The sequence below is a fragment of the uncultured Photobacterium sp. genome (assembly GCF_947039875.1).
Classification (GTDB): Bacteria; Pseudomonadota; Gammaproteobacteria; order Enterobacterales; family Vibrionaceae; genus Photobacterium.
In genome coordinates this window covers 1-57,671 of sequence record NZ_CAMRAN010000020.1, presented here as the reverse complement: position 1 = coordinate 57,671, position 57,671 = coordinate 1, and the positions used below count along the sequence as shown (strand labels likewise).

General features: G+C 41.2%; 57 protein-coding genes (1 of these 57 running past the window's edge). 24 read left to right on the top strand and 33 right to left on the bottom strand.

Features of this window, described 5'->3' with window-relative positions:
• The 4 genes from spoT to Q0V26_RS09125 all read left to right on the top strand — a co-directional run.
• Nucleotides 1-497 carry the 3' portion of a bifunctional GTP diphosphokinase/guanosine-3',5'-bis pyrophosphate 3'-pyrophosphohydrolase gene (spoT, locus tag Q0V26_RS09140; protein WP_297480969.1) on the top strand. It extends 1,606 nt beyond the left edge of the window, so only the last 497 of its 2,103 coding nucleotides appear in the window; its start codon lies beyond the left edge, outside the window; its stop codon occupies nucleotides 495-497.
• Nucleotides 498-621: 124 nt separating this feature from the next.
• Nucleotides 622-1,350 (top strand): tRNA (guanosine(18)-2'-O)-methyltransferase TrmH, encoded by a 729-nt coding sequence (gene trmH, locus Q0V26_RS09135; RefSeq protein ID WP_297480966.1) that lies wholly within the window; start codon nucleotides 622-624, stop codon nucleotides 1,348-1,350.
• A gap of 2 nt (nucleotides 1,351-1,352) precedes the next feature.
• Entirely contained in the window at nucleotides 1,353-3,434 is a 2,082-nt protein-coding gene (gene recG, locus Q0V26_RS09130; RefSeq protein WP_297480947.1) for an ATP-dependent DNA helicase RecG, read from the top strand.
• Nucleotides 3,435-3,708: 274 nt separating this feature from the next.
• On the top strand, nucleotides 3,709-5,118 hold the full coding sequence (locus Q0V26_RS09125; RefSeq protein WP_080159209.1) for a uracil-xanthine permease family protein: 1,410 nt from the start codon (nucleotides 3,709-3,711) through the stop codon (nucleotides 5,116-5,118).
• Nucleotides 5,119-5,202: 84 nt separating this feature from the next.
• On the opposite strand, the gene envZ is transcribed toward Q0V26_RS09125, so the two are convergent.
• Entirely contained in the window at nucleotides 5,203-6,534 is a 1,332-nt protein-coding gene (gene envZ / locus Q0V26_RS09120; protein WP_080159210.1) for a two-component system sensor histidine kinase EnvZ, read from the bottom strand.
• Between the two features lie 3 nt (nucleotides 6,535-6,537).
• Nucleotides 6,538-7,257: a two-component system response regulator OmpR gene (gene ompR / locus Q0V26_RS09115; RefSeq protein WP_060997756.1), complete on the bottom strand. Its 720-nt coding sequence runs from the start codon at nucleotides 7,255-7,257 to the stop codon at nucleotides 6,538-6,540.
• A 501-nt stretch (nucleotides 7,258-7,758) separates the two neighbouring features.
• On the opposite strand from ompR, the gene greB reads away from it, so the two are divergent.
• Together greB and Q0V26_RS09105 are read left to right on the top strand one after the other, a co-directional pair.
• Nucleotides 7,759-8,232, top strand: coding sequence for a transcription elongation factor GreB (gene greB, locus Q0V26_RS09110; RefSeq protein ID WP_080159211.1), 474 nt, complete (start codon nucleotides 7,759-7,761; stop codon nucleotides 8,230-8,232).
• 159 nt (nucleotides 8,233-8,391) lie between these two features.
• Complete coding sequence (locus Q0V26_RS09105) at nucleotides 8,392-10,722, top strand: Tex family protein (RefSeq protein WP_297480940.1); 2,331 nt, start codon at nucleotides 8,392-8,394, stop codon at nucleotides 10,720-10,722.
• Between the two features lie 56 nt (nucleotides 10,723-10,778).
• On the opposite strand, the gene Q0V26_RS09100 is transcribed toward Q0V26_RS09105, so the two are convergent.
• Nucleotides 10,779-11,237, bottom strand: coding sequence for an ATP-dependent Lon protease (locus Q0V26_RS09100; protein WP_080159213.1), 459 nt, complete (start codon nucleotides 11,235-11,237; stop codon nucleotides 10,779-10,781).
• Nucleotides 11,238-11,371: 134 nt separating this feature from the next.
• The gene (gene bioH / locus Q0V26_RS09095; RefSeq protein WP_297480936.1) at nucleotides 11,372-12,136 is read right to left on the bottom strand and encodes a pimeloyl-ACP methyl ester esterase BioH; all 765 of its coding nucleotides are present in this window, start codon (nucleotides 12,134-12,136) and stop codon (nucleotides 11,372-11,374) included.
• A gap of 35 nt (nucleotides 12,137-12,171) precedes the next feature.
• On the opposite strand from bioH, the gene Q0V26_RS09090 reads away from it, so the two are divergent.
• Nucleotides 12,172-12,879 (top strand): phosphoribosyltransferase family protein, encoded by a 708-nt coding sequence (locus Q0V26_RS09090; RefSeq protein WP_297480933.1) that lies wholly within the window; start codon nucleotides 12,172-12,174, stop codon nucleotides 12,877-12,879.
• A 129-nt stretch (nucleotides 12,880-13,008) separates the two neighbouring features.
• Nucleotides 13,009-13,593: a Fe-S biogenesis protein NfuA gene (gene nfuA, locus Q0V26_RS09085; protein ID WP_199190754.1), complete on the top strand. Its 585-nt coding sequence runs from the start codon at nucleotides 13,009-13,011 to the stop codon at nucleotides 13,591-13,593.
• Between the two features lie 67 nt (nucleotides 13,594-13,660).
• Here nfuA and Q0V26_RS09080 read toward each other — a convergent pair whose 3' ends face one another.
• From Q0V26_RS09080 to Q0V26_RS09055, 6 genes are all read right to left on the bottom strand, one after another.
• A complete protein-coding gene (locus tag Q0V26_RS09080; protein WP_297480931.1) occupies nucleotides 13,661-14,050 on the bottom strand; it encodes a hypothetical protein in 390 nt (129 codons plus the stop codon).
• Between the two features lie 115 nt (nucleotides 14,051-14,165).
• Nucleotides 14,166-15,503, bottom strand: a complete 1,338-nt coding sequence (gene dinF, locus Q0V26_RS09075) for an MATE family efflux transporter DinF (protein WP_297480928.1) — start codon at nucleotides 15,501-15,503, stop codon at nucleotides 14,166-14,168.
• 91 nt (nucleotides 15,504-15,594) lie between these two features.
• On the bottom strand, nucleotides 15,595-16,527 hold the full coding sequence (gene cyoE, locus Q0V26_RS09070) for a heme o synthase (protein WP_297480925.1): 933 nt from the start codon (nucleotides 16,525-16,527) through the stop codon (nucleotides 15,595-15,597).
• On the bottom strand, nucleotides 16,520-17,575 hold the full coding sequence (locus Q0V26_RS09065; protein ID WP_297480922.1) for a COX15/CtaA family protein: 1,056 nt from the start codon (nucleotides 17,573-17,575) through the stop codon (nucleotides 16,520-16,522). Before Q0V26_RS09065 ends, cyoE begins: the two co-directional genes overlap by 8 nt.
• A gap of 29 nt (nucleotides 17,576-17,604) precedes the next feature.
• Nucleotides 17,605-18,138, bottom strand: a complete 534-nt coding sequence (locus Q0V26_RS09060; protein WP_297480920.1) for a cytochrome oxidase — start codon at nucleotides 18,136-18,138, stop codon at nucleotides 17,605-17,607.
• Nucleotides 18,135-18,818, bottom strand: a complete 684-nt coding sequence (locus Q0V26_RS09055) for an SURF1 family protein (protein ID WP_297480918.1) — start codon at nucleotides 18,816-18,818, stop codon at nucleotides 18,135-18,137. Before Q0V26_RS09055 ends, Q0V26_RS09060 begins: the two co-directional genes overlap by 4 nt.
• Nucleotides 18,819-18,887: 69 nt before the next feature.
• Between Q0V26_RS09055 and Q0V26_RS09050 the strand changes: the two genes are divergently transcribed.
• Entirely contained in the window at nucleotides 18,888-19,100 is a 213-nt protein-coding gene (locus Q0V26_RS09050) for a DUF2909 family protein (protein WP_297480915.1), read from the top strand.
• A 37-nt stretch (nucleotides 19,101-19,137) separates the two neighbouring features.
• Here Q0V26_RS09050 and Q0V26_RS09045 read toward each other — a convergent pair whose 3' ends face one another.
• The 5 genes from Q0V26_RS09045 to lexA form a co-directional block, all read right to left on the bottom strand.
• A complete protein-coding gene (locus Q0V26_RS09045; RefSeq protein ID WP_297480912.1) occupies nucleotides 19,138-20,040 on the bottom strand; it encodes a cytochrome c oxidase subunit 3 in 903 nt (300 codons plus the stop codon).
• A complete protein-coding gene (locus tag Q0V26_RS09040) occupies nucleotides 20,024-20,602 on the bottom strand; it encodes a cytochrome c oxidase assembly protein (RefSeq protein WP_297480910.1) in 579 nt (192 codons plus the stop codon). Before Q0V26_RS09040 ends, Q0V26_RS09045 begins: the two co-directional genes overlap by 17 nt.
• Nucleotides 20,603-20,613: 11 nt before the next feature.
• Nucleotides 20,614-22,203, bottom strand: a complete 1,590-nt coding sequence (gene ctaD, locus Q0V26_RS09035) for a cytochrome c oxidase subunit I (protein WP_080159226.1) — start codon at nucleotides 22,201-22,203, stop codon at nucleotides 20,614-20,616.
• Nucleotides 22,204-22,221: 18 nt separating this feature from the next.
• The gene (coxB, locus tag Q0V26_RS09030) at nucleotides 22,222-23,358 is read right to left on the bottom strand and encodes a cytochrome c oxidase subunit II (RefSeq protein ID WP_297481016.1); all 1,137 of its coding nucleotides are present in this window, start codon (nucleotides 23,356-23,358) and stop codon (nucleotides 22,222-22,224) included.
• Nucleotides 23,359-23,636: 278 nt separating this feature from the next.
• Complete coding sequence (gene lexA / locus Q0V26_RS09025) at nucleotides 23,637-24,257, bottom strand: transcriptional repressor LexA (protein ID WP_080159228.1); 621 nt, start codon at nucleotides 24,255-24,257, stop codon at nucleotides 23,637-23,639.
• A gap of 350 nt (nucleotides 24,258-24,607) precedes the next feature.
• Between lexA and plsB the strand changes: the two genes are divergently transcribed.
• The gene (plsB, locus tag Q0V26_RS09020) at nucleotides 24,608-27,046 is read left to right on the top strand and encodes a glycerol-3-phosphate 1-O-acyltransferase PlsB (RefSeq protein WP_297480903.1); all 2,439 of its coding nucleotides are present in this window, start codon (nucleotides 24,608-24,610) and stop codon (nucleotides 27,044-27,046) included.
• 67 nt (nucleotides 27,047-27,113) lie between these two features.
• Here plsB and ubiA read toward each other — a convergent pair whose 3' ends face one another.
• Entirely contained in the window at nucleotides 27,114-27,977 is an 864-nt protein-coding gene (ubiA, locus tag Q0V26_RS09015) for a 4-hydroxybenzoate octaprenyltransferase (protein ID WP_297480900.1), read from the bottom strand.
• On the bottom strand, nucleotides 27,971-28,513 hold the full coding sequence (locus tag Q0V26_RS09010; RefSeq protein WP_297480898.1) for a chorismate lyase: 543 nt from the start codon (nucleotides 28,511-28,513) through the stop codon (nucleotides 27,971-27,973). The genes ubiA and Q0V26_RS09010 overlap by 7 nt, the downstream gene beginning before the upstream one ends.
• Before the next feature lie 172 nt (nucleotides 28,514-28,685).
• Between Q0V26_RS09010 and Q0V26_RS09005 the strand changes: the two genes are divergently transcribed.
• On the top strand, nucleotides 28,686-29,105 hold the full coding sequence (locus Q0V26_RS09005) for a flagellar basal body-associated protein FliL (protein ID WP_297480896.1): 420 nt from the start codon (nucleotides 28,686-28,688) through the stop codon (nucleotides 29,103-29,105).
• 59 nt (nucleotides 29,106-29,164) lie between these two features.
• Here Q0V26_RS09005 and glpD read toward each other — a convergent pair whose 3' ends face one another.
• From glpD to ftsY, 9 genes are all read right to left on the bottom strand, one after another.
• Nucleotides 29,165-30,700, bottom strand: a complete 1,536-nt coding sequence (gene glpD / locus Q0V26_RS09000; protein ID WP_297480893.1) for a glycerol-3-phosphate dehydrogenase — start codon at nucleotides 30,698-30,700, stop codon at nucleotides 29,165-29,167.
• A gap of 232 nt (nucleotides 30,701-30,932) precedes the next feature.
• Nucleotides 30,933-31,694, bottom strand: coding sequence for a DeoR/GlpR family transcriptional regulator (locus tag Q0V26_RS08995; protein WP_080159234.1), 762 nt, complete (start codon nucleotides 31,692-31,694; stop codon nucleotides 30,933-30,935).
• A gap of 120 nt (nucleotides 31,695-31,814) precedes the next feature.
• Nucleotides 31,815-33,185 (bottom strand): glycerol-3-phosphate transporter, encoded by a 1,371-nt coding sequence (gene glpT, locus Q0V26_RS08990; protein WP_297480888.1) that lies wholly within the window; start codon nucleotides 33,183-33,185, stop codon nucleotides 31,815-31,817.
• A 362-nt stretch (nucleotides 33,186-33,547) separates the two neighbouring features.
• Nucleotides 33,548-34,387: a rhomboid family intramembrane serine protease GlpG gene (gene glpG / locus Q0V26_RS08985; RefSeq protein ID WP_297480886.1), complete on the bottom strand. Its 840-nt coding sequence runs from the start codon at nucleotides 34,385-34,387 to the stop codon at nucleotides 33,548-33,550.
• A gap of 111 nt (nucleotides 34,388-34,498) precedes the next feature.
• Complete coding sequence (gene glpE / locus Q0V26_RS08980; protein ID WP_297480883.1) at nucleotides 34,499-34,819, bottom strand: thiosulfate sulfurtransferase GlpE; 321 nt, start codon at nucleotides 34,817-34,819, stop codon at nucleotides 34,499-34,501.
• Nucleotides 34,820-35,367: 548 nt separating this feature from the next.
• A complete protein-coding gene (gene rpoH, locus Q0V26_RS08975; RefSeq protein WP_297480881.1) occupies nucleotides 35,368-36,228 on the bottom strand; it encodes an RNA polymerase sigma factor RpoH in 861 nt (286 codons plus the stop codon).
• Between the two features lie 178 nt (nucleotides 36,229-36,406).
• The gene (ftsX, locus tag Q0V26_RS08970; protein ID WP_297480878.1) at nucleotides 36,407-37,339 is read right to left on the bottom strand and encodes a permease-like cell division protein FtsX; all 933 of its coding nucleotides are present in this window, start codon (nucleotides 37,337-37,339) and stop codon (nucleotides 36,407-36,409) included.
• Nucleotides 37,329-37,997 carry a cell division ATP-binding protein FtsE gene (gene ftsE / locus Q0V26_RS08965; protein ID WP_297480875.1) on the bottom strand — a complete coding sequence of 223 codons (669 nt, stop codon included), beginning with the start codon at nucleotides 37,995-37,997 and terminating at the stop codon, nucleotides 37,329-37,331. The genes ftsX and ftsE overlap by 11 nt, the downstream gene beginning before the upstream one ends.
• A gap of 4 nt (nucleotides 37,998-38,001) precedes the next feature.
• Entirely contained in the window at nucleotides 38,002-39,408 is a 1,407-nt protein-coding gene (ftsY, locus tag Q0V26_RS08960; RefSeq protein ID WP_297480873.1) for a signal recognition particle-docking protein FtsY, read from the bottom strand.
• An 84-nt stretch (nucleotides 39,409-39,492) separates the two neighbouring features.
• On the opposite strand from ftsY, the gene rsmD reads away from it, so the two are divergent.
• Together rsmD and Q0V26_RS08950 are read left to right on the top strand one after the other, a co-directional pair.
• Nucleotides 39,493-40,098: a 16S rRNA (guanine(966)-N(2))-methyltransferase RsmD gene (gene rsmD, locus Q0V26_RS08955; protein ID WP_297480870.1), complete on the top strand. Its 606-nt coding sequence runs from the start codon at nucleotides 39,493-39,495 to the stop codon at nucleotides 40,096-40,098.
• Nucleotides 40,095-40,361 carry a DUF1145 domain-containing protein gene (locus Q0V26_RS08950; RefSeq protein ID WP_297480867.1) on the top strand — a complete coding sequence of 89 codons (267 nt, stop codon included), beginning with the start codon at nucleotides 40,095-40,097 and terminating at the stop codon, nucleotides 40,359-40,361. The genes rsmD and Q0V26_RS08950 overlap by 4 nt, the downstream gene beginning before the upstream one ends.
• 66 nt (nucleotides 40,362-40,427) lie before the next feature.
• Here Q0V26_RS08950 and Q0V26_RS08945 read toward each other — a convergent pair whose 3' ends face one another.
• Together Q0V26_RS08945 and Q0V26_RS08940 are read right to left on the bottom strand one after the other, a co-directional pair.
• The gene (locus Q0V26_RS08945; protein ID WP_297480864.1) at nucleotides 40,428-40,745 is read right to left on the bottom strand and encodes a DUF2007 domain-containing protein; all 318 of its coding nucleotides are present in this window, start codon (nucleotides 40,743-40,745) and stop codon (nucleotides 40,428-40,430) included.
• Nucleotides 40,746-41,599: 854 nt separating this feature from the next.
• Nucleotides 41,600-41,956 (bottom strand): DUF4145 domain-containing protein, encoded by a 357-nt coding sequence (locus Q0V26_RS08940; RefSeq protein WP_297480862.1) that lies wholly within the window; start codon nucleotides 41,954-41,956, stop codon nucleotides 41,600-41,602.
• A 176-nt stretch (nucleotides 41,957-42,132) separates the two neighbouring features.
• Here Q0V26_RS08940 and Q0V26_RS08935 point away from each other — a divergent pair, with 176 nt between their 5' ends.
• A complete protein-coding gene (locus Q0V26_RS08935; RefSeq protein ID WP_297480859.1) occupies nucleotides 42,133-42,465 on the top strand; it encodes a DUF2500 domain-containing protein in 333 nt (110 codons plus the stop codon).
• A 51-nt stretch (nucleotides 42,466-42,516) separates the two neighbouring features.
• On the opposite strand, the gene Q0V26_RS08930 is transcribed toward Q0V26_RS08935, so the two are convergent.
• Nucleotides 42,517-43,521, bottom strand: a complete 1,005-nt coding sequence (locus Q0V26_RS08930) for an acyltransferase (protein WP_297480856.1) — start codon at nucleotides 43,519-43,521, stop codon at nucleotides 42,517-42,519.
• A 156-nt stretch (nucleotides 43,522-43,677) separates the two neighbouring features.
• Nucleotides 43,678-44,400 carry an SDR family oxidoreductase gene (locus tag Q0V26_RS08925; protein WP_297480853.1) on the bottom strand — a complete coding sequence of 241 codons (723 nt, stop codon included), beginning with the start codon at nucleotides 44,398-44,400 and terminating at the stop codon, nucleotides 43,678-43,680.
• Nucleotides 44,401-44,769: 369 nt separating this feature from the next.
• On the opposite strand from Q0V26_RS08925, the gene Q0V26_RS08920 reads away from it, so the two are divergent.
• From Q0V26_RS08920 to Q0V26_RS08905, 4 genes are all read left to right on the top strand, one after another.
• Nucleotides 44,770-46,362, top strand: coding sequence for an AbgT family transporter (locus Q0V26_RS08920; protein ID WP_297480850.1), 1,593 nt, complete (start codon nucleotides 44,770-44,772; stop codon nucleotides 46,360-46,362).
• A gap of 125 nt (nucleotides 46,363-46,487) precedes the next feature.
• Entirely contained in the window at nucleotides 46,488-47,345 is an 858-nt protein-coding gene (locus tag Q0V26_RS08915) for a LysR family transcriptional regulator (RefSeq protein ID WP_297480847.1), read from the top strand.
• A 97-nt stretch (nucleotides 47,346-47,442) separates the two neighbouring features.
• Nucleotides 47,443-48,330 (top strand): patatin family protein, encoded by an 888-nt coding sequence (locus tag Q0V26_RS08910; protein ID WP_297480844.1) that lies wholly within the window; start codon nucleotides 47,443-47,445, stop codon nucleotides 48,328-48,330.
• A 127-nt stretch (nucleotides 48,331-48,457) separates the two neighbouring features.
• Nucleotides 48,458-48,934 (top strand): Dps family protein, encoded by a 477-nt coding sequence (locus Q0V26_RS08905; protein WP_297480842.1) that lies wholly within the window; start codon nucleotides 48,458-48,460, stop codon nucleotides 48,932-48,934.
• A 150-nt stretch (nucleotides 48,935-49,084) separates the two neighbouring features.
• On the opposite strand, the gene Q0V26_RS08900 is transcribed toward Q0V26_RS08905, so the two are convergent.
• Entirely contained in the window at nucleotides 49,085-50,311 is a 1,227-nt protein-coding gene (locus Q0V26_RS08900; RefSeq protein WP_297480839.1) for an HDOD domain-containing protein, read from the bottom strand.
• A 66-nt stretch (nucleotides 50,312-50,377) separates the two neighbouring features.
• The gene (gene rhtB, locus Q0V26_RS08895; RefSeq protein WP_297480837.1) at nucleotides 50,378-50,995 is read right to left on the bottom strand and encodes a homoserine/homoserine lactone efflux protein; all 618 of its coding nucleotides are present in this window, start codon (nucleotides 50,993-50,995) and stop codon (nucleotides 50,378-50,380) included.
• Nucleotides 50,996-51,197: 202 nt separating this feature from the next.
• Here rhtB and Q0V26_RS08890 point away from each other — a divergent pair, with 202 nt between their 5' ends.
• Together Q0V26_RS08890 and Q0V26_RS08885 are read left to right on the top strand one after the other, a co-directional pair.
• Nucleotides 51,198-52,172: an alpha/beta fold hydrolase gene (locus Q0V26_RS08890; RefSeq protein ID WP_297480834.1), complete on the top strand. Its 975-nt coding sequence runs from the start codon at nucleotides 51,198-51,200 to the stop codon at nucleotides 52,170-52,172.
• A gap of 158 nt (nucleotides 52,173-52,330) precedes the next feature.
• Nucleotides 52,331-53,134, top strand: a complete 804-nt coding sequence (locus Q0V26_RS08885) for a Cof-type HAD-IIB family hydrolase (RefSeq protein WP_297480831.1) — start codon at nucleotides 52,331-52,333, stop codon at nucleotides 53,132-53,134.
• 71 nt (nucleotides 53,135-53,205) lie between these two features.
• On the opposite strand, the gene Q0V26_RS08880 is transcribed toward Q0V26_RS08885, so the two are convergent.
• On the bottom strand, nucleotides 53,206-53,664 hold the full coding sequence (locus Q0V26_RS08880; RefSeq protein ID WP_080159254.1) for an EVE domain-containing protein: 459 nt from the start codon (nucleotides 53,662-53,664) through the stop codon (nucleotides 53,206-53,208).
• A 61-nt stretch (nucleotides 53,665-53,725) separates the two neighbouring features.
• Here Q0V26_RS08880 and Q0V26_RS08875 point away from each other — a divergent pair, with 61 nt between their 5' ends.
• The 4 genes from Q0V26_RS08875 (at nucleotide 53,726) to potE (ending at nucleotide 57,422) form a co-directional block, all read left to right on the top strand.
• The gene (locus tag Q0V26_RS08875) at nucleotides 53,726-54,145 is read left to right on the top strand and encodes a hypothetical protein (RefSeq protein ID WP_297480825.1); all 420 of its coding nucleotides are present in this window, start codon (nucleotides 53,726-53,728) and stop codon (nucleotides 54,143-54,145) included.
• Between the two features lie 81 nt (nucleotides 54,146-54,226).
• Nucleotides 54,227-54,808 (top strand): DTW domain-containing protein, encoded by a 582-nt coding sequence (locus Q0V26_RS08870; RefSeq protein ID WP_297480823.1) that lies wholly within the window; start codon nucleotides 54,227-54,229, stop codon nucleotides 54,806-54,808.
• A 130-nt stretch (nucleotides 54,809-54,938) separates the two neighbouring features.
• Nucleotides 54,939-55,406, top strand: a complete 468-nt coding sequence (locus Q0V26_RS08865; protein ID WP_297480820.1) for a glycine zipper 2TM domain-containing protein — start codon at nucleotides 54,939-54,941, stop codon at nucleotides 55,404-55,406.
• A 690-nt stretch (nucleotides 55,407-56,096) separates the two neighbouring features.
• Nucleotides 56,097-57,422 carry a putrescine-ornithine antiporter gene (gene potE, locus Q0V26_RS08860; RefSeq protein WP_297480817.1) on the top strand — a complete coding sequence of 442 codons (1,326 nt, stop codon included), beginning with the start codon at nucleotides 56,097-56,099 and terminating at the stop codon, nucleotides 57,420-57,422.
• Nucleotides 57,423-57,671 lie beyond the last annotated feature (249 nt).

Here is a 57,671-nt window from a genome sequence, read left to right as displayed (position 1 = left end):
TTGCGCGCCGATTACTGGGTAATGCCGACGAACTGACGGCGAAAAACAACGATCGTCGATTACCGATTCAAGGTGCCGATGGTATTTTGCTGACCTTTGCTAACTGTTGCCATCCGATTCATGGTGATCCTATTGTGGCCCATGTCAGCCCAGGCAAAGGCCTTGTCATTCACCGTGAAGAATGTGCCAATATTCGGGGTTATCGAAAAGAACCGGATAAGTACATGGCGGTTGAATGGAGTGAAGATTTTGAACAAGAGTTTGTCACTAACCTCAAAGTCGATATGCAAAATCACCAAGGTGCATTAGCTGATTTAACCAATACTATCGCTGCAACAGGCTCTAATATTCAAGGCTTAGCGACCGAAGAAAAAGATGGCCGTTTATATACGATTACTGTTCGCCTGACGACTAAGAGCCGTGTGCACTTAGCTAATATCATGCGCCGTATTCGTATTATGCCCGACGTCGTTCGTGTTGCTCGCCAAAAGAATTAACGCCATCAGCGTGATAGCTTGTTAATGATATGAATAAAACGCCCACTTGTGGGCGTTTTGTGTATTTGGATTCCGATCCATATTATTATAACGTCATCCTTATTATCAGAAATAGTATAACCAGATGACGCCAGATCGCTTTCAACGAATTCATCAAGTCTTAGCCACTCGCCAACCTGATCTCACCGTGTGTATGGAAGAAGTCCATAAACCCAACAATGTCTCTGCCATTATTCGTACCGCCGATGCAGTTGGGGTTCATAAAGTGCATGCCGTATGGCCCAAAGAAGCGATGAAAGTATTGAGTCATACCTCAGCGGGAGCTCGTAATTGGGTTGAACTTGAAACTCACGCAACAATGGTCAATGCCATTAGCGCTTTAAAAGCTCAGGGAATGCAGGTGCTTGCTACCAATTTATCGACCACTGCCGTCGATTTTCGTGAGATTGATTACACAAAACCGACCGCGATTATTCTCGGCGGCGAAAAAAATGGGATCACCGCTGAAGCATTAGCACTGGCAGACCAAGACATCATTATTCCAATGGTAGGCATGGTACAGTCACTCAATGTTTCCGTTGCAAGTGCATTAATTTTGTATGAAGCACAACGCCAACGTCAAAATGCAGGTATGTATGATCGCACCACCACCTTACTTGATGACAATGTAGTCAATCGCATTTTATTTGAGCGTGGTCACCCAGTATTAGCCAATGTCGCTAAACAGAAAAACTTACCGTACCCACAATTAGATGATCAAGGCCAAATTGTTGCTGATGAACAATGGTGGGCTGCAATGCAAGCGAAGAAAATCAAACATCCCGTCGCAGCTAGCGAAATTAAAAAGGACTAACCATGAGCGGACAACTCCTCAACACTGTCGCCCTCACCGAACTGGCAGGTGTTGGCGCAAAAATGGCAGAAAAACTCCATAAAATTGGGCTTAATAATGTTCAAGATGTGCTGTTTCATTTGCCACTTCGTTATGAGGATCGCACCCGCATTTGGCCGATTAATCGCGTCTCTCCAGGCCAATTTTTAACGGTTCAAGGTGAAGTTAGCCATTGCAGTATTCAATTTGGCAAACGTAAGATGTTGACAGTAAAAATTGGCGACACTACAGGCTCTGTGACATTAAAGTTTTTTAATTTTAATGCCGCGATGAAAAATAGCTTTAGCCAAGGCAAACAAGTTAAAGCCTATGGTGAAATTAAAGGCAGCCAATTTGGATTAGAAATCATTCATCCTGATTACCGCCTTTTTTCAGAGCCAACCGAATTAAATGTCGAAGAAACCCTCACTCCGGTATACCCAACCACGGATGGTTTACGCCAAACAACATTACGTAATTTAACCGATCAAGCCTTAGCTCTACTTGAAAAATCAGCCGTAACAGAATTACTTCCAACCGGGTTATACGATCAACAAATGACCCTTGCTCAAGCATTACAATTGATGCATCGTCCTACAGCTGATATTTCATTAGAACAACTTGATGCAGGAAAGCATCCCGCTCAGAAACGACTGATTTTAGAAGAATTATTGGCCCAAAATTTATCGATGCTGGCGCTACGTAGTAAAAGTCAGCAACATCAAAGTTGGTCATTAACACCGCAAGATAGCCTTAAACAGCAATTGCTTGCCAGCTTACCGTTTACGCCCACTGGCGCCCAACAACGAGTGGTAGCAGATATTGAGGCTGATCTAAACCAATCACAGCCAATGATGCGCTTAGTACAAGGAGATGTAGGCTCAGGTAAAACCTTGGTTGCAGCCCTTGCCGCTTTACGCGCCATTGAACATGGCTATCAAGTTGCATTAATGGCGCCGACAGAATTATTAGCAGAACAGCATGCACTTAACTTTGCCCAGTGGCTTAACCCGATGGGGATTAAAGTTGGTTGGATGGCAGGTAAGCTCAAAGGCAAAGCCCGTGAAAAAGAGCTACTGCACATTGCCAGTGATGAGGCAAAAATGGTGGTTGGTACCCATGCCTTATTTCAAGACCAAGTAGTGTTTAATAACCTCGCGCTGATTATTATTGATGAACAACACCGCTTTGGCGTTCATCAACGGCTTGATCTTCGCGAAAAAGGCGCAACAAATGGACGTTACCCGCATCAATTAGTCATGACTGCAACCCCGATTCCGCGCACTCTTGCCATGACGGCTTATGCTGACATGGATACCTCGGTGATTGATGAATTACCGCCAGGACGAACGCCAATTCAAACAGTAGCGTTGCCTGATAGCCGTCGTCCGCAAATAATTGAACGTATTCGTGCCGCATGCCAACAAGAAGGTCGACAGACTTATTGGGTCTGTACTTTAATCGATGAGTCAGAAGTACTAGAAGCACAAGCCGCTTCAGATACTGCCGATGAATTAACGCGCTTACTGCCAGAACTTAAAGTAGGTTTAGTTCACGGTCGCATGAAGCCCAAAGAGAAACAAGCCATTATGGCAAGCTTTAAAGCTGGGGAAATTGATTTACTGGTAGCGACTACCGTTATCGAGGTTGGGGTTGATGTACCCAATGCCAGTTTAATGGTGATTGAAAACCCCGAACGACTTGGACTCGCTCAATTACACCAGCTTCGAGGTCGCGTTGGTCGAGGTCAAATTGCCAGCCATTGTGTGTTGCTTTATCATGCGCCACTGACCAAAACAGCTCAGAAACGTTTAGCGGTATTACGTGAAAGCAGTGACGGCTTTGTCATAGCGCAACGCGATCTTGAAATTCGAGGCCCTGGTGAATTACTGGGTACTAAACAAACCGGCATTGCTGATTTTAAAGTGGCTGATTTAATTCGCGACCAATATTTGATTCCTCAAGTCCAAAAATTAGCCCGCTATATTCATGACCAATATCCTGATAACGCCAGCGCTATTATCGATCGTTGGATAGGTCAACGCGAAAATTACTCTAACGCTTAACTCTTCTTTTATCACGGTTATAACAGCCAAAAGTAATTAACCGTGATTCACTTTCTCTTACAGATTTAGACCTAGCGGCCGCCATTATTAAAAACAAAGCAAACGATTGCTATTTTTCAAAAGATCACTACAATAGCGACAAAATTTTGCCACTTTACGCTCTGCCAGTGTTGATTTGGTTCTGAGTAACAGCAATCACAGATCACCGCCAACAACACAATAATCGCCCATTCAGCGCGAATAATGGATTTCAGAGTGCCAGTTAGGATCACGTATGACTCAGCATCACACTAGCGCAACGCCAAAAAATTCTGACCTTATTTACCGCTTAGATGATAGACCACCACTACCACAAACGTTGTTTGCTGCCACACAACATTTACTGGCAATGTTTGTTGCGGTCATTACGCCATCGTTGATCATCTGCCAATCACTAGGCTTACCCGCGAGTGATACTAATACTATTGTCAGTATGTCATTACTGGCATCAGGGATAGCTTCTTTTATTCAAATTAAAACCTTTGGCCCAATTGGCTCTGGTTTATTATCAATTCAAGGTACCAGCTTTAATTTCTTGGGGCCTATTATTGGTGCAGGCCTAGCCCTTAAAGCTGGCGGTGCTGATATTCAAACCATGATGGCGGCTATTTTTGGGACCATTATTTTTGCCGCTTTTACTGAAGTGTTTATCTCTCGCATTTTACAACATGCCCAACGCATAATTACGCCATTAGTGTCTGGTATTGTGGTGACATTAATCGGTTTAACCTTAATTCAGATTGGCCTAACCTCGATTGGTGGCGGTTACAGTGCAATTGCCGACGGTAGCTTTGGCAGCCTTGATAATCTGATGTTAGCAGGCACGGTATTAGGCTTTATCGTATTACTCAACCGTGTTAAAAATCCTTATTTACGGGTGTCATCTATTGTCATTTCAATGGCAGCGGGTACTTTGCTTGCATGGTCACTAGGGATGATAAATACCAACATCACCACATCTGATACCCTAATCGCAATTCCAATGCCAATGCAATATGGACTTAGTTTTGATTGGGGTTTATTGATTCCGTTAATGATAGTGTTTGCGGTTACGTCACTGGAAGCCATTGGCGATATTACGGCAACCTCAGAAACATCTGAACAGCCGGTAAAAGGGCCGTTGTACTTAAAACGAATCAAAGGCGGCGTTCTTGCTGATGGCCTTAACTCAGCCATGGCTGCTGTGTTTAATAGCTTTCCTAATTCAACCTTTAGCCAGAACAATGGCATTATTCAATTAACAGGCGTGGCGAGCCGTTATATCGGCTACTTTGTGGCAGGAATGTTGGTTCTACTAGGGTTATTTCCTGATGTAGCAAGCTTGGTTCAATTGATTCCAGAGCCAGTATTGGGCGGCGCAACCATTGTGATGTTTGGCACCATTGCCGCATCAGGGATTCGTATAATTTCACGCTGTCATCTTGATCGCCGTGCGATTTTAATCATGGCATTATCGTTTTCAATGGGATTAGGCATCGCCCAAAAACCTGAAATACTGCAATTCTTACCGGAGATAGTAAAAAGTATTCTTTCTTCTGGTATGGCTGCTGGCGGTATTACTGCGATTTTATTAAATATTATTTTACCAAACGAACATGCTGAATCGATTGAACTGATTGATGAAGCAACCGCAACTGAACACTAATTATTACCTCATAAAAAACCCGCTTTTCACAATGAAAGCGGGTTTTTATTTCACCAATAACCACGTTGACTGCGTTACAGAAGATTACTTCAATTTATGTAACGGCAAACTGATCTCAACTCTTAAGCCACCATCGCTGCGGTTACGCACCGAAATTGAACCTTCATTTTGATCAACAATTCGCTTCACAATCGCCAATCCTAAACCCGTACCTTCAGTTTCACTGCCACGGGCAGAATCACCACGAGTTAATGGTTGGAACATCTTAGTGACTTGATCCGGGGCAATACCGGGCCCGTTATCTTCAACACAAAACCATGCTGACTTACGATCAGCCGAAGCACCACTGGAAAGTTTAACCCAGCCATTACCGTAGCGTTGGGCATTTATTACCAAGTTTGCAACTGCACGTTTAAGGGCAACAGCATTGACTGAAACAGTGCCGGGAATCAGCGTTAATTGCTGCTCGATAACATTGCCATAGCTACCTTCAGTATGAGCAACATCTTCTAACAGCAAATTAAGATCAACATCTTCTTCGGCTTGTTTTTTAGTCGATTTAAGATAATCCATAAACTGACTAATAATAGCATTACACTCTTCAGTGTCAGTGATCATCGAATCAGCTAAATAACTATCTTCTGCTGACATCATCTCTGTCGCTAACCGAATCCGGGTTAATGGCGTTCGTAAATCATGGCTGACACCAGCCATCAATAGCGCTCGATCATCTTCAAGCTGTTTAATCCCTTGTGACATTTGATTAAAAGCTTTGGTTACTGAGCGAATTTCCGATGCACCTTGTTCAGGTAACTGTGGTGGGGTTTCCCCCCGTCCGACCTGCAACGCGGCTTGCTCCAATTCGACTAAAGGCCGATTTTGAATACGAATAAATAACCATCCGCCAGCAATCACTAAAAAGGCAATAATTAAGCTATAACGAAATAAAGGAGAAAAATCATCTTCTTGCAATTCAGACAACGGAATACGCATTAAGAAATTTGGCATCGCATCGGTTTTCATCCATAGCACATAACTATGGGCACCAAGCAATAACCGCACATCAGTCGGCGAATGTAATTCACGCGACATTTCTTCACTCAAATAAGTGATATGAGTGGCATCATGAAATTCTGCTGCACCGGGTGAATTAGGCGCATGTAACGTCACACCTAATTCTTCAAGTAACTCGCGTCGAATAGGACGATCAAGATAGATGGTTTGGCCATTAGCCATCTTAATATTTTCTTTCAGCATCAATTTTACTTCGTACGCTAAAATACGATTAAACTGCTGAATACTAGGAAGTAGCGCGTAATTGACGATTGTCAGATATGAAAAAATCTGGCTTGCGATTAACAAGCCAGCTAATAATATCAGTGTTCGCGCAAAAGTACTTTTGGGCGATAACCGCATGGCTTACGCCTCACGACCATCAGGGACAAACACGTATCCTAAACCCCATACCGTTTGAATATAACGCGGACGACTAGGATCTTCTTCAACCATTCGACGTAGACGTGAAATCTGCACATCAATTGAACGTTCCATTGCTGAATATTCACGACCACGCGCCATGTTCATCAATTTATCCCGTGACATTGGCTCACGTGCATTAGTTACAAGGGCTTTTAATACCGCAAACTCACCCGATGTCAGTGGCATAGGAGCATCACCGCGGAACATTTCACGGGTGCCAAGATTTAGACGGAATTCACCGAACTCAATCACTTTACTGGAAACACTTGGCGCACCCGGCGCTTCAATGGTTTGACGACGTAAAACAGCGCGAATACGGGCAAGTAATTCACGTGGATTAAACGGTTTTGGTAAATAATCATCTGCACCGACTTCAAGCCCGACAATACGATCAACTTCATCGCCTTTCGCCGTTAGCATTAGAATAGGCAGCATATTGTTAGCATTACGTAAGCGACGACAAATAGATAAACCATCTTCACCTGGTAACATTAAATCCAATACCATCAGGTGAAAAGTTTCACGTGCAAGTAAACGATCCATTTGTTCGCCATTAGCGACACTGCGTACTTGGAACCCTTGCTCAGAAAGATAACGCTCAAGTAACGCACGTAAACGCATGTCGTCATCGACCACTAAAATCTTATAATTTTCCTGCATTTTTCACCTTCATCGATCACGATAACGTATTGTTACTAAATGTACGCAGTCGTAATAACTAACGTTTAATTTAGCGGTGAACATCTTCACCTCAATCACGGTTGCCTAAGAACATTCAACCAAATCAATCGAAGTGAACATTATCACAGCCTATATTGATTATAGGGGAGTAATTATTACCGACACACACTAATTACGGCATAATAATGATTATAACATGCTAATTATTATCATGATTGTGTTATTAGTATTATCATCATCTCTAACAACATCCCTTTTGATATGCCTTTATAGCATGGTGATTCAACTCTGAACACTACTTTACTTGAGAGATTAATTTACGACGTAAACAAGATCACATTTCACTGATTCGCGCCCCGTTAACAATTAATTCCTTCAGCGAATTACCCCCCATTTAACGGTCATATTTTATCGTGCTATTGCTTTCTATTTTACCTTAGCGATGATAGAACAATGCCAAACTATTGTTTGAGAATAATGATGAGAACCAATTTAATTACCCGGGAAGGGTTTGATAAATTAGAACAAGAATTAAATTATTTATGGCGTGAAGATCGCCCTGAAGTCACCAAAAAAGTGACTTGGGCGGCGAGTTTAGGCGACCGCAGTGAAAATGCGGATTATCAATATAATAAGAAACGATTACGTGAAATTGATCGTCGAGTACGCTTTTTACGAAAACGTTTAGAAGCGGTTAAAGTTATTGATTACTCCCCTCAACAAGACGGCAAAGTCTTCTTTGGTGCTTGGGTCGAGATTGAAAATGAGGCGGGTGAACAAAAAACCTTTCGCATCGTGGGCCCTGATGAGATCTATGGCCGTAATGATTACATCTCGATCGACTCCCCTATGGCGCGCGCTTTATTAAGTAAGCAGGTTGACGATGATGCAGTAGTACCAACGCCACTAGGCAAAAAAACATGGTTTATTAATCGTATTCGTTACCATGATTAAATCACATCGAAACCAACCGCCAACCCGCTATTATTAGTAACAGACAATAAAAAATGACTCGCTTTATGCAGTCTGACACACTCTTCACCGCGGTTGACTTGCCAGATCAAGATTCAGCCGTAGAATAAACGCTTAACGATCAACAAGAGAAATCAACGGATGAGCAACGCTATCAACCACCAGATCGCCACCGAACTGAATGTACGCACGGAACAAGTCAATGCGGCCGTCACCTTACTTGATGACGGCAACACAGTGCCTTTCATTGCCCGTTACCGTAAAGAAGTTACTGGCGAATTGGATGACACTCAACTTCGTAATTTAGAATCACGTTTAGGCTACTTACGTGAACTCGATAGCCGCCGTCAGGTCATTCTAAAATCCATTACCGAGCAAGGTAAACTCACGCCTGCACTAGCGGCTGAAATTAATAGTGCTGACAGTAAAACTCGTCTTGAAGATCTCTACCTGCCTTACAAACAAAAACGCCGCACCAAAGGTCAGATTGCGATTGAAGCTGGTATCGCTCCCCTGGCTGAACTGTTATGGAATCAACCTCAACACTCACCAGAAACCACAGCAGAACAATATTTAAATCCAGAGCAAGGCTTTGCTGATAGTAAAGCGGTGCTAGATGGTGCACGTGCCATTTTGATGGAACAGTTTGCTGAAGATGCAGCACTACTTGAAAAAATCCGTCGTCAACTAAATACTTATGCTGAACTTACTTCACGTATCATTGAAGGTAAGGAACATGACGGCGCTAAATTTAAAGATTACTTTGACTATAACGAGCTGATTAAAAACATTCCGTCCCACCGTGCGTTAGCATTATTCCGTGGTCGTAATGAAGGCTTTCTACAACTATCACTGAATGCTGATCCCAATAAAGACCAAGCCGTTCGTAGTTCATATTGTGAAATCATCATTGCTGAGCATTATAACGTTACTCTGGGCACTCAAGCAGCAGATGCATGGCGCAAACAAGTGATCAGTTGGACATGGCGCATTAAGATTTTAATGCACATGGAAACTGAGCTTATGAGCGTTTTGCGTGAAAAAGCTGAAGATGGCGCAATCCAAGTTTTTGCTGATAACCTGCATGACTTATTAATGGCAGCACCTGCGGGTCCACGAGTCACACTAGCACTTGATCCCGGTTTACGAACAGGCAGTAAGATTGCCGTAGTTGATGAAACTGGTAAAGTTTTAGATACCGCCACCATCTACCCTCACCAACCACATAATAAAATTACTGAATCAACCAAAGTCGTTGTCGCGCTGATCAATAAGCATAACGTTAATTTAATTGCGATTGGTAATGGCACTGCTTCACGTGAAACAGATGCATTTGTCGCAAAGCTTATTAAAGATAATCAGCTTAAAGTACAAAGTGTAATGGTCAGTGAAGCCGGTGCATCAGTTTACTCAGCATCAGAATTAGCCGCCAAAGAATTTCCTAATATGGATGTGTCGATTCGTGGTGCGGTCTCCATTGGTCGTCGTCTACAAGACCCATTGGCAGAGCTAGTTAAAATCGATCCGAAATCCATCGGTGTTGGCCAATACCAGCATGATGTTAGCCAAAGCATGCTTGCTAAACGTTTGGATGTAGTGGTCGAAGACTGTGTAAACGCCGTTGGTGTTGATGTAAACACGGCCTCCCCAGCATTACTAACACGTGTTGCTGGTTTAAATGCCACTATTGCCCAGAACATTGTCAACTATCGAGATGAAAATGGCCGCTTTGATGCACGTACAGCCCTTAAAAAAGTCGCACGTTTAGGGCCAAAGGCATTTGAACAATGTGCGGGTTTCTTACGAATCATGAACGGTAAAAACCCTCTTGATGGCTCTGCGGTTCACCCTGAGTCTTATGCGGTCGTTAAAGCAATATCAGCAGCCAATAACAAACCTGTTGACGCTATTATTGGTAATAGTGACTTTTTACGTAACCTTAATGCTATCGATTATACTGATACTCATTTTGGTTTACCGACCGTAACAGACATTATTAGCGAACTCGATAAACCCGGTCGCGATCCACGTCCTGAGTTCACAACGGCCACCTTTGCTGATGGTATAAATGAAGTAAAAGATTTAATACCAGGAATGGTATTAGAAGGCGTGATCACCAACGTGACCAACTTTGGCGCTTTCGTCGATGTTGGTGTGCACCAAGATGGTTTGATCCATATCTCTGCTCTATCTGATAAATTTATTTCAGATCCACGAGAAGTGGTTAAAGCCGGTGATGTGGTTAAAGTTAAAGTGATGGAAGTTGATATTCAGCGTAAACGTATTGCAATGACGATGCGTTTAAGTGATGAGCCTGGACAGGAAAAGCCCACTCGTCAATCAACGCCAGCACCTCGCCAGCAACCATCTCATCAGCAGCCACGTCAAACCAACACATCTGCACCACAAAAGAACTCACCTCCAATGGGCGGTGCTTTTGCTGCGGCATTTGCTAACGCTAAGAAAAAATAATTACCACTGATATCATGGTACCTCTCAACAGCCAGCCATTAACGCTGGCTGTTGTTTTAGATAACACTAAGATATTGCGTGGGAGGATTGGGCAATGTCGCTTGCGCGTAATGATGGCTCACAACACCTTTGGTGCGTTCACTGGCACTGATGAGCGCTAATTGTTGTAATAATTCTCGGGGAAGTTCAATGTGCATCGAATAACCTAATGGCTGATCTGGTGTCACATAATTCCCCAACGAAAGAACCGCCACTAGCTGTGCTAACTGCTGCTGATAACCTTTAAAAGTCATCGCTTGTGGTTGCGCATAATCAGGATGTTCACTTGGGTCCCAACTCGGTTTATTACGTTGTTTCTCTTCTGCACTAAGAGCATTTTCAGCGGCTGCCGCCCTACTTTCAACAATCGGTACAATCTTTTCACGCACACGGTTGTCCCGCGTAACTTGATCCGTTAATGGATTAATAGTCGTCGCTAATACTGGTGTTGTTGATTGTAACGGCGCAATCACCATAGTAGATAATCCATTGTCACTATGCTCGAAATACAGTTATATCATCTTAGTCATAATATCGACCGCTCACGTTAATTATTTACCTATACCGACCGTTATAAATTTCATTGTCTGACGTAAAGCACTAAAACTGATTAATCTATGAATGTCTTTATTACTGTAATAAATTCATCCAAATGAGAAATAAACGGTGCATGAGATGCGTTAGCAAAAACATAACGTTGTGATTGAGGATATAACACGCTTAATTGCGATTCAGTTTTAATCGGCACCAGGGCATCTAATCGACCGTACACACGCAACCATGGTTGTGATAATGTCGTCAGTGATTGGCGTAAATCAACCTTCTCTAATAATTCTAGCCCTAACGTTAAGGCCGCTAATTGCGGTTGCGGCCGAGATAACACTGCCGCTTTTAATTGGCGAATATCCTCTTTTGCTGTTTGACTCCCCAAAGCCTGTAATACTAAAAAGCGTTCAATAGTGAGTGCGAAATCAGTGACGAGTTGGGTTTGAAAGTTAGCTAGAACGCGAGGTTGAATACCCGTCCAATCTGTTCGAGACATAAAACAGGGTGAGCTTGCAACGGTAATCAATTGTGTGACCCGTTGTGGTGCAGTCAAGGCCACTTGGCTGGCAATAATGCCACCTAACGACCACCCGAGCCAAACAGCGTGAGCTGGGGCTTGTGTCAATAACACATTCACGATGTCAGTTAATGATGGCGCAACAATCGCGGCATTATCACCATAACCGGGAAGATCGCACCAATGAACACAATAGTGCTGACTTAGTTGTGGGATCACATCTTGCCATACACCCGTATTCATTCCCCATCCATGAATGAGAACCAGATCAGGTCCTTGGCCTTCACTGTGCCAATTAAACAGTGATGTCATTTATATTTCCTTACATCAATTGTAAATGAGTAATAATGATGCCAAACAGAGTGCCATCATGGCGAGATAATTTATATCATTTGTTATTTCGACATTGCAGCTTGTGTCAACTTCCTTTAGCCCACACTGAACATTATTGGTGTCAGTACTGTATCTCACATTTTCCATCACCGCCCTATTGTCACCATTGTGGTTCAACCACCCTAACCACTGTCGCCCATTGTGGTCATTGCCTCGCCCAACCACCACGCTGGCATTGTCTTTACCGTTTAGGTGAATATCGACCACCACTACAACAATTGGTACACCAACTAAAATTTTGCGGGAAATTTTGGTTAGCGCAGCCACTGGCACAACAGTTGGCCCACCAAATTACTCAGCCAGCACCATTATTATTACCCGTCCCTCTTCATTGGCGGCGTTACTGTCTACGCGGTTTTAATCAAAGTCATCAACTCGCATTAGCCCTTGGGACTATTTTAAATAGCCGCGTTAATCATCATGCTTTTGAGCGTTTACGATATACCCAACCACAACAACAACTCACAAAAACTCAACGACGGCATAATTTGCAGCATGCATTTCGATTACGACCAATAACATTACCTGAGCATGTCGCTATTGTTGATGATGTTGTCACCACTGGAGCGACAGTAGATCAATTAACTCGGTTGCTGATTCGACACGGCGTCAAACGAGTGGATATTTATACGTTATGTCATACTGAACAATCAGTTAATTAATATTGCGTAAAAAAGACGCGCATTAATTAATAAAACGTGGTCAAATAAAAAATGTCGCTTTAGAGATGCGACAATCACTCACAAAGAGTAGAATGAATAAAACTTACTAAATAAGTCAGGTATTACATCGTGTCCATGATCACTATTACTGAAAACGCTCAGCAGCACTTTAGCAAGCTTCTTGCTCAGCAGCCTGAGGGTACTAATATCCGTGTTTTTGTTGTAAACCCAGGCACTCAAAGTGCTGAATGTGGCGTATCCTACTGCCCACAAGATGCGGTTGAAGCAAGTGATACAGAAATGAAGCTTGAGCTATTCTCTGCTTTTATTGATGAATTAAGCCTTCCCTTCCTTGATGACGCTGAAATCGATTTTGTTACTGACAAAATGGGTTCACAGCTAACATTAAAAGCACCTAACGCTAAAGTACGTAAAGTGGCTGATGATGCATCATTAATTGAACGCGTTGATTACGTATTACAAACTCAAATCAATCCTCAGCTTGCAGGCCATGGTGGTAATGTATCATTGTCTGAAATTACTGAAGATGGTGTTGCCATTCTACAATTTGGCGGCGGTTGTAATGGTTGTTCAATGGTTGATGTCACGCTAAAAGAAGGCATCGAGAAAGAGCTATTAGCACAATTTGAAGGCGAGTTAACGGGTGCACGTGATATTACCGATCACGCTCGTGGCGATCATTCTTATTATTAATCGTTTTGAGCCACTTATTGTAAATAGCAAAAAGCCGCATCAAATGCGGCTTTTTTATTGGTATTCATTATGAACGGAGGATCGTAATGGTTACACGTCGTCTTCCCCACCGCTTAGCCGCTCTAATATCTTTGCCCATATAAATATCTATCTTGCGATTCCAACGATGATGCATTTTATCTAGTACCACGTACTCACCAGGTAAGCCAGAAATCTTCACTTTAGAGCCGCGCTTTAAGCCCATTTTGAGTAAATCGCGAGAAACAGCGATGGCTTTCATACCTGGCTTTAAACGATCTCCCCAAGCTGCAATATTTGGATTAGAATCAGTTTGTGCTGGTACTGAATTATATGCTGTTGCTGTAACATTCACTTTTTTAAAGCTACTGGCATAACTATGAACACTGAAAGTTAAACTCAGTACTAGTAATAAGTAACCTATAATCTTAGTTGTCATTCGCACCACCTGAATAAGAAGTGAACGCATTTAAACAAATCACAGTCAGGATTGAAAGACTTTTTTGTACAAAAAATCATCAAAAATATGCTTTTTAAAGATAACGTCTTGTTTATTAAGTATGTGGTAAAAATATTTCTTTTCGCCACAAAGAGATAAACATTACCGCTAATATCCCCCCACGCAACGCCATAAAACCAATCATTGCCGCCCATAAAGCATGATTACCATAGCTACTCATTGCCCACCAAATAGCAAAAAAACCACACGTAGCTAAGAACATACTGTTACGCATGTCTCTACCTCGTGTCGCTCCAATAAAGACCCCATCCAATAAAAAACACCACATTGCAACCAAAGGCACTGCCGTTAACCAAGGTAAATATTGATCCGCTTGTTGTTGTACCGCTGGAATATCAGAAATTACACCAATAATTTGGGTTCCAAAGAGTACAAAAATAGCGGTTAGCACTAGTGAGATTAATAAACTCCAAAATGTGGTTCCCACCAAATAACGCTCTAGCTGACCTTTATTTCTAGCCCCTACTGCTTTCCCTACTAAAGCTTCCATCGCATAAGCAAAGCCATCCATTGCATAGGAAACTAACATTAGGAAACTCATTAATACCGCATTGGCAGCTACCACATTATCGCCTAGGTGTGCCCCTTGAAAAGTCATAAAAGTAAAAGTGGCTTGTAAACATAAACTACGTAAAAAGATATCACGATTAAGTTTAAGTAATCGTCCCATACCATGGCGAACACTGGCTAACTTTTGTTTTAACGGGGGTAATCCTAACTGTAGCCATTGTTGAGCCACAAACCACAATCCCAATATCATGCCACTGTAATCGGCAATCACTGACGCAGCCGCGGCACCTTGTACTTTCCAACCAAAACCCAGTACAAACAGCAAATCTAGTGCTATATTGACAACGTTCGTTACAATTAATAGCCACATCGGTAATTTGGCATTTTGCATACCAAGCAACCAACCCATGATTACAAAATTAGCGAGAGCAGCAGGCGCGCCCCAAATACGAATAGAGAAATATTGCGCGGCATACAGTTTGACTTCACTGCCTGCACTACTAAAGTGAAAAATAACTTGGCTTACTGGTTGGTGTAATACAACTAATGCGACACCAAATAGCAACGCCAACGCCATGCCTTGAACAAAAATTACGGCTTGGGCATCTTTATCTGCACTACCTTGCGCTTGTGCAGTAATGCCAGTGGTGGCCATCCGTAAAAAGCCAAGCAGCCAAAAAGTGACATTAATCATGGTGCCGCCAACAGCCACACCACCTAAATACCACGATTGATCAAGATGGCCAATCACCGCAGCATCGACTAACCCAAGTAAGGGGACGGTAATATTAGATAGCACCATAGGCAGTGCTAATGCGAAAACTTGATAATGCAGTGATTTATCTTTTAATGCAGCCAGCACACTCGTCCCTTAGTTGAGGTTAATAAGGGCTTAGTGTACCTATTTGAAGACAGTGACAACAGTCTGATCCTAGTAACAACAGAGCAACTGCTCACATTACTAGTATTTTACTCCCCCAGTTTAACCACCAATGATCAACCAATAACACTACAAACAATGTTAATAAATGCCAGATTGAATACTTAAATGTCGCCCAAGCGTGACCAGTACTATCAAAGAATTTAAGTTTAATCGCATACCCAATAAAGCCAAGGTTCAAGACACTACTACCGATAAGATAAACATAGCCACTCATGGCAGTTAACCACGGTAATAATCCAGCGGCAAACAATAACAAGGTATAAAACAACACCATGGTTTTTGTGTATGCAATGCCATGTGTCACCGGCAACATTGGAATGCCTGCTTTAGCATAATCATCACGCCGATGGATCGCCAATGCCCAAAAATGGGGCGGCGTCCACGCAAACACTAACATTACTAATAATAACGCATGGGGATTCAAACTTCCCGTCACGGCAGTCCAACCCAGTAATGGTGGTGCCGCTCCGGCTAAACCGCCAATCACAATATTTTGCGGGGTTGCATGCTTTAACCACACAGTATAAATCACCGCATAACCAACTAAACTTGCCATCGTCAGCCATGCGGTTAAGGGGTTAAGCTGCCACAATATAATAAACCCCGACACCATTAATACATATCCAAACAGCACCGCTTTTGAGGTTGCTATGCGTCCTTTAGCTAATGGACGATGATAAGTACGTGCCATTTGAGCATCAAAGCGACGATCAAGCACATGATTAAACACAGCAGCGGCGGCTGATTGCAAACCGATCCCTGCTAACCCTAATACCACCACCTCTATCGTTGGAACCGTGGGTACAGCGAGACACATACCGACTAAGGCTGTTAACAATAACATTGCCACTACTTTAGGCTTAGTCATGGTGAGATAATCACGCCAGATTGCCGTTGGTGCTGATAATGTATTACCACGCTCAAGCCATTGTAATTTATCCATGAGATTGATCCTCCCTTAACGGTTGTTCTATGCAGAGTGATGATTGCGAACAACGCCTTACTCGATAGTTAACCGTTACCATCGCCACTAATAACCCCAACCCAGAAATGTTATGTGCGACCGCAACAGCAATAGGCAAACTGGCAACAACATTGGTCACGCCTAATGCAATTTGTAGTGTCAGCAACAACACCAAAACTAAACTATTACTTCGTAATGCGGGCTGTAACCAACATAACCACGCTATCGCTAATACCACCACAGTTGTTACTATCGCACCAAGGCGATGTACCACATGAATAGAAACTCGCTGTCCGTAATCAAGCACCCCATATTGATAACTATCATGCTGTGGCTGTATTAATAAAAAAGCTTTACTATCAAATAACTGCTGCCAATTAGCTTCACAAATAGGTAATTGACTACACACTAAGGCTGCATAGTTAGCGGCGGTCCAGCCTCCTAATGCTATTTGGCAAACCACCACCACTACACTGAACATTGCCACTATTCGCAGCCTAGAGACTGTTTTTAATTCAATATGAACCATACTAACGAGAGGTGAAGATAGCTGTAACCGTAATAACCACAGTAAGCAAACAATGGTAAAGCCCCCTAATAAGTGTGCCATTACCACCACAGGCATAAGCACTAAGGTCACCGTCCACATACCTAATACGGCTTGAAAGATAACCATTAATAGCAACAACACTGGCAATAATTTAGGTCGGGATGATTGTCGCCACGCCATAAGATTGATAGCTAAAATAAACACACCTAAACTACCTGCTATATAGCGATGTAGCATTTCATTCCAAGCTTTTTGAGGTTCAAGTGGTGTTTGAGGGAAATAGTCAGCGGCCGTTTGCTGTTCAGCAACCGTTTGAGGTACAGTTAAAAAACCGTAGCAACCAGGCCAATCAGGACAACCAAGACCTGCTTCCGTTAAGCGAGTAAACGCACCTAATGCCACCACGGCTAGTGATAAAACGAAACTAAAACTAACGAGATAAAAGAAGTATCGATCATTATTGTTGGTGGTAATCATTTGTTATCCTCCATAATAACCGCAATGACTTAGCCAATTTTTGAGACTTTTAGCAGCCTTTTTAAGTCACGTAATACATCTTTACCCTGCTTTAGAATAGCCACTTCGCCGGCAACTAAGGGATATGCCATCAACAGATTACCGTGCGGATCAGCAATATAAATCGAGGTTAAACCATATTCTAATTGGGCTAATTGCTGCCGTAATGCGGCATTCACTGGGTGCTGTTCTAATCCCTGTAATAAGGCATGAGATGACGGTTGTTGATCAGCAACAAGAACCACACTTTGTAGCCGCCCATTATCAGCGCCAGCGGCTTGCGGCACTTGACGTAAATTAAATAATGCCCCTTGGCAACGTTCATCACAGGTAGGTGGTAACCAATAAATCAGTTGCCATGTTTGTGGTTTTGAAAATGCAGTTATCGTCATTGCTGGGTGTAGTAGCTGGCCTCGATTAGTCACTCCACCTTGATACCATTGCTGCTGTAATATCACTTTTGCAATAATAATCGGTAATGCAAACACAACGGCAACCATTAACAATAAGTGATATTTATTCATACTTCGCGCTCCTTGCGTAGCCATAACAAAGCAATAACAACCACCGCAATTGCTAATAAAAACCACTGTATCGCATAACCGTAATGTTTCTTGGGTCCCATCACTACAGGTTGCCATGTTTGAACAAGAGCAGCTGGACTTGAGGCTGATATTTGAATAACCCAGGGTAATAACGGTTGTTGCAATCGTTGAGAAAGCCATTCTAATTCAATATTTTGCACACGCAGTGGCCATTGCTGTTGAGTAGAGTCAGGCTTAAATTGCAACAGTTTCTGAGCCGGAGCAATCACACCATGAATCACTGTACGCCCTTTAAATTGAGGCAATATCGGTAATATTTCACGGTATGGTGGCGCAGCAATCCAACCAACGTTAACTAATATTCGTTGTTGTTGACTGATAAATGGTAAATAGAGGTGATACCCCGAACGACCACGATAAAGTTGGTTATCCAACAAAATAGGATGTTGATTATCAAATTCACCTTCCAGTGTCACGCTGTGCCATAACGGTTCAGCAGGTAGCTGAACTAAATCAACAATCATGCTGTGTTGGCGATCTCGAATTTGTGATTGCAGCTGTTTTTTTTCATCGGCACGACTCAATTGCCACCAGCTAAGTTTGAGTAGCAAACTTACCACTGCAATAGAAAAAACAATAAAAGCGACAGTTCGCAACATTACCTCTCCTTATTATCGCTAACCGTTAAAACCCGCTATGCTTAAAACAACCACAAAGGAGCACATTAAATGCTGATTAAATTGTTATTTATCATATTATTACTATTGATGGTAATGTGCTTATTTCGTGCATTACCAGCCATCATTAAAGGTCAATCACCACGTCCGTTATCGTATTATCTTGGGCGTCGATTACTGATTGCGGTGATGCTATTGGGACTGGTAGTTATCGCCTTAATGACGGGTGTTATTCAACCTAACCCAAGCCCCTACATACTCTAATTTATGGCACGATTAATATTTATTTAATCATTAGCCGTTATAAAATATAAACAAACACAAACAAGCATAACCACACCACATCAACAAAGTGCCAATACCAAGCGCCAGCCTGAAAAGCAAAATGGTGTTGAGGGGTAAAATGGCCTTTTAACACACGACACCACACAATAAATAACAAGATGGCACCTAAGGTGACATGCACACCATGAAAGCCAGTGAGCATAAAGAAAGTATTACCGTAGACACCACTTTCTAAACGTAGATTTAACTCGTGATAAGCATGGATATATTCCACCGCTTGTAGATAAACAAACACGCCACCAAGTAGTACTGTAACTAATAAAAACAGACTTAATCGACGCCGTTGATTATTTTCTAATGCAAGATGAGCAACATGGAGGGTTATTGATGAGGTAAGCAGAATAATCGTATTATATAACGGCAATCCAATCGGCCCCATAGCTTGCGTTTCAGTACCATCTGGCGTTAACACTAACGGCCAATCGGCAACAAAATCAGGCCACAACACCATATTGGTCATTGCATTATTACTGGCGCCGCCAAGCCATGGCACAGCAATCATTCGTAGATAAAATAACGCCCCAAAAAACGCACCAAAAAACATCACTTCAGAAAAAATAAACCAACTCATGCCTTGTCGAAACGAGCGATCCATTTGAGTACTATATAAGCCTCCCATCGATTCCGTAATGACATCTCGAAACCAGCCAATCAACATTAGCAAAAGCAGTCCAACCCCAGTTAATAAAATCCAGGGGCCTTGTCCTGCTAATAAATCCCCCACAGTTGCGCCTGCACCTAAAGCAATTAAAAATAATGCTACAGCGCCTAAAATAGGCCACCCACTCGCCTCAGGAACATAATATTCATCAGGATTTACTACCGCTGGCTGCTCGGAGTCATTATAAGAATTCGACATTTTTCACCTCATTCTCTTGCTCAGTCAATTGAGGAAGGGGTTGCACGTCAGGGGTCACGTCATACAGTGTATAGGCTAATGTCAGCACCGTAATATCGCGCGGTAAATCAGGATCGACATAGAACACCAACGGCAACTCAGCTTGTTCTCCCGCCGCTAGTGGCTGATGGTTAAAACAAAAACATTCAATTTTATTAAAATATTTCGCCGCAATGCCGGGAGTTACCGAGGGTACAGCTTGTCCAATTGACGGCTGTGAATTGAGATTTTTAGCATCATATTTAATGATTTTTGTTTCCCCTGGGTGAACATCAACTTGCGTCACTTGTGGTGTAAATTGCCACTTCACATTTGGATTAATATAAGCAACAAACTCAACCGTCACGGTTCGACTACGATCAACATTGTCGCTAACCTTGGTTGGTGTGGTTGCTGTTTTGCCATTAATTCCAGTGATATCGCAAAAGACGTCATATAACGGCACTAACGCAAACGCAAATCCAAACATGGCTATTGCTGCAAACACCAATGCAATAACAGAGCGTTTCGATTGCGATTCCATATCAGCCTCCGTTAATCAATTTTAGGTGGCGTTGAAAAGGTGTGATACGGCGCCGGAGAAGGAACGGTCCATTCCAACCCTTCAGCACCTTCCCACGGTTTTGATGCTGCTTTTTCTCCTCCGCGAATACACTTCACCACCACTGCAACAAATAACAGCTGCGATAGGCCAAATAAAAACCCACCAATACTGACCACCGCATTGATATCAGCAAACTGCAACGCATAGTCAGGAATTCGCCGAGGCATTCCCGCTAATCCCAGAAAGTGCATTGGGAAAAATAAAATATTGACTGAAATTAACGAACACCAAAAATGCCATTGAGCTAGGCGTTCATTGAACATATGCCCAGTCCATTTAGGGAGCCAGTAATACGCTGCCGCCATAATCGAAAAAATAGCCCCAGACACCAATACATAATGAAAGTGAGCCACCACAAAATAGGTATCATGGTATTGAAAATCAGCCGGCGTAATAGCTAACATCAATCCCGAAAAGCCACCAATGGTAAACAACACAATAAACGCAATCGCAAATAGCATCGGCACTTCAAAGGTCAATGAGCCGCGCCACATAGTGGCTACCCAGTTAAACACTTTCACCCCCGTCGGCACAGAGATCAGCATAGTGCAGTACATAAAAAACAGCTCTGCCGCAACAGGCATACCAGTGGTAAACATATGGTGCGCCCACACCAGAAAACTCAGTCCAGCAATCGAAGCGGTGGCATACACCATGGAGCTATAACCAAAAAGTTTTTTACGCGAAAATGCAGGGATAATGGCCGAAATAATACCGAAACTCGGCAAAATCATAATATAAACTTCAGGGTGACCAAAAAACCAAAAGATGTGTTGAAACATCACCGGATCGCCACCACCCGCGGCATCAAAAAAACTGGTACCAAAATATTTATCGGTTAATACCATGGTTACTGCGCCCGCTAACACCGGCATTACCGCTATCAATAAAAAAGCGGTGATTAACCATGTCCACACAAACAGCGGCATTTTCATGTAAGTCATGCCCGGAGCGCGCATATTGATAATGGTGACCACCACATTAATCGCCCCCATGATCGAACTGATACCCATAATATGAATCGCAAACACAAACAATCCGGTGCTCGCAGGGCTATAAGTGGTTGATAACGGTGCATAAAATGTCCAGCCAAAATTCGGGCCGCCGCCTTCCATAAATAATGATGCCAACAACAAACTAAAGGCAAACGGTAGGATCCAAAAACTCCAATTATTCATCCGTGGCAATGCCATATCTGGCGCACCAATCATTAATGGAATCATCCAATTAGCTAAACCAGTAAAGGCTGGCATCACCGCACCAAATACCATAATCAAACCATGAACGGTGGTCATTTGATTAAAAAAGTTAGGCTCAACTAATTGTAATCCGGGCTGAAATAACTCAGCACGAATAACCATCGCCATCGCTCCGCCAATAAAAAACATCGACAAACTAAACAGCAAATACAACGAACCAATGTCTTTATGGTTAGTGGTAAAGATCCACCGTTTAATTCCCTTTGGCGGATGATGTTCATGGTGATCAACGCTAGGTTGGTGAGGCGATATATCCGTCATGCTGGTCATTCCTTATCACTACAGTCCATTTTTAATTGCTTGAACATCGGCGGCTTGCACGGTTTCTCCGGTATTATTTCCCCAAGCATTACGTTCATAGGTAATCACGGCCGCTAATTCTTTAAGGCTTAATTGCGGGCCAAAAGCTTGCATCGCCGTCCCCGTTCTGCCATGCACCACAATTTTGATATGTTCAATACGCTGCTGCGGATCAATCGATACCCCTTCAGCCGCTAATGCAGGAAAAGCCCCCGGAATCCCTTCACCATTGACTTGATGACACATCGCACAACGGTTGTTGTAGGTTTTTTCACCCAAAACCATTAATTCATCCATCGGCATGGTCATATCTAATAACCGCTGCTCTTGCTCACGTGCTTGACGTTGACTCGCTTGGGTTTGTTGCAGCCATTGGTCGTACTCTGGTTGTGTTTTTGCAATCACCACAATTGGCATAAAACCATGATCTTTACCACACAACTCCGCACACTGACCTCGATAAATGCCCGGTTCATCAATGCGTGTCCATGCTTCATTAATAAACCCCGGATTAGCATCTTTTTTAACGGCAAACGCAGGTACCCACCAAGAATGGATAACATCTTGTGACGTCACTAAAAAACGGATTTTTTTGTTAATCGGTACCACTAATGGATAGTCAACTTCTAACAGATAATTGGCTCTTTTCGGGCGTTGGTTATCAATTTGAGCAGCACTGGTCGCGAGGTGAGAATAAAACTCAACGTCTTGATCAAAATAGCGGTAATGCCATTTCCATTGTGAGCCTGTCACTTGAATAGTGAGATCAGATTTAGAGGGGTCTTCCATTGCAAGTAAGGTTTTCGTCGCGGGAATAGCCATCGCAATTAAGATGATAAAGGGGATCAGCGTCCAAATAATTTCAACTTTGGTACTTTCATGAAAAGAGGCAGCAACAGCACCTTTTGATTTTCGATGGTGAAAAATAGACCAAAACATGGCCCCAAATACCACCACACCGATAGCAATACAGATATAAAGAATCGTCATATGTAAACCAAACACATCTTGGCTTATTGCGGTAACACCCCGCGTCATATTAAATTGCATTGTTTCACTCATTGATGGAGATGAAAATACAATTAATCCACTACTACCGATCAGTTTACGCACCATCGTCCTGACCTCCTTTGTCGGCGACATTCCACCTTCCACAGCACATGCAGCGACATTTTATTCACCCGCAGCAAAGCTAAAATAACATTCCTCTATGTTTAACTTAGGCACTAAACAGCAATAGCGCAAAAAAACGCTACAAATAATTACTAACAAACTAGTAGATAAGCTAATGATATTCTAAGAAAAATAATCTTAAATAATTTTACAAAGCAAAAAAAAGCGCAGCTTATGCGCTACGCTATTTGGTGTTGACTCAATCTGTCGTTAGTGGATAGTTACATCCAATCAGCGTTACGGATCACGCCAACAGCAATACCTTCAATGGTTAAGTTTTGATGCTCTAAATCAACCTTAATCGGCGAAAATTCTTCATTTTCAGCATGAAGTAATACTTTTGAGCCCTGCTTATCCAGTCGTTTAACCGTCACTTCGTCATCCACACGAGCAACAACAACTTGGCCATTATGTACATCTTGCGTTTTATGTACCGCCAGTAAATCACCGTCCATAATGCCGATGTTTTTCATGCTCATACCATTCACACGCAATAAGAAATCGGCGCGAGGTTTAAACAAGCTTGGATCAACCTCATAATGCGCTTCAACATGCTCTTGCGCTAAAATAGGTTCACCTGCAGCCACACGGCCAATTAAAGGTAATCCTTTTTCATCGGCAACATCATCCGCAATTAATAAGCGGATTCCACGTGATGCGCCAGGAATAATTTCTAATACACCTTTACGGGCTAAGGCTTTTAAATGTTCTTCTGCTGCATTAGCAGAACGGAAACCAAGTTCACGTGCAATTTCGGCACGTGTTGGTGGCATTCCACAGTCATCAATCTTTGCTTTGATTAAATCAAAGACTTGTTGTTGTCGCGGCGTTAACGGCTTCATGAGTCACCTGTCTTTTTATACAGTTGCTGTGAGTATATCCAGTGTTCAAAGACAATAAAAGCCAATTGTTTACGAAAACAGCAATTTGAGTAGGAATTCAAAGCCATTCAGTCACTTGGATTGAAAAAATATAATGCTATTATTTGTGGCAATAATTCTAACAGAATCAATCATCTTTACTTAACTGGTCATGCCAGATCGATTTTTAATCCAAAAGTAGTCATAAAAATAAACCATGACTTAGTTAAAAAAGTGGTATTTTAACGTTTATTTACCGCATATCTCCTGCATGAAAGCTGTATTTTTCTGCTATTGTGCGGCGCATTAAGATTCAGAGGCTAATTATATCTATGTCAAGCGGGCAGAAAATCTATCAACAATTATTAAAATTGCCACTTTCTTTGTTGGTAAAACCTCATTCGATTCCATCCGATCCAGTTGCTGACCTAGAACTCGATTTAGCACGCCCAATCGTCTATATATTGCCGTATCGGTCTAATACTGATCTATTAACTCTACGTAGCAGTGCACTTGCATCAGGCTTACCGGACCCATTATCGCTATTAGAAATTAATGGCCTATCATTTCCACGCTTTGTTTGTGTTGCTGAAAACCCAAGTGTATTTGGTAATAAAACTGGTTTACCACAAGATTCAATTACACTTTTTAGTGAGCTATTGGAATTACATAAGCAAGACAGTGAATTAAATATTCAATTAATTCCAGCGTCTATTTTATGGGGTCGTGCTCCAGGTAAAGAATCAAAAAATAAACCTATTTTACGTCCCCTTAATGGTCCTAAAAAAATCTGGGCAATTGTCGGTCATGGTCGTGACTGTGTTGTCCGTCTAAGTACACCGGTATCTCTTCGCTATATGGCAGATAACCACGGTACTGATGATGCGATTGCACAAAAATTAGCGCGCGTGGCAAAAATTCACTTTTCGCGTCAATTACTCGCAACATCAGGCCCTCGATTGCCAGATCGTAAACAACTCTTCAAACGTTTATTAGCATCAAAAGCGATTGATAAAGTAGTACAAGAAGAAGCATTAAGCCGTCAAGTACCTGTTGAAAAAGTGCGTCGTGAAGCAATTGCGATGATGGAAGAAATTGCCGCTGATTTTTCTTACCCATTAATTAAAAATGGTGAACGTTTCTTAGGTTGGCTGTGGAATAAGCTTTACCAAGGGCTTAACATCACCAATGCGCAGCGTATTCGTCGCTTAGCACAAGATGGCCATGAAATTGTTTATGTTCCTTGCCACCGTAGCCATATGGATTACTTGTTACTGTCTTATGTACTGTACCAAGAGGGCTTAGTGCCACCGCATATTGCCGCAGGTATAAACCTTAACTTCTTCCCTGCGGGCCCAATTTTCCGTCGAGGTGGTGCATTCTTTATTCGCCGTAGTTTTAAAGGAGATCGCCTTTATTCGACGGTTTTCCGCGAATATTTAGCGCAGTTATTTGCTAAAGGTTACTCAGTTGAGTATTTCAGTGAAGGCGGCCGTTCTCGTACAGGGCGTTTACTTCCCGCGAAAACAGGCATGTTATCAATGACCATCCAAGCGATGTTACGCGGCTTAAATCGCCCTGTGACCTTGGTACCGGTTTATATTGGTTACGAGCACGTAATGGAAGTCGGTACGTATGCCAAAGAACTACAAGGTAAACGCAAAGAAAAAGAAAATGTCGGCCAAGTGCTGCGAACGCTACGTAAATTACGTAATTTTGGTAAAGGCTACGTTAACTTTGGTGAGCCGTTATCACTCAATCAATATTTAAACGATAACGTGCCAGAGTGGCATCAAGACATCAATCCAATAGAACCACAGCGTCCAACCTGGCTCTCTCCAGTAGTAAATGACTTAGCGGTTAAGATGATGACCCATATTAACGATGCGGCTGCGACCAATGCCATGACATTATGCGCACTCGCTTTATTATCATCACGCCAACGAGCATTAAGCCGTAGTTCATTAGAGCAACAAATTGAATGTTATCTTGAATTGCTTCGTAATGCGCCGTATTCAAGCCATTGCACCATGCCAAAAGATAATGCCACTCAATTGGTCGATCATGCAATTACCATGGATAAGTTCTTAGTTGAGCGTGACGTACTCGGTGAAATTATTTCACTTAATCGTGAGCAATCAATCTTAATGACTTACTATCGCAACAACATTATTCACTTGTTTGCGTTGCCGTCATTAATTGCTCATATGGTAATACAGCAGCAATGTTTAACCCGTGCAGAGATCCATCAAAAAGTTGAGTTATTGTATCCGTTCTTAAAAGCTGAATTGTTCTTACGTTTTGATGCAGAGCAATTAGCGCTAGAAATTGATCGCCTAATCGCAGAACTCGTTCGTCAGCGATTATTGCTACTTGATGGTGACACCATTGTCATTAATAATGCTCGCATTGGGCCATTACAACTGCTAGCACGCACGATTACTGAAACCTTACAACGTTACGCGATTGCACTGACGCTACTCAATGCTGATCCGCAATTACCTAAAACCGATTTAGAACAACAGAGCCAAGTACTTGCTCAGCGTTTAAGTCGTTTACATGGTATTAATGCTCCCGAGTTTTTCGATAAGGGGGTATTTAGTACGTTAGTGAAAACATTACGTAATGAAGGCTATCTTAATGCTGAGTGTCATGCTGTGACACAACCAGTAGAGCAGCTGGCAGATTTATTGACGTCATTAGTTTCACCTGAAGTGAAATTAACTATTCAAGCTGTGATGCAGCCAGATGAAGAACCAACCAACGACTAACGGTTCGCCATAAAAAAAGCGCCTAACGGCGCTTTTTTTATGCTCCAAGATCACTGCTATTGATCGCTTATTGCCATAATACACTCAGGCTAATACCGATAAATATCACCATTCCGACGTAATTATTATTTAAAAAGGCTTTAAAACATTGTTCACGTTGGCGGCCTTGAATCAACATTTGTTGATAAACAAACAAAGCTGAAGCTAATAATAATGACCAATAATAGCCTTGATTTAATTGTAAAATACCGCCGATAGCAATCAATAACATGATCGTTGTTAGCTGTAATATACCCACAATTAATTTATCAAACCGACCAAAAAGAATCGCGGTAGATTTAATTCCAACCTTGAGGTCATCATCACGATCAACCATCGCATACAGCGTATCGTAAGCAATGGTCCATAAAATATTAGCTGCAAATAATAACCATGCCACGACAGGTAACGCACCCGATTGAGCAGCGTATGCCATCGGAATTGACCACCCAAATGCCGCCCCTAATACCAATTGTGGTAAATGAGTATAACGCTTCATAAATGGATAAGCCGCAGCCAGTATTACAGCGACTACCGACAACATAATGGTCAGGTTATTCATGGTGAGTACTAATAAAAACGACACTAACACCAATAAAATAAATAACCCTAACGCTTCACGTTCAGAAACTTTCCCTGATGGCATTGGACGATTAGCTGTACGCTTTACATGGCCATCAACATTGCGATCTGCAAAATCATTGATCACGCAACCCGCGGCGCGCATAAACACCACCCCCAGCACAAACACCACTAATACATCTAATTTAGGAAAACCATCCCCAGCTAAAAATAACGCCCACAAGGTTGGCCATAACAACAATAAACTGCCAATCGGGCGATCAAAACGGGCTAACTGCCAAAAAGCTCTGGCTTTGGTTATTTCTAACATCCTTTTTCCTTAGCATATACTGGCGATTCGGTTAAGAATAGCTCCGCCACCAGCATTGGCTTTTCATTGATCCATAATCGCGAACGTCGTGCCCATCGAGGTTGCTGTTGAGTGCCAAGATTGGCGACTTCCAAAGCGTCACGGCGTGAATTTCTATCATTAAAAACACGATAACCTAACGGTATATTGCCTAAATCGACGAGATCTTGTTCCTCACCACTTAAGGTTGTCATTGGAATCAATGTTCGCGCAAATACCCATGGTTGTTGATCACCATAAAGCATCACTTCTCGTTCTAAACAATCACAGTCACCGACAAGCTGCCGTTCCATAACTGACAGATGGCTGTTGCTGATCATTGTTTGGGTTAGCACTGTCACCGTAAAATGTTGACAATATTGTGCTAATCGACGCGACAATGATGCCGATTCTAGCAACCAGGCTCCATGTGATGTTTGTTCTAATGCCCATGATTGCACCGAGTACCATTTGGCACTCTGGATCAATGGGCTGTACAACTGCTTGAATTTCGACATTTTTTATACTACAAAATTAACAAACTCGTGATCAAAACACTTGGTAGAAAGCGGTTAATTTATTACCATATTGATCTGCTATTGTAGCAAGAGGTAACGACTTCGAATATCGTTAACGCTAGTAGATTACACCTTGTTACGTCTAAATATCCCTAACTGCATGAGTATCATGATGAAAAAAACTGTTTTTGTAATAAGTTTCTTGGTGGCGATAACATTCTTTTCACCAATGACTTATGCAAAACAGCCCGCAACTGAGTCGACTCAGCCAGGTATTAGTTATTACACCTTAACGCCTGATATCATAACTAATTATGTCATTAATGGTACTCGTCTCGGGTATATTCGAGTCCAAGTCGACTTAATGCTCACCGACAGTAATCAACTTGCTACAATTGAACATCATGCGCCACTGATTCGCGATAGCATTATCAGCATTATTAACCAGCAACCTGAACAACAAATAAAATCCTTGGCAGGACGTGAAAAAATTCGTCAGTTAACCAAACAGAAAATCAACCAATTATTAGTTGTTGAAACGGGTCAGACCGCGGTCAATGAACTGTTGTTTACTAAATACTTATACCAATAATTACCCATAAAAAAAGCGCCCAAAGGCGCTTTTTTTATGGCCGCTTTCTATAATAATGGCTATGCGGCGGCGATCACTGCTTGTGGTTGGTGCTCTGTAATATAATCACCAATCAATTGTTGTTGTAATGGCGTTAAATACAAACCTAATTTACTTCGACGCCATAGCGCATCAGTTGCGGTTTGTACAAACTCATACGCCATTAGATAATCAAGTTCACACTGATAAATTCCTTCACCGAAATGTTGTCCCATTTCAGCTTCAGTGGTGATTCCAGCGAATAACGTCTCTACTCGAATACCATAATTATGTGCGATGCGCTGACAAGTAAACGTCGTTAACCATGGGTACCGTTGCTGCAACTGTGTGGCTAATTTATCACCATCAAAATCAGCACTGCCCCCAGGCAAATAACTGTCTTTGGTCCAAGATGGGCCCATTTGAGAATAAAATGGCGCTAACTTAGCTAACGCTGATTCTGCCAATTTTCGATAGGTAGTGAGCTTACCACCAAAGACCGACAGTAAAGGCGCTTCATCTGCTTGCTGCTCTAACTCTAAGGTATAATCACGTGTCACCGCTTGTGGAGAATCGGATTCATCATCGCACAATGGTCGAACCCCACTCCAACTCCATACCACATCTTCTCGCTGGCATTGGTGCAAAAAATGGTTGTTATACACCTTCAGTAAATAATCAATTTCTTGATCATCAATAGCGACATCACGTGGATCACCATGGTATTCAACATCGGTGGTGCCTATCACCGAAAAGCGATCCAAGTATGGAATCACAAACACAATCCGATTATCTTCATTTTGAAGAATGTACGCTTGTGGTTGATCATGTACCCGTGGCACCACAATATGGGAGCCTTTAATTAACCGAATATTACGTGGAGAAATCAAATCAGTGCTGTGATCATAAAACGATTTCACCCAAGGTCCGGTCGCATTCACCAACCCATGCGCATAACGTTGAAAAACCTCACCCGACAATTGATCTTTAATGGTGACACGCCACAAATCCCCTTCTCGAACGGCTTGTTCTACTCGACAGCGATTACGTACTTCAGCGCCTTTTTGGTCAGCTTCCATCGCATTTAAAATCACCAGTCGCGCATCATCAACCCAGCAATCAGAGTATTCAAAACCTTGTTTAATCGAGGGTACTAATACTGATTCAGCACCAAATGATAACCCTTTGCTGGCAGGGAGAGTGGTACGTTTACCCAAGTGATCATATAAGAATAATCCAGCACGAATCATCCATGCGGGACGTAAATGCGGTTGATGTGGCAGTCGAAAACGCATTGGTTTGGCAATATGAGGCGCTTTTTTAAGTAGCACTTCCCGCTCAGCTAAGGCTTCTGCTACTAATCGAAATTCATAATGCTCAAGGTAACGTAAGCCACCATGAATTAACTTAGAACTTGCTGATGAGGTCGCAGAAGCAAAATCATCTGCTTCATAAAGACCGACACTCAACCCGCGACCCGCGGCATCAGCAGCAATGCCAGTACCATTAATGCCGCCACCAATCACAATTAAATCTAACGTTTGACTATTTTCGAGGCCGCTTAATGCTACTGTCATAATGTTCACACCTATTCAATCAAACATAACAAAACGAACTATAAATGTTCGTTCGAAAGTAATTGATTTGATAATAGCGTATATATTGATCTAATCCAGCCTTAGTTAATATTGTTGTGACATAAGTTTGATCATTAGCGCAAATTTGATGTTTATTGCTATTTTGGCTAAAAAAAACGAGCTTCTTTAATAGAAGCCCGTTAGTGCAGTATTTATTTATCGCGGTAAGCGTTTACACCACCACTTCAAAATGGATCTCATTTTCCTGCAACCGTTCAACAAGGCTGACAGGAGGAAGTTGGTCAGTAAACAGCATATTAACTTGGCTAATATCGCCTAAATTCACCATCGCATTACGACCAAATTTAGTATGATCAACACCTAACATCACACAGCGACTATTTTCAATGATCGCTTGCTTAACGCGAACTTCATGGTAATCAAAATCTAATAATGAACCATCAAGATCAATACCACTGATACCTAGAATGCCAAAATCTAACCGAAATTGTGACACAAAATCGAGAGTTGCTTCACCGACAATACCGCCATCACGATTACGCACCTCACCGCCAGCTAAAATAACGCGAAAATCTTCCTTCGCCATCAATAAACTGGCGACATTCAAGTTATTGGTGACAATCCGTAAATCCTTATGATTCATTAACGCACGAGCCACTGCTTCTGGGGTGGTTCCGATATCAATGAATAAGGTTGCGCCATCTGGAATATGGCTCACCAACGCTTGAGCAATACGATCTTTTTGCTCTAATTGTAATACCTGACGGGTGGTATAAGCAGTATTAACTGAACTAGAAGGAACCGTTGCGCCACCATGATGACGACGAATTTTATTTTCATCAGCCAATTCATTAAGATCACGACGAATAGTTTGTGGGCTTACATTAAAACGTGCCACAAGATCATCCGTACTGACGTATCCCTGACTCATAACTAAATCAATAATTTCTTGATGACGTTTACTTTGCTTCACGGCTGAGAAAGCTCCTATCTATACCTGCCATATTCAGCAATGAAAGGTAATAAAAACAAGGCTTCGCCAATGCGAAGCCTGTTCATATTACCTACAGCTCAACTAAGAAGCCAAATTTAATCATCCATTTTGCTGTTGTAACTCAAGTTGTTGCTGTTTATAGGCCTTCTTTTCACCAATCATGGTAATAATAAAGAAGAAAATAGCTAGTACACACGATCCCGTTAGAACAATAAAGCCACCGTCCCAACCAAAATGATCAACGGTATAACCAAGCAATGCGTTTGCAGCCACCGCCCCCCCTAAATAACCAAATAGCCCGGTTAATCCAGCGGCGGTTCCTGCGGCCTTTTTAGGTGCAAGTTCTAACGCATACAAACCAATTAACATTACTGGGCCATAAATAAGGAAACCAATCGCAACCAATGCCATCATATCGACACTTGGATTACCAGGAGGATTCAACCAGTAGACCAATACCGCAACGGTCACTAGGGCCATAAATAAAATTCCGGCAGGCGCACGACGACCTTTAAACAGCTTATCGGATATCCAACCGCACAATAACGTCCCAGGAATACCAGCCCACTCATAAAGAAAATAGGCCCATGATGACTTATCCACGGTAAAGCCTTTTGCTTCGCCTAAATACACAGGAGCCCAATCTAAAACACCGTAGCGAATCAAATAAACAAACGCGTTCGCAATCGCAATAAACCACAGTAATTTATTATTAAAAATATATTTAAAGAAAATTTCTTTCGCCGTCATCTCTTGTTCAAACGACTTATCATAACTTTCAGGATAATCGTCTTTGTATTCTTCAATCGGTGGTAAACCACAAGATTGCGGAGTGTCACGCATCACTAAGATGGTAAACCCAGCCACCAGCAGTGCAAAGAAAGCCGGAACATAGAAAGCAGAACGCCAATCATCATTAAACGCCCATAAACCAAATATAAATAATGGACCAATTAAACCGCCACCAACGTTATGGGCTACATTCCATACCGAAACCAATCCACCTCTTTCTTTATGTGACCACCAGTGCACCATGGTTCGCCCACAAGCCGGCCATCCCATCCCTTGAAACCAGCCATTCAAAAATAACAACACAAACATCGCAGTAATGCTGCCTGTCGCCCATGGCATAAAACCAAAGCACAGCATCACTATCGACGACAGTATCAATCCAGAGGCTAAAAAGAAGCGAGGATTGGATCGATCCGATACATTCCCCATTAAAAATTTAGATAAGCCATAAGCAATTGATACTGCCGCTAACGCAACCCCCAATTCACCGCGACTATAGCCATATTCTTCAATCAAATATGGCATCGCGAGTGAAAAGTTTTTACGCACTAAATAGTAGCCAGCATAACCAAAAAAAATACCAACAAACAATTGCCACCGTAACCGCTTATAGACCGGATCAATACTGCCATCAGGCAAGCGCTGTTTATGCGCAACGGGGGTAAATAAACCAAACATAGATGTTCCTTTCTGTTATCTCACTACTGTAGGGCAGCGTGTACCGTTGACGTATATCAATACGTTACTGGCATCTTGTGGGGATTGTTTTTTGGATTTAACGCCACAAACAATCGTTTTATTTTCGATATCAATCAAAACAGCGCGAATTATTGCGCGAATGGTTGATTAAAAATGTGAAAACAGTCAAAGACAGACAGATAAATATGAATAGATATGAAAATAGCGCGGGTTTATATCAACATTGGACTCACTATCAAATAATCAACAGCTTTAGTTAATATCAATATAATAATCACTACCACAGTGATATTAGTAGGCTTAACATCGCCGTGGTAGTTGCAGGGGAAACAAGCACAAAGCTAGTGTTTAAAACGCAGTAATTTAGCATCCACAAAAGCAATCGCACAGCCAGTTAATAGTCCCATTAGATGAGCCATATTGGCAATTGCGATGCCAGCAGGTTCAGCAAAACCAATAACAAGCCACACCAACATAAACACCACGTAAGAGCGAGCAATCACTAACCCACGCTGTGGTGCAAGCCAACCCATCCACCAGATATAACCTAATAAGGCATAAACGACTCCAGATAAGCCACCAAAATTAGGTCCATCCAACCAGAATTGACCAAAACCTGAAATCAATGATGAGATCAAAAACAACTGGACGAGTTTTGCAGAACCACTATGGCGTTCAATCTGCCCACCTAAGAGCCACCACCACAAACAGTTAAAAATCACATGCAGCGCTGAAAAATGCAGTAATGCATGGCTAAAATAACGCCACAACTGCCATTGATCGCCATTCATAAATGGGAAATGGAACCAATTAAACAGCAGTGATTCAAACCCTAATAACCACAATCCGTAAATAACCAGTGACACCACCATCACCAACAAGGTAAATGGACCCGCTTGCGCTTTGACCATCGACACTAAACTAGGGCTGGAATAATCAAATTTTGCAGTACGGCTTTCTGCAACTTGCCATGATGCTTCTTGATATTTACTATCATTGGGATTAGCAATAAATACCTTTAATTCAGCTTCGGCTTCTATCAGATATTGGCTATCAGATAACCATAGCGCGAACTTCCCTTCAGGCTCTGGCGCTAAAGTCAGTTCAATACCTCGCGAAGCCATATAATCAATAAATGCTTGCGCATGACGAGGGTTATAAAATTCAGCTAAGCGATGCATAGTTATCACTCTAATGGGTAGGACATAAATAAGTAGTAAAAACGGCAATGTGTAACTTAAAGACACGTAACATCTGCCAAGTTATTCTTATTTTATCAATGGCAAACTTAACTAAGCTTGTACCATAGGTAAGGCTTCACGACGCCAAGCTTCAAAACCACCATCAACGCTATACACCTGCTCATAACCCTGATTAGCTAAATATTGCGCGGCGCCTTGACTGCTGACACCGTGATAGCACATCACTAATAATGGTTGTTCAAAATCAACTTCATCCATCAATGTTACTATTGTATCGTTAGTAAGATGAAAGGCTGCTTGAGCATGCGCTAGTGCATAAGACTGAGGATCGCGAATATCAACCAATACGGCTTGTGGTTGTTGTAATAATTGCAGGGCATCTTGTACTGAAATATGTTGAAACTGTTCCATGGTTCTTCCTTTTAAGAGTGGCAATATCGTGAATAGCAATGGCTGCAAATACTATTTATGATCACGATCGATGCTATCGAAATGAGATCGACAACACACGATCCTGACAATTGATCTGCTCAAAACGGCAGTTAATGACTATTGTACCTCAGCTTAACTGCGGTATCTCCCACCAAAAAATAAGGCTTTATCCACATAATAACCATCCGCAACAACAATAACAGTTCAATACCAACAAGGGGTTATTACTGATTACAATTACCAACCGCACACAAAGTAACCAGCTGTGGAAAAATCTGTGGATTGCGTTGATAATGTGGTTTGCTATAAAAAGATCCACTATATGTAGATCGGATCCTACTATAAGCTGTGGATAAGTTAGCTAAGCATACACACAACTATTCACAAATGTGACCTATAACATATAAAATCAGGTAGATAACCGCAGCTGATCAAATCACGATTATCCACCACCAATTAAGACGATCAACAGCTACAAAAAAACCGACACTAAGGTCGGTTTTTATTACATCGATTAATGACACTTATTAGTAAAAATCACCAACGGCATCTTTGAGCTTCTTCATGGCATTTTTTTCTAGCTGACGAATACGCTCAGCAGAAACACCATAACTATCGGCTAAATCTTGTAGCGTCGACTTTTGATCGTCAAGCCAACGCGAACGGACAATGTGCTGACTGCGTTCATCAAGACTGGCTAATGCTTGTGATAAGCGATTATTGGCATGATTTTCCCAATTACTTTCTTCATAACTCAAGGCAACATCTGAGCCTTTATCTTCAAGGAAATAAGCGGGAGCCATAGGCGTTGAGTCACGTTCATCATCATCGTTTTGCATTTCAAACGTCGGATCTTGTGCCGCTAAACGTGACTCCATCTCACGTACTTCTGCTGGTTCTACACCGAGCTGTTTAGCGACCATGTTCACTTCGTCATTATTAAACCAACCTAGACGCTTCTTTGATTTACGTAAATTAAAAAATAATTTCCGTTGCGCTTTGGTGGTAGCAACTTTAACGATACGCCAATTACGTAGTACATATTCATGGATTTCAGCTTTGATCCAATGTACCGCAAACGACACTAATCGAACGCCGACTTCAGGATTAAAGCGTTTAACCGCCTTCATCAAGCCAATGTTGCCTTCTTGAATTAAATCAGCAATAGGTAAGCCATAGCCAGAATATCCACGCGCAATATGTACTACGAATCGTAAATGGGACATCACTAACGCTTTAGCAGCATTAATATCACCGTCATAGTGTAGAGCTTCAGCAAGCTCCTTCTCACGCTCAGGTGTTAGCATTGGATAACGGTTTACAGTCTGAATATAACTTTCAAGACTATCCGCCGAAACTAGAACTAATTTCGACATCTCATTTGACATTCGAAAACCTCGTGTAATTTTTGTGCAATCACAACGGTTATTGAGCATATGCTAACGTTGTGTGAACCAACAATGATGCCTGTAAACATGGTTAAAATGCAAGCCGTAGCGCAAATATATATGCTTATAAGCATCACTTTTTATTATCGTGTTGTTTTAAAACCCTTAACAACAACGCTTATACCGGGTTAATTTCACGCAAATGACGTCCAGCAGCTAAACGAGCAGCCATCAGACCAAGGAAGGTTGCAACCATTATCATGATCAAGCTTTCATCCCAACTTAGTCCTAACATTCTAAAATTACTGCCATACAAATTAGATAGCTGTGCAACAGCATCACCTAATAATAAACTCACCCCTTGGGTTAACCCCCATGCAATTAATGCGGCAATCAAGCCATACCACACGCCGATATACAGATAAGGACGTAGAATATAACTATTGGTTGCACCCACCATTTTCATGACTTGGATTTCATCTTTATGACTAAGCACTTGTAAGCGCAGAGTATTACCAACAATTAAGAACACTGCAAATAACATTAAGCCTGACATTAATAACGCTAACGCAACTGCTAACTGTTGAATTGCCGCTAAACGCTGTAGCCAATCACGATCTAAACGGACTTCTGCAACGTGATCTTGCTGACCTAATTTTGAGGCTAATTCATTGGCTTTAGCCGTTGTTTGCCAATCACTTTTCGGCTCAACAATCACTACCGCAGGTAAAGGATTATTTTGCTCATCAAATAGACTAAGAGCTTTATCAAAGCCACCATTTTGACGAAATTGTTCTAATCCTTGATCAGCAGTAATATATTTAACGCTATTAACTTGTGACCACTTTTTAATTTTATCCGCCAAAGCCTGACCGTCGTCATTGGTCGCGTCATGCTGTAGATACAAGGTGATTTGACTTGGATTCTGCCATGCATCAGCGACTGCAGTGATATTTTTTGCCATTAAATAAAAGGTACACGGCAAGGTTAATGCGACCGCCAACACCGCAAGGGTTAAAAAATTACCCAATGGACGACGAAACATGTCTTTTAGTGCAGAGCTTGCTTGTTGGCGATGAATTGCAAAAAAACCAATAGATTTACGCGCCATGTGCAAACTCCCTTAAATTACCTTTATGTAGATCTAAACGACGATAATCACGGCTAGCAAGCAATGAGGTATCATGCGTTGCCATCAATACAGTGACACCAACGCGATTAAATTCTTCAAATAATCGCAACACTTGTTGTGATAATTCTGCATCAAGGTTACCCGTTGGTTCATCGGCCAACAGTAACATTGGTTTGTTAACAACAGCACGCGCAATACCCACGCGCTGTTGCTCACCGCCAGATAATTGGATAGGCAAACATTTTGCCTTATCCAATAATCCAACTTTATCCAACGCTGCGCTCACACGACGCTTGATATCATGTTCATTCATTTGCTCAACCCGTAATGGCAACGCAATATTATCGAAAACACTGCGATCCATTAAAAGCTTATGATCTTGAAAAATAATACCAATATTGCGGCGCAAAAATGGGATTTGCTTATTCGGCAATCGAGTAATGTCGTGACCATTGAACCAAATCTTACCGTCACTTGGACGCTCAAGGGCACAAATTAACTTCAGCAGGGTACTTTTACCGGCTCCAGAGTGACCCGTTAGAAAAGCCATATCTGCTGGTTTAAGGTGAAAATCTACTTTTTGTAGGGCTTGCCTACCACCACGATAAGCTTTACTTACCTGCTGAAATCGAATCACTTTATCATTCCTCGTTGCTAAATAACGCTTCTATAAACTCATCGGCCGCAAACGGTCGTAAATCATCAATCCCTTCACCAATACCAATATAACGAATCGGAATATTAAATTGATCAGCAATTGCAAAAATAACACCACCTTTAGCAGTACCGTCTAATTTAGTGATAGTGATCCCCGATACCGGCGCCACTTCACTAAATAATTTTGCCTGACTAATGGCATTTTGACCTGTACCAGCATCTAATGTCAGCATAATTTCATGCGGTGCTTCGATATCAACCTTCTGCATTACTCGCACAATTTTACGTAACTCTTCCATTAAGTTGCCTTTGTTTTGCAAACGCCCTGCGGTATCAGCAATAACAATATCAATGTTTTTCGCTTTAGCGGATTCAATCGCATCAAAAATCACTGATGCACTATCGGCACCGGTATGTTGAGCGACCACGGGAACATGATTACGTTCACCCCAGACTTGTAACTGCTCAACCGCTGCGGCACGGAAAGTATCGCCTGCCGCCAACATTACCGATTTGCCTTCAGCTTGGAATTGTTTGGCTAATTTACCTATGGTAGTTGTTTTACCGACACCATTTACGCCGACCATTAAAATAACATAAGGCTTTTTAGTCATATCAACCACTAATGGCTGCTCAACTTTTGCCAGCATTTCACCCAACTCATCTTTTAATAAACCGTATAATGCTTCACCATCATGCAATTCACTACGAGACGCTTTATCTGTCAGGTTATTAATAATCTTTAATGTGGTATCCATCCCCACATCAGCAATTAATAATTGCTCTTCTAGTTCTTCAAATAACTCATCATCAATTTGTTTACCACGGAACAAACCAAAGAAACCAGCACCAAAGTTGGTTTTTGTGCGTTTTAAACCACGCATTAGACGGCTAAAAAAGCCTTCTGATTTTGGTTTTTCTTGTTCAACAGCAGTGGTAACCACAGTCACATCAATATCATCAGCCGTGGTAATTGTCTCACTACCACTTACCTCTTCAGCAGTATCCTCAGCTGATGTTAGTAATAGCTTACTATCATCATTAGGTTCATCTACTAAAGGTTGTTGGGTATTGTCTGCGATTACATTTTTATCATCAATAACACTGTCTGTCACTAAGGTGTCTTTTTGATGATCATTTTCTTGCAACGTTGCAGCCAATTGGCGATCATTCGTTTCAGCTACTAATTCTGAGTCGATGGGTGTTTCTAGCTCAAGATCATGATTATGACTGGCTTTCAACGGCTCATCGTCAGAGGAATGTGTTGATTGTTGGCTATCAACCGAGCCATCAACTACTGATTGATCAGTAGCTTGTTCCTTTGGTGCGTCGTTATCTTCAGAGCTAAATCCTAGCCATGAAAATAATCCGCGTTTCTTTTTTTCTGCCATTGGCAAATCCTAGCGCTTGATTGGTACAATTTACGGCCTAAAAACAGGTGTATACTATCATTTTCTTAACGGTCAAAAAAATCTATGACGCAGCGAAGACAGCAAACAACTCGCAAAACACAAAATAATCGTCCTGGTGGGTTCGTTAGAATCATCAGCGGACAATGGCGTGGACGCAAATTACCCGTTCATGATGTCGAAGGACTCCGTCCAACCACTGACCGTGTCAAAGAAACACTTTTCAACTGGTTAGCGCAAGACATTTATCAATCTAAATGCCTTGACCTCTTTACTGGTAGCGGTGGTTTAAGTTTTGAAGCACTTTCTCGTGGTGCAGAAAGCGTCACTATGCTTGAGCTTGATACAAAAGCCGCCGCACAACTTGAAATCAACCTCAACACAGTAAAAGCAACCAATGCCACCGTGATAAATGGCGACAGTTTACGCTTTTTGTCACAAACAGGTACGCCACACGATATTATTTTTATCGATCCACCGTTTAGAAAAGATCTTATTCAAGATGTTATCACAGCGTTAGAAAATAATGGCTGGTTAACACCACATGCAATGATTTATATTGAAGCAGAAAAGGAATTAGGTCAGTTGGCAATTCCTAGCCACTGGCATTTACATCGCGAAAAAAACGCAGGCCAAGTGTGCTACCGTTTATTCGCTAGAGAGGAACCATGAAAGCACTGATCATTACTGCCAAAATAGCGATAGCCTTAGTATGGCTGGTATTGTTTATTAATATCGTCCACCCTTTCCCTGGCGTTTCTGCAATAGCGCTTTATATCATGACCGCATTTTTGTTCATGATGCACGGTTTACAAATGCTGATTTTCGTTGGTGCGTTTGGTGATAAAATCAACATGTCGCGTTGGGAGTATTGGTCAATTTTAATTTTTGGTATCTTCGCACTACTTGATATTCGTCGTAAACACATGATGTAACATCTATGGAGCGGGCAACATCACTGATGCTCGCTTTAATTTCTTCATACTTCAAACACCGACGTATTACCCGTCACGATCATGCTGACAATGCCAGCATAATTCAAATTGCCCCTGATTAACTTCACCACAATGATCGCAATGCCAATCAAGATAATCGTTACGTAAATAATTTTCTATCACCACCAACGCTTGTTGCCATTGCAATCCGATCACCCATAATTGTACTTCAACCACGCTCATCGGTAACTCTCCTGCTGCTGCGGCTAATGCTTCCCCCGTCAACCGTACCGATATCCCTGCATTTTCTAATAAACCTTTTAAACTATAGGCTTCTAAACTGTTTCCTGCGCTATATACACATTGCCATTGTTGATCCGTCATACTCCTTCTCCAATAACTTGAGTAATAGTCATTTAAAGATAGCAATAAATAATCAAATCTCTGTATCTAATATTAAACCCATTTTATGATGTCAGTAGCCAAATCACTACGTAAAGCAAATAAAACAACCTCACCAAAACACATAAAAACCCCAAAAACAACCAATATAAAAATAAAACCAAATTAAAAAAGCAATAAAATACAAAAGGTTATCTTCAAACATTACAAAAAAACAAAAATAACATATAAAACCAACTAACATTGAATAAACAGATAAAAACAATGTATTAAATATTTAAAAATAATGAAAAACCAACAACTTAGCTGTTTTTCATACAAAATCTATAACCCCCAAAAATGATACATTTAAAAAATAACGCCAAAATAGCATTACAGTTAAATATCTCCATTTTTTGCGTATTTATAACAAAAATCATTAAGAATGATAATCAACCATCACAAGAAAACAAAAAATCACATTAAAAACAAAGAGTAAACTTAATAAAAAGGCAAGCAACACCAATTAACATAAAAACAACACCAAAGAAAACACTGTTTTAATAGTGATAAAAGGCTTTTATTGTCACTCTAAAATGTTTTTATCCAAGATAATCACCACCTCACCTTGTCAACATGGTTAAAAACATGTTATCTTTGTTGTCAAGATAAAAAAACACACCACCACCAAGGATTGAAAACATGCTGACACATTCACAAAAACAAGGCCTTGTAATGATTGCTGTTGTTGTTGGTCTAATGACACTACCCATTATTTACTAAGCCTCATTCAAGAAACAAAAAAATAGCGCCTAATGGCGCCATTTTTTTATCTACCCTGTAAATATTCAGTATTGTTATAACGTAATATGCTGCCAATGATAAAAATAGAACCCTAACGCCGCTAACGTAATCCCACCCAAAAGCAAAACAGCAGCTCCCCACACCAAGCGACTACTACGTGGCATTAATTCCACTTCACACTCAGCACATAAATCCATAAACAACTGATAGTTATTAGTGTCGATAACATCATTCGCTATCAATTTTTGGTGTATCAGCTTGATTTTATTTAATTTGATCGAGATTTCGTCAGGAAAACGATTACCACAGCTATCAACCAATTGTGTTAAGTCAGTACCCTTAGCGTGATAATGCTGGCGTAATAAGTCTTCTAGCCGGCGTGAACTCTTAATGACTTGTTCAATATCCATCATCACCTCCCTAAATATCCAATTATGATTACCTTACCTAAGCTACCCATTCAACATAGTGTTTTTGTAAAATAATTGTATTCAGATCACGCTTTTATTATCCAAAGTTAGGTATGTATAAATTTGCTGTGAATAATATCGTTGTATTTATTTAATAACCACCAAGGAGCTAGGGAATGCCGACATGGATTATTGTCGTACTATGCCTACTATTACTACTGGCATTAACCTATTTTATCTATAACTATCGCCGTCATATCTTAGGTATTGATGCACCAGAAAAAAAGATTGAAGTTCAGATTTTAGATAAACAAAGTAACCGTATTATTGGTGCTCAGCCAGGAGAGGAAGATGAAGAGTATTGGTTTTATGTTCAACCACTAGCAGGCGGACCTAAACGTGAATTCATGATTGGTATTCATTATTACCATGCTTTACATCCAGGTGATATTGGCACTATGACGTACCGCGGTCAGCAATTTGTTCATTTTGCATTAAAACGTCAATAAGCCACAACGCTGTTTGCTCACATCTTTGTGAGCAAACAGACAGACACTCGGTTATGGCACCAACCACGCCGTGTAACGATAACGACTCAACAACCAACTGGTCGCTAAAGCTAAACTCGCAGCAATTAATGTCCATACTGGAATCGCAATTAGCGGGTTGGCGAAATAGAGATCATATTGGCGTAATGGCCATAAGAAGATCGGATGAATCAAATACACTCCGAGGCTATATTTACTTAACCAACCTAATTTAGTTTGAGTCGACACACTTAGCTTATTAGTCACCGCTCGACAGAGTAAGAATACTGTTGCAGCAACCACCGCTGTATTCAAGGTTTTATATGACATCCAGCGGGCCACTTTATATTCACTAGCAGCAAAACTCTGACTGATCACGTTATAGTCAGTCATCACAACTGCAATCAACGCTAGAGGCAATAACACCATTAAACTTGGCCAACGATATTGATATAGGCAATAACCTAACAATAAATAGCCGCTATAAAGTAAATCGGTTTCACTCCACAAGCCATCAATATAAAACAGATATAAGCCAGTGATCAGCAGCCATACCATAATGACCCCTTTCACTTGCTCCGGCTCTGCTTTTTGTACCCACCACTGAATAACAGGAATAACCAAATAAAGAGGAATAAAGTAATAGAAAAAACTGAGGTGATAATAGGTTTCATGAATGGGCAGTTTTTCCAGTACCAACCAACTCACGCTGCTATCAAGACCATTCGCCGTTAATCCAGAGAAAAGCGCATAAAATACCGACCATACCAAAAATGGGATTAATACTTTACCGAGGCGGCGCTTAATATAATAGACGAGGTCAAAAGGACGCTGATCGCTGAGCATAAGAGCACCGGAGATCATAATAAACACAGGAACAGCCCAACGACTGAGACTATTGATCGTAATCGCACTCATCCACTGCCAATCAGGGATTTGCCCTATTTGATCTCGATAGGGGCCAAGGACATGAATCACGACGACTGCCACGGCAGCAACCACTCGTAGTAAATCAAAAAATCCTATCTTCTCTCTCACCAACGGCCCCTTATATAAATAGCAGCTACAAAAAAGCAGAACCATAATCATTTACGGCTCTGCTTTGAATATAGCAGCCACTTAGCAGCAAGTATCTATTACAGTGTTCAATTAACCGATAACTCACTCATTGTAGGCAGTAATTTCACCTAACAGTTAAGGTTGTTGGCGTGTTGCCGCTAATACAATTTCACGCACACATAAATTTTGAGGCTGGTTATAAGCATAGCTAATCGCATTGGCAATATCTTGCGGTGCAATCACACCACCCATGCCTTGTTTCCATTCTTGGTAGCCTGCTTTAATCGCATCGCTGCTGGTGTGGCTTAGTAATTCAGTTTCGACAGCGCCAGGAGCTATAGTAATAAAACGCACATTATCATCAGCCACTTCTTCACGAATATTTTCAGTAATAGCGTGTACCGCAAATTTAGTGCCACAATAAGCCGCATGGTTAGGGAATGTTTTACGACCCGCGATTGAACTGATATTAATAACAGTACCTGTTTTACGCGCTTTCATGCTCGCAAGAACAACATGGATACCGTTCAGCATGCCCATCACATTGACATTAAACATAGTTTGCCATTCAGCAGGATCTTGCTCATCAGCAAGACCAAGTAGCATCATACCGGCATTGTTTATTAAGCAATCTACTGGACCAAATTTTTGCTCAGCTTCTGCAACTGCCGCAGCAATTGCTTTAACATCCGTTACATCTACTTTACGGCACAATGTATTCGGTAGGTTTAATGCTTCCATCGCTTCAACACGACGCGCTAAAAGTAATAAAGGATACCCTTCTGCTGCTAATTTACGTGCAGTAGCTTCACCAATACCTGAACTTGCACCCGTGATCACAACTAAAGATTTCGACATATTTTTTTCCTCTAGAATAAACCGCACTCTTGATGCAGCCAGCTAAGATGCTGTTGATAGCAATAACTATAGAACGAATTACCACAGCTGAAAAATATCTATTTCCTTGGTTTATCATCAACAAAAACTATGGATAAAGTGCCAATATTATTACTTTTCTTAATTGCCATTTCATTTTGTAATTAACTCTCCAACACTCGGAATTAACATCTAACCAATAATATCGCTAAAACATCCTTATTTAGCCTTATTTATCACTGGCTTACATTAATTTGAGATTTAACATTGCTTTTACATCAAACAACAGGATAACATTTCGGTTACAAAACAAGTACCCATTGATGGGATAAAACTATAACGGAGATAGTGATGCAGTCATCAGCTTCACAACAACAGCAACCGAAAAAAACTGTCTTTACGCGTTTTCTTGATACCGTGGAATGGCTAGGTAACTTATTACCACACCCTATTACTTTATTTGCCCTATTCTGTATCGCGATTCTTGTTGCATCAGGTATTGCAGGCTATTTAGGCGTATCCGTTGTCGATCCTCGCCCTGAAGGTACCGCTGGGCGTGCCGCTGATGGCATGATCCATGTTGTAAGCTTATTTAATGCTGAAGGTTTACAACTTATCGTGGCAAACTTGGTAAAAAACTTCACCGGTTTTGCACCATTAGGTACCGTACTGGTAGCCATGCTAGGTGTTGCAATTGCAGAGCATTCAGGCTTACTGTCTTCTGCAATGCGTGGCTTAGTAATGGGCGCTTCTCGTCGCATGGTAACGCTAGTTGTTGTCTTTGCTGGTATCATTTCTAACACCGCATCAGAACTAGGCTACGTGGTATTAATTCCATTAGCTGCAATGCTTTTCCACTCATTAGGTCGTCACCCACTTGCTGGTCTCGCAGCAGCCTTTGCTGGTGTGTCAGGTGGTTACAGCGCAAACTTACTACTGGGTACGGTTGATCCTCTGCTATCAGGTATTACCCAAACCGCAGCGCAAATGATCGATCCTAACTACATTGTTGGTCCTGAAGCTAACTGGTACTTCATGTTTGCTTCTACGTTTGCCATCACCATCATGGGTGCGTTCGTTACCGAGAAAATTGTAGAACCAAAGCTAGGACAATACGATTCAAGTGAAGCGGGCGATGATTTAAGCCAAGATAAAATGGGAACACTTACAGATCTTGAAAAGAAAGGTCTGAAAATGGCAGGTATTGCCGCTTTAGTTGTAGCTGTACTGCTGGCACTCACTATTGTGCCTGCTGACGGTATTCTACGTAATCCACAAACAGGTTTAGTGGCGGGTTCGCCGTTCTTAAAAGGCATCGTGGCATTTATTTTTGTGTTCTTTGCTATCCCAGGTTTTGTCTACGGTAAAGTTGTCGGCACGATGAAAAACGACCGCGATGTAATTAACGCAATGTCACTGTCGATGTCATCAATGGGTATGTACATTGTATTAGTCTTCTTTGCCGCGCAATTTGTTGCCCTCTTTAAATGGACCAACTTCGGTCAAGTCTTTGCAGTTGGTGGTGCAGACTTCCTACAATCGATTGGCCTAACTGGTCCGGCACTGTTTTTCGCCTTTATCTTAATGTGTGGCTTTATCAACCTAATGATTGGCTCAGCATCGGCGCAATGGGCAGTAACCGCACCTATTTTCATCCCAATGTTAATGCTTGTAGGTTATGCGCCTGAAACAATTCAAGCGGCATACCGTATCGGGGATTCTGTTACTAACATTATCACTCCGATGATGAGTTACTTCGGTATGATCTTAGCGGTAGCTACCCGTTACCAGAAGAACCTTGGTCTAGGTACACTGATTTCAACCATGCTGCCTTATTCGATTGTATTTATAATAGGCTGGAGCATCATGTTCTATGTCTGGGTGTTTATTCTAGGTATCCCAGTTGGCCCAGGCGCAGCAACCTACTATAACGTTGCGGGTTAATCACCATTATTTATTGCAGCCGGATATGATGTCCGGCTTTTTTATCCCTCTTTGATCCCGGCTTTCCCTCAAAGACTCTCGCTGTGATAACCTTCAGACTTAGAACAATACCAAGGAATTGCATCATGGATTTACGACTATTACGGTTTTTTATTGCTGTTTATGAAGAAAAAAATATCACCTTAGCCGCAGAACGATGCTGTGTGTCTCAACCATCAATATCAAGTGGCATCAAGCAATTAGAGCAAGAGTTAGCGACTCAGCTTTTTATTCGTCATAAAAAAGGGGTTAACCTTACCGATGAAGCACACTACCTTTATCCATTAGCGATTCGATTGTTAAATGACGTTAATACCCTGCCGCAACTCTTTCAGCAACGTACTGAACGTTTACCGCTAACACTGGCTAATTTTGCCGATCTTAGCCAAAGTCAGTTAGCGATTGTATTAGCACAACTGCACCAGCAAATTCCCAATCTTTTAATTGAATTGGTGGATCATGATAAGAAAGCCGATGCGCGATTAACGCTAGATATGTTTAAAGCTGAAGATGAAATTTTTCTGCCATTATGGGATGAAGATTATGTACTGTGTATGTTGCCCGATCACCCACTAGCAAGCCTAGCCAGCGTATCGCCACAGCAATTACACCAACATGATTTTATTGAATGTCCGCCGTGTGAGGCTCACCAACAAACTATTGGCTTATTGGCATGCGATGGTCTTTCCGTTAATTTAGTGGCAAAAGCTGAACATAAAACTCAAGTAATGCATTTAGTGCAAGCTGGATTAGGGATCTCTTTTCTACCAACGGGTGTCCTAGAAAGTGCGACCCAATTGGTTACTGTTCCTCTAGAAGGCCCGCGTATGTTCCGTCGTTTAGGGTTATGTTATCCCGCCACTAAAACGCTAAATCCAGCGTTAGCGGCTTGCATTAAAGTATTAAGCCAACAAGTTGCAATTGACCATCAATCCAACGGTTAAATTTTACCTATCACAGCAATAAGCAAAATCGAATTTTTTATTGCTGTAAATCTGTTTATCCTGAAATTAGAGCAAAGTCAGCTAAATAGGTTATACCATGAATACAATCCAACCCACTTCCCATGCTTTGGTTGTCGAAGGTGGTGCAATGCGTGGCATTTTTGCTAGCGGTGTACTTGATGCATTCCTTGAAAATAACTATTTACCGTTTGATTTTGCTATTGGCGTCTCAGCCGGAGCGACAAATTTAATTGGGTATTTAAGTGGTAATTACGGCCGCAGCCATAAGATCATTACTCAATATTCTCGTGATCCCAAATTTATTAATTTTTCTCGTTTTACCCATGGCGGCCATTTAACCGATATTGACTGGTTATGGCGTACAACCTCACGTTATTTACCGTTGAACCTACTCAGATATGAACAACGTCAAATTCCCCTTTATGCAACCACAACCAATCTAGAAACAGGTACAGCTGAATATATTAAGGTAACACGGCATAATATTATGCCGTTAATGGAAGCAACCTGCGCCCTACCTGTTGCTTATCGTCATAAGCCAACCATTGATGGTGTTGCAATGAGTGATGGCGGTATTGGCGATTCAATTCCTGTTATTGAAGCGTATCGTCGTGGAGCACGTAATATCACGGTGATTTTATCAAAACCACTAGGATTTCATAAACACGACACCAAATTACCATGGTTAATCAAATCGATGTTTCATGATCACCCAGCCTTTGCAGAAGCCGTGATGACGCGTCCTAGCCGTTATAATGCAGCGCTTGATTTCATTAATCATCCGCCAGCAGATTGCACCATTACCGTTATTGCTCCTAATCACGATTTTCATGTTGGCCGCCTAACTCGTAACCTCAATAAACTAGAACAAGGTTACTTACAGGGCAAACAAGCTGGTCATCGTGTCTGTGGCATTATTCCTTGTGAAGGTGAACATTGCGATCCTGCGGCATTAGTTGCCTAGTCATTATAGATTAAGGCTATTGTTATAATAGATAACAATAGTTATACCTATCAATAGCGTTTATCTATACTGACCCCATCAAAACGAAATCTACTTTTGTTTTTAACCATTTTATGAGGAATGTACCATGGCTCACCAAACCAATTTAATCGGTCTTGACAGTGATAAAGCCCAAGCGCTAGCTTCTGACCTCAATCAACTTCTATCTAACTACCAAGTATTTTATATGAATACTCGGGGTTACCATTGGAATATCAAAGGCCAACAATTTTTCGAATTGCATTTGAAATTTGAAGAAATTTATACTGATTTGCAAATCAAAATTGATGAATTAGCAGAACGTATTTTAACCCTTGGTTACACACCCGATCACAGCTTCAGTCGTTATTTAACGGCAAGTGACATCAAAGAACACCAAAATGTCAGTGATGGTCAGCAAGGAGTACAAGGCTTAGTTGATGGATTCAGCATTCTACTTGGCCAACAACGTCGCATTCTTACGGCGGCGGGCGATGCAAGTGATGAAGGAACAGCGGCATTGATGGGCGATTATATTCGCGAGCAAGAAAAATTATTGTGGATGCTTAACGCTTATCTGCAGTAACCATAATCAAAACTACATAATGTTAGTAAATTAGTCACTTACTAACAGGATAAATCTATGTATGTAATATAAGTAGATTTATCCAAAGTAATACCCTGACTATAGCAATACATTAATATGGTTCTTTTGGGGTCTTTTATGGCCCCTTTTTTATTCATTTGAATAATCGAGTTGAGTACAATTTTCAGCCCACGTAACAGCTTGTAAATAACTGTCTTGCACTTGCTGTTCTGATAACCCTAAGCCACTACAACCTATTGCCACTTGTTGCCAATCTGCTTTATCAAAAGCATCAACTAAATTTAATACTTGTCCAAGCTCTCCTTGGCGATGTAACAATGATGCTTGAATGTGAGGCTGCAGTTTTAATAACACTAATAAATCGGCCAACGAACTATCTAATAATGCATCTAATAACGAAAACATCCCCGCCAAAAACGCCTGCTCTTTAGGTATCATTGATGAACTATAATTCACTAATTCTTCACACATTTTAGCGCGTTGTAATGACAATGTGTACAGTGCCTTAGGTTTATCTAATGCAGCATGGGCGGTAGCGACAACCCCGACAAACATCCGTAATTTGTCTTCGCCTAAATACACTAATGCTTGATGAAAGGAACTAATTGGTTCAACTAATCGATGGTTAGCATTATTCACATAACGCAGCAATAAATAAGACAGTGATACATCACTACTAATGATCTTTTCAATATTATCGAAATCAACTGGTTCACAACTAATAGTCTGTAATAACTGAATAGTAATTAATTCAGAAGCCGCAACTTTACGATGTTTTAATACTTCAGGCCGACTAAAATAATAGCCTTGAAAAAAATCAAAACCCGCAGTAAGTGACGCTTGAAAAGCAGCATAAGTTTCAACTTTTTCTGCTAAAAATTTCACTTTTAAATGACGGTTATTACGCACAAAGTCACACGCTTTTTCCAAACCGAGCATCAATAAATCCAGTTTAATGATATGTACATAACGAAAAAAACGTTGCCACCTTATATCATATTCAAAATCATCAAGCGCAATAATATAGCCCTTTTGATGGAGGTGTTTTATTGCTAAAAATAACTCATCATTAGGAATACAGGTCTCTAATATTTCAATAACGACTTTGCTCTTTGGCAACAGTAACGGCATTAAATTTACTAAACAGTTGTGAGGGAAATTAATAAAGTTTCGCTGTCCTTTAAAAGTGCGGTCATTACCAATCGCCATATAGTTTTCAAGTACAAGTCGGCATGTTGCTTCATTCGCATCTATCGTAGGAAAAGCATTACATTCCCCATCCCGAAATAACAACTCATGGCCAATCGTTTGTTGACGACAATTAAAAATAGGCTGACGAGCAACATAAGAAAACATTGTAATAATACCTTTTAAACCACAACAATTAATGACAAATTATCACAAGATATCACCCTCGAAATATTATGCACGAGCTAAAGCAAGTAATGCACCACAACCAATAAACATCGAACCAAAAATACGATTAAGGCGCATCATTACCGTTGCAGAACAAATATAATGGGTAAAGCGTGATGCCAAGCAGACATAAAATAACATTACACAGGCATCAATAACCAATGTCGTTATACCTAAAACTAATAATTGGGGTAATTGCGGTTGGGTGGCGTTAATAAATTGCGGAAACAATGCAACTAAAAATACAATTGTTTTAGGATTAGTTAAATTCACCAATACCGCTCGTCGAAATAAACACCCACCAGTCACTGACTGATCAACATTTTCAAGTGATAACGCATTGTGCTCACGCCACTTTTGAATACCTAACCAAACTAAATACGTGGCACCAATCCATTTTATCAGCGAGAAAGCCACTGCTGATTGCGCCACTAATGCCCCTAACCCGACCCCAACCAGTGCTATATGAACCGCCATACCCAATTGTAATCCTACAATAGATGCTAACGACTTACGCCAACCATACACCATGCCGTTACTGATGGAATTAACCGTTCCAGATCCTGGAGCAAAACTAAATACAATGGCTGCAACAACATAGGTTAGCCAAATCTCCACACTCATTGATATTCCCTTATTATTATATCAAGCTATTATAAGGCTGTGTTATACCTCGACATTAGATAAACAAGCAACTTATTGCTTTATTACGCGACGGGCAATAAATAAGGTATACTGGCAAAGATGATAATAAGCAACGAGATAGCTCGTTCGCAAAATTATCATTCAATTCTTTGCCTCGTAGTTCACAACTTTCGGAAACGTTATGACTCACTCAGCCTTGCATTTTTCACAAGAAGCTAGCTTCAGTAATATGATGGCAGGCCCAATTGCTGCGCTATGGCAACAACGGCATGAAGGCACATTGCACGGTGTCAATCAGTGCCAATTAAGCTGGGTTAGTTTAACGCCGGGTACCAGCAATAAAGTCATTGTTATTGTGAATGGGCGCATTGAAAGTTACTACAAATACCAAGAGCTATTTTTTGATTTAATCAATCAAGGCTACCATATTTACGCCCTTGATCACCGTGGCCAAGGCATGTCACAACGATTAACTGCAGATCCTGAAATGGGGTATGTTGATCAATTTGATGATTACGTTACTGACCTGCACACCTTCATAACTGATATTGTCAAACCTCAGGGTTATCAACATCATTTCCTATTAGGTCATTCGATGGGGGGAGCTATCAGTAGTCTACTGCTTGCTCGTCATCCTAAACTGATTGATCGAGCGGTATTAAGTGCACCAATGCATGGTATTCATCTTAAGCCCAGTTTACGTTTTTTTGCTGAGCCATTAGCACGCCTTAATGATTACATTCATCGCCAACCCACTTATGCACCAGGACAACGCGCTTACTACTCCAAAACGTTTACAAATAATCCACTGACACACAGCGAAACCCGCTTTCAATGGAGCAAAAGTTTATACCAACAACAACCCCAACTACGTTTAGGGGGTGCCAGTAATCGTTGGGTATGGCAAAGTATGGCTGCCACCCGCCACTGTCTTACTGAGGCTGAAAACATCATCACCCCAACCTTAATATTACAAGGTAGCGCCGATCATATTGTTGATAATCAAGCCCATCTTCATTTCTGCCAGCGTACACCCAATTGTAGCCAATTAGTCACGATAGCTGACGCTCGCCACGAATTATTATTTGAAATAGACCAATATCGTAATATTGCTTTAACGGAAATTTGCAACCATTTTACGATCCCAAAGCAGTAAATAGGCTCAAAAAGGCTACGCCATCACAAAAATAAAAGCGGAAATATTTATTACTAACATCAACCCCTTTTTATCTCTCATAGTAGTTTAAGATTAACAACTCACATTCGATCTCGTTATCTTTATTTTCGCTACATTTCTATTTATTGAGAGCTTTCATGTATCAAATCGTTGCTTCAGATTTAGATGGCACCTTACTAAATCCTGACCATAAAATTGCGCCATTTACTCGCGATGTATTACAGCGTCTTGACCAACAAAACATAAATTTCGTCTTCGCCACTGGCCGTCATCATATTGATGTTGAAGAAATACGTGAAAAATTAGCAATTCCAGCTTATATGATCACCTCAAATGGTGCTCGCGTACATAACAGCCAAGGCGAACTGGTCTTTCAACAAGATCTAAGTGCTGACGTTATTCGTGGTGTAATTGAACTCGCTAAAGACGATCCTGCATTACATATTCATATGTATTGTGGCGATCAATGGCTTTTAAATCATGATAATGAACAGCTAAAAGAGTTCCATGATAGCTTTAGTTATCACTTGTATGATGCCAATAATCCCCCAGTAGAAAACGTGGCTAAAATCTTTTTTACTCGTGATGACGAAGATCATGAAGCGTTAGTGAAATGGGAACAGTGTTTCAATACCCATTTTGGTGATAAAGCCAACGTCGCCTTTTCAACTCCCTGGTGTCTTGAAGTGATGGATGCGGGAGTGTCAAAAGGTCATGCACTTAAAGCCGTCGCTGAAGCTCTGGGTTACCAACTGGCTGACTGTATTGCATTTGGTGATGGTATGAATGATGCTGAAATGTTAGCAATGGCCGGTAAAGGTCTGGTAATGGGAACCTCACACGAAAAAGTGAAACAGGCATTACCAAATAATGAAGTTATTGGCTCGAACGCTGACGAAGCAGTAGCACATTATTTAGAACAGCATTTATTAACGCGCTAATTTGGCCGTTTTTATGCTTGAAAAATCTAAATCAGTGACAGTCATAGCGCTCTATGTTGTCACTGTTTTATTTAAAACTGTCCCGTCATGGCTAATATGTGTTGCCATTGCGCCGCTGTTACTGGCATCACACTGAGTCGATTGCCTCTTTTCACTAATGGCATTTCAGCTAACTCAGGCGTCTTTTTCATTCGTGCTAAGCTTACTAATCGCAAATGTTGTTGGTATTCAATATCCACCATTACCCACGGTGGTTTTTCACAGCTGGCCTTGGGATCAAAATACGCGCTTGTTGGTTCAAATTGAAAATGATCAACATAGGCTTCTTTCACCACTTTCGCGATACCAACCACACCGATAGCTTTGCAAGAAGAATGATAAATCAGCACTAGATCACCACATTTAACCTCATCGCGTAGCATATTTCTAGCTTGGTAATTACGCACCCCTTCCCATGGTGAAACTTTTTGTTGTTTTAAGGTGTCTATTGAAAAGGTATCTGGTTCGGTTTTAAATAACCAATACGCCATAGATTTTCCCTCATTACGCTAATTTCAATGTTGAAATTGAGCCTACCATAGAGAGTACATAATGCCATACCCACGTTTATCACTTGCATTACTGCTAGCGGCAACCACCTTATCGGGCTGTGCTAGCTGGATACCCGCTGCTTTTAAAAGCGATCCTGCAGAGTCACAATGGGTAGGTAACTACAAAAGTGATACCGAAATGGGCTTAACAACGCATCTTCACTTAGCACAAGATCATGCGGCAACAACAACATATAGTTACACTAATGGTGATCCTGATTTATTAGAAACAGGTCATTGGCAAGCGATTAACCCTACCAGCGTTAAAGTCACTATGACCTCTCATCAAGGACGTCCACTTAATAGCGAACGTATTTATAGCTACGATCCTCATAGTGAACAATTAAGCACGAAACAAGAAACTGTCGATGGTCAAACTTATGAACTTGGCGTTGAAGGGTTAATTCTGCAACGCCAATAACGATCAATATTATTCTCTATCGTGACTCAAAGGTGGCGTTATGCCACACTGCCACCTTTATTGTTTACTATGAGAAAAATCATGGCTTGCCAGCGTTGCGGTTTTCAATTTAATTGTATTTGTGACATCGAACCACAATTACAATCAGCGGCCGATTTTATCCTGCTAACTCATCCTCGTGAATGCAACAAAGACACTAATACTGGCGTATTAATGACTCGAACTCTATCCAGTTGTCGCGTTGAAATGTGGCACCGCACACAACCACCACAACGATTACTAGACCAACTACAAAATCCTCATTATCAAGCATGGTTAGTCTTTCCAAGTGATGAACAACATTTGGCACAACCTTTAACATTACCAACAGCAACCGATGCAAAAATATTATTAATAATTCTAGATGCAACTTGGCAAGAAGCCCGCAAAATGGTGCGTAAAAGTCCATGGCTAAGCCAATTACCTCGTATTGCAATCACCCCTCAGCAGACATCTAACTACGCTTTGCGTCGCAATCAACAACCAGGACATCTATGTACCTGTGAGGTCGGTATTGAATTATTAAATTTACTGCAACAACCTCAAGCGGCACAACAACTACAAACCTATTTTAATCATTTTATTAATACCTACCACGCCGATAAAAGTGGTCACGCAAAATAACCACCGGTTGCGATTAAACTATCTAACAGTTGTTTTTGTAATATCAGATTTACTGCTTTATTTTCTAAATAAAAAGGCTCAAATTAGAAATAACCATTTTATACACCGTATTTTTAGTGAAGCAGATACCATGAAAACCAAAATTCTTGCTGTAGTAATAATAGCTTCGACCTTAGGTCTTGCAGGCTGTGCGGCCAATCCTTATGGCAATGCCTACAATGTAAATGATGCTCGCCAGATGCAACAAGTTTACTACGGTACAGTGGTGCGAACCCAAGCTGTGACGCTAAACGGTAATGGTAATGGGATTGGCACCTTAGCTGGCGGCGCAATTGGTGGCATTCTTGGTTCTGGCGTTGGCGGTGGTAAAGGTGCTGAAATAGCCTCTATTGGTGGCGCATTGCTGGGGGGGTTCTTGGGCAATGAAGCAGGTAATCAAGTAACCAAACACAATGGGGTTAACTTAACCATAAAAATGGATAGCGGCCGTACCGTTTCAATCGTCCAACAAGTCAACTCTCAAGTAATGTTCCATACAGGCGAACGCGTCCAAATAAATGAAAGCGCCGATGGTACTTCACGAGTAACGCCTGCATAAATACAATGTCATTATTTCAATAAAAGGAGTTGCGGCTCCTTTTTATTACTCAAAATATTCCCCATTTGAATACCATGATTCACCATTAGCACTCTCAATTCCTCAATGCAATCATTCCAATCTACACATTATTAACACTTTATCCCCTCAAAAATGGGATTCAACGGTTACTAATCATCAGAATAAATAAAAAAACTACTCATATAATAAGGCATGCAACATCATTATTAATGCATAACTATTTTGTACTCACAGTTGCAAATGCAGAATTTGTAGTATGACAACCATCTAATTGTTAGCTCAAGCCACTGTTATTAATGATTTTTAATTATTAAGCTTTATTACTTCATAATGGAATGTTAATTTTCACGAAATTAAGCAATCGAATAACGATACTCTTTATTAATTTACTCTCTAAATATGCAACGTTTCTTTGCGCTTTTACGGTTTTTTTTTTATCAAAATAGCAGCATCATAGCACTCGTTAAATAAGTAAACGGTGATGTGATTAAGTAATTTCGGCAAAGGTAAAATATATTTAATTTATTTTTTTGGTTAGGTAAGACAATCAAAAAAATAATTTAATCATTTATCGATGTTGAATTTTTTAATTAGCATGACTTTATTTTCATTATGATAAATAAACTATTTTTATAGCGTTTATATCCCCCTCAATGATAGGTGAATATAATGTCATCAGATACTGGCACTAAAAAAATGGGCCTTGTCGGCTTAACTGTACTTGTTGCAGTTAACATGATGGGTTCCGGTATTATTATGCTACCAGCAAGCTTGGCGCAAGTTGGTGCAATCTCAATGTTATCTTGGGTTGTTACTGCGCTAGGTGCAATGTGTATTGCTTACACGTTCGCTAAATGTGGTGCATTTTGTAAACGCTCTGGCGGTATGTCAGCTTACGCAGAAGAAGCACACGGAAAATCATCTTTCTTCATCTCTTCTTACACTTACTACGTGTGTTTGGTGATTAGCTGTGTTGCTATTGCCGTTTCTTGTTTAGGCTACATCAAACCATTTATGCCTTGGCTTGATACGCCAATGCATACTTTCTACGGTGTGGTGGCTATCCTTATCTTCACTATGGTAGCTAACTTTGGCGGTGCGAAAATCACAGGTCAAATCTCAGCATTCACTGTTTGGGGTATTATTATTCCGGTTGCAGGTCTGTCTATCATCGGTTGGTGGTGGTTCGATCCACAAACATTCATGAGCGCGTGGAACCCACATCATGACACAGCTATGCACTCAGTATCTTCTGGTATCGCACTGACTTTATGGGCTTTCCTAGGTATTGAATCTGCGGGGGCTAACTCTGATGCAGTTGAAAACCCAGAGCGTAACGTACCGCTTGCAGTACTGTTTGGTACTGGTTTCGCAGCAATTGTTTACATTGCGTCAACGGGTGTTATTCAAGGTATTATTCCTAACTCAGAACTAGCAGTATCAACTGCACCGTTTGGTTTAGTGTTCAGCCACATGTTTAACCCGACTGTAGGTAACATCGTTACTCTAGCGGCGGTTATCGCATGTCTAGGCTCATTACTTGGCTGGCAGTTCACTAACGCCCAAGTATCTAAAGCAGCGGCAGATGAAGGTTTGTTCCCTAAAATCTTTGCTAAAACCAACAAAGCGGGCGCACCGATTGCAGGTATGTTAATCATGCTAGCAGCTGAGATTATTCTTGCGGTAATGACTATCTCTCCTAACTTGATCAGTCAGTTTAACGCGCTATTGAACCTAGCCGTATTTATTAACATGGTACCTTACATCCTATCGATGACTGGCCTTGAAGTGCTACTTCGTAAGAATGTGGTATCTAAAAAGCAATACCGTCTTGGCGCTACCGTGGGTACATTAGCGGTTCTGTACAGCATCTATGGTGTGTACGCTTGTGGTGCGACAGCTGTATTTGGCGGTACCATCTTGACACTACTTGGCTACATCTTCTACGGCTTCATCGCAGCACGTGATACTAAGCCAGAAGTAAATGCAAACTAATTAAAGATTTAATAAATTCGATACTAAAGCAATTTATTAATAACCAACTAGAACGGAAATGGGAATAAATAATAAATACGTCACACATTAATATTTAATTAATCAATGACATTATTTATTCCCTTCTAAAATATTCGAACAGATTTTTATTACTTCATAGATCTATGTTGCGGTAAAACATATCTGCCACTAATCATTTTATTCAGGCGTTATTATGAACAATAATAGTAGTACAAATAAAATGCGTGC

Excerpts from the sequence above, each read along its gene's own strand:
- plsB (WP_297480903.1), top strand. The coding sequence starts at position 24,608 with ATGTCAAGCGGGCAGAAAATCTATCAACAATTATTAAAATTGCCACTT.
- Q0V26_RS09005 (WP_297480896.1), top strand. The coding sequence starts at position 28,686 with ATGAAAAAAACTGTTTTTGTAATAAGTTTCTTGGTGGCGATAACATTC.
- Q0V26_RS09010 (WP_297480898.1), bottom strand. The coding sequence starts at position 28,513 with ATGTCGAAATTCAAGCAGTTGTACAGCCCATTGATCCAGAGTGCCAAA.
- Q0V26_RS08940 (WP_297480862.1), bottom strand. The coding sequence starts at position 41,956 with ATGGATATTGAACAAGTCATTAAGAGTTCACGCCGGCTAGAAGACTTA.
- ftsX (WP_297480878.1), bottom strand. The coding sequence starts at position 37,339 with ATGGCGCGTAAATCTATTGGTTTTTTTGCAATTCATCGCCAACAAGCA.
- ompR (WP_060997756.1), bottom strand. The coding sequence starts at position 7,257 with ATGCAGGAAAATTATAAGATTTTAGTGGTCGATGACGACATGCGTTTA.
- Q0V26_RS09055 (WP_297480918.1), bottom strand. The coding sequence starts at position 18,818 with ATGTTGCGAACTGTCGCTTTTATTGTTTTTTCTATTGCAGTGGTAAGT.
- Q0V26_RS09050 (WP_297480915.1), top strand. The coding sequence starts at position 18,888 with ATGCTGATTAAATTGTTATTTATCATATTATTACTATTGATGGTAATG.
- ftsY (WP_297480873.1), bottom strand. The coding sequence starts at position 39,408 with ATGGCAGAAAAAAAGAAACGCGGATTATTTTCATGGCTAGGATTTAGC.
- Q0V26_RS08870 (WP_297480823.1), top strand. The coding sequence starts at position 54,227 with ATGGCTTGCCAGCGTTGCGGTTTTCAATTTAATTGTATTTGTGACATC.
- Q0V26_RS08925 (WP_297480853.1), bottom strand. The coding sequence starts at position 44,400 with ATGTCGAAATCTTTAGTTGTGATCACGGGTGCAAGTTCAGGTATTGGT.
- rpoH (WP_297480881.1), bottom strand. The coding sequence starts at position 36,228 with ATGTCAAATGAGATGTCGAAATTAGTTCTAGTTTCGGCGGATAGTCTT.
- glpD (WP_297480893.1), bottom strand. The coding sequence starts at position 30,700 with ATGACAGTAGCATTAAGCGGCCTCGAAAATAGTCAAACGTTAGATTTA.
- Q0V26_RS08915 (WP_297480847.1), top strand. The coding sequence starts at position 46,488 with ATGGATTTACGACTATTACGGTTTTTTATTGCTGTTTATGAAGAAAAA.
- trmH (WP_297480966.1), top strand. The coding sequence starts at position 622 with ATGACGCCAGATCGCTTTCAACGAATTCATCAAGTCTTAGCCACTCGC.
- Q0V26_RS09100 (WP_080159213.1), bottom strand. The coding sequence starts at position 11,237 with ATGGTGATTGCGCCGTTACAATCAACAACACCAGTATTAGCGACGACT.
- glpE (WP_297480883.1), bottom strand. The coding sequence starts at position 34,819 with ATGGAACAGTTTCAACATATTTCAGTACAAGATGCCCTGCAATTATTA.
- Q0V26_RS09090 (WP_297480933.1), top strand. The coding sequence starts at position 12,172 with ATGATGCCAAACAGAGTGCCATCATGGCGAGATAATTTATATCATTTG.
- Q0V26_RS09105 (WP_297480940.1), top strand. The coding sequence starts at position 8,392 with ATGAGCAACGCTATCAACCACCAGATCGCCACCGAACTGAATGTACGC.
- Q0V26_RS09060 (WP_297480920.1), bottom strand. The coding sequence starts at position 18,138 with ATGAATAAATATCACTTATTGTTAATGGTTGCCGTTGTGTTTGCATTA.
- Q0V26_RS09040 (WP_297480910.1), bottom strand. The coding sequence starts at position 20,602 with ATGGAATCGCAATCGAAACGCTCTGTTATTGCATTGGTGTTTGCAGCA.
- Q0V26_RS09045 (WP_297480912.1), bottom strand. The coding sequence starts at position 20,040 with ATGTCGAATTCTTATAATGACTCCGAGCAGCCAGCGGTAGTAAATCCT.
- Q0V26_RS08950 (WP_297480867.1), top strand. The coding sequence starts at position 40,095 with ATGAAAGCACTGATCATTACTGCCAAAATAGCGATAGCCTTAGTATGG.
- recG (WP_297480947.1), top strand. The coding sequence starts at position 1,353 with ATGAGCGGACAACTCCTCAACACTGTCGCCCTCACCGAACTGGCAGGT.
- Q0V26_RS09065 (WP_297480922.1), bottom strand. The coding sequence starts at position 17,575 with ATGATTACCACCAACAATAATGATCGATACTTCTTTTATCTCGTTAGT.
- Q0V26_RS08875 (WP_297480825.1), top strand. The coding sequence starts at position 53,726 with ATGCCATACCCACGTTTATCACTTGCATTACTGCTAGCGGCAACCACC.
- envZ (WP_080159210.1), bottom strand. The coding sequence starts at position 6,534 with ATGCGGTTATCGCCCAAAAGTACTTTTGCGCGAACACTGATATTATTA.
- cyoE (WP_297480925.1), bottom strand. The coding sequence starts at position 16,527 with ATGGATAAATTACAATGGCTTGAGCGTGGTAATACATTATCAGCACCA.
- potE (WP_297480817.1), top strand. The coding sequence starts at position 56,097 with ATGTCATCAGATACTGGCACTAAAAAAATGGGCCTTGTCGGCTTAACT.
- Q0V26_RS09125 (WP_080159209.1), top strand. The coding sequence starts at position 3,709 with ATGACTCAGCATCACACTAGCGCAACGCCAAAAAATTCTGACCTTATT.
- coxB (WP_297481016.1), bottom strand. The coding sequence starts at position 23,358 with ATGGTGCGTAAACTGATCGGTAGTAGTGGATTAATTGTATTTTCATCT.
- rhtB (WP_297480837.1), bottom strand. The coding sequence starts at position 50,995 with ATGAGTGTGGAGATTTGGCTAACCTATGTTGTTGCAGCCATTGTATTT.
- glpG (WP_297480886.1), bottom strand. The coding sequence starts at position 34,387 with ATGCATCGCTTAGCTGAATTTTATAACCCTCGTCATGCGCAAGCATTT.
- greB (WP_080159211.1), top strand. The coding sequence starts at position 7,759 with ATGAGAACCAATTTAATTACCCGGGAAGGGTTTGATAAATTAGAACAA.
- bioH (WP_297480936.1), bottom strand. The coding sequence starts at position 12,136 with ATGACATCACTGTTTAATTGGCACAGTGAAGGCCAAGGACCTGATCTG.
- ubiA (WP_297480900.1), bottom strand. The coding sequence starts at position 27,977 with ATGTTAGAAATAACCAAAGCCAGAGCTTTTTGGCAGTTAGCCCGTTTT.
- Q0V26_RS09080 (WP_297480931.1), bottom strand. The coding sequence starts at position 14,050 with ATGACAACTAAGATTATAGGTTACTTATTACTAGTACTGAGTTTAACT.
- lexA (WP_080159228.1), bottom strand. The coding sequence starts at position 24,257 with ATGAAGCCGTTAACGCCGCGACAACAACAAGTCTTTGATTTAATCAAA.
- Q0V26_RS08890 (WP_297480834.1), top strand. The coding sequence starts at position 51,198 with ATGACTCACTCAGCCTTGCATTTTTCACAAGAAGCTAGCTTCAGTAAT.
- Q0V26_RS08945 (WP_297480864.1), bottom strand. The coding sequence starts at position 40,745 with ATGACGGATCAACAATGGCAATGTGTATATAGCGCAGGAAACAGTTTA.
- Q0V26_RS08920 (WP_297480850.1), top strand. The coding sequence starts at position 44,770 with ATGCAGTCATCAGCTTCACAACAACAGCAACCGAAAAAAACTGTCTTT.
- rsmD (WP_297480870.1), top strand. The coding sequence starts at position 39,493 with ATGACGCAGCGAAGACAGCAAACAACTCGCAAAACACAAAATAATCGT.
- Q0V26_RS08885 (WP_297480831.1), top strand. The coding sequence starts at position 52,331 with ATGTATCAAATCGTTGCTTCAGATTTAGATGGCACCTTACTAAATCCT.
- Q0V26_RS08905 (WP_297480842.1), top strand. The coding sequence starts at position 48,458 with ATGGCTCACCAAACCAATTTAATCGGTCTTGACAGTGATAAAGCCCAA.
- glpT (WP_297480888.1), bottom strand. The coding sequence starts at position 33,185 with ATGTTTGGTTTATTTACCCCCGTTGCGCATAAACAGCGCTTGCCTGAT.
- Q0V26_RS08935 (WP_297480859.1), top strand. The coding sequence starts at position 42,133 with ATGCCGACATGGATTATTGTCGTACTATGCCTACTATTACTACTGGCA.
- Q0V26_RS08910 (WP_297480844.1), top strand. The coding sequence starts at position 47,443 with ATGAATACAATCCAACCCACTTCCCATGCTTTGGTTGTCGAAGGTGGT.
- ctaD (WP_080159226.1), bottom strand. The coding sequence starts at position 22,203 with ATGACGGATATATCGCCTCACCAACCTAGCGTTGATCACCATGAACAT.
- Q0V26_RS08865 (WP_297480820.1), top strand. The coding sequence starts at position 54,939 with ATGAAAACCAAAATTCTTGCTGTAGTAATAATAGCTTCGACCTTAGGT.
- Q0V26_RS08900 (WP_297480839.1), bottom strand. The coding sequence starts at position 50,311 with ATGTTTTCTTATGTTGCTCGTCAGCCTATTTTTAATTGTCGTCAACAA.
- Q0V26_RS08880 (WP_080159254.1), bottom strand. The coding sequence starts at position 53,664 with ATGGCGTATTGGTTATTTAAAACCGAACCAGATACCTTTTCAATAGAC.